At 40.3% G+C, this 57,671-nt stretch carries 45 protein-coding genes and 1 tRNA gene (2 of these 46 cut by a window edge); 32 read left to right on the top strand and 14 right to left on the bottom strand.

Translation table 11 applies throughout. The annotated features are described in order from the left end of the window. The 6 genes in view from PALPR_RS06445 to PALPR_RS06420 are tightly spaced (at most 29 nt apart) and all read left to right on the top strand, a layout consistent with a single transcriptional unit that may run on beyond the window. A protein-coding gene (locus PALPR_RS06445) for an oligosaccharide repeat unit polymerase (RefSeq protein WP_041620312.1) crosses the window boundary here: on the top strand, positions 1–891 show its 3' portion. The gene continues 333 nt to the left of window position 1, outside the view; 891 of the gene's 1,224 nt are visible here — the last part of the coding sequence; its start codon lies off the left edge, out of view; the stop codon is at positions 889–891. Continuing rightward, positions 884–1,729, top strand: a complete 846-nt coding sequence (locus PALPR_RS06440) for a glycosyltransferase (protein WP_013444806.1) — start codon at positions 884–886, stop codon at positions 1,727–1,729. Before PALPR_RS06445 ends, PALPR_RS06440 begins: the two co-directional genes overlap by 8 nt. A 29-nt stretch (positions 1,730–1,758) precedes the next feature. Continuing rightward, positions 1,759–2,676, top strand: coding sequence for a glycosyltransferase family 2 protein (locus PALPR_RS06435; RefSeq protein ID WP_013444805.1), 918 nt, complete (start codon positions 1,759–1,761; stop codon positions 2,674–2,676). Between the two features lie 19 nt (positions 2,677–2,695). Further along, entirely contained in the window at positions 2,696–3,859 is a 1,164-nt protein-coding gene (locus tag PALPR_RS06430; protein ID WP_013444804.1) for a glycosyltransferase family 4 protein, read from the top strand. A 5-nt stretch (positions 3,860–3,864) separates the two neighbouring features. After that, on the top strand, positions 3,865–4,668 hold the full coding sequence (locus PALPR_RS06425; RefSeq protein WP_013444803.1) for a glycosyltransferase family protein: 804 nt from the start codon (positions 3,865–3,867) through the stop codon (positions 4,666–4,668). Continuing rightward, the gene (locus PALPR_RS06420; protein WP_013444802.1) at positions 4,665–5,243 is read left to right on the top strand and encodes a MarC family protein; all 579 of its coding nucleotides are present in this window, start codon (positions 4,665–4,667) and stop codon (positions 5,241–5,243) included. Before PALPR_RS06425 ends, PALPR_RS06420 begins: the two co-directional genes overlap by 4 nt. A 307-nt stretch (positions 5,244–5,550) precedes the next feature. Here PALPR_RS06420 and PALPR_RS06415 read toward each other — a convergent pair whose 3' ends face one another. Both PALPR_RS06415 and PALPR_RS06410 read right to left on the bottom strand, forming a co-directional pair. Further along, positions 5,551–6,717 carry an AIR synthase related protein gene (locus PALPR_RS06415; protein WP_013444801.1) on the bottom strand — a complete coding sequence of 389 codons (1,167 nt, stop codon included), beginning with the start codon at positions 6,715–6,717 and terminating at the stop codon, positions 5,551–5,553. A gap of 72 nt (positions 6,718–6,789) precedes the next feature. Continuing rightward, positions 6,790–9,474: a 4-alpha-glucanotransferase gene (locus PALPR_RS06410; RefSeq protein WP_013444800.1), complete on the bottom strand. Its 2,685-nt coding sequence runs from the start codon at positions 9,472–9,474 to the stop codon at positions 6,790–6,792. Positions 9,475–9,908: 434 nt separating this feature from the next. On the opposite strand from PALPR_RS06410, the gene ygiD reads away from it, so the two are divergent. The 4 genes from ygiD to serS all read left to right on the top strand — a co-directional run bounded on the left by ygiD (position 9,909) and on the right by serS (position 12,922). Continuing rightward, a complete protein-coding gene (ygiD, locus tag PALPR_RS06405) occupies positions 9,909–10,703 on the top strand; it encodes a 4,5-DOPA-extradiol-dioxygenase (RefSeq protein ID WP_013444799.1) in 795 nt (264 codons plus the stop codon). Positions 10,704–10,910: 207 nt separating this feature from the next. Next, on the top strand, positions 10,911–11,225 hold the full coding sequence (gene rplU / locus PALPR_RS06400) for a 50S ribosomal protein L21 (RefSeq protein WP_013444798.1): 315 nt from the start codon (positions 10,911–10,913) through the stop codon (positions 11,223–11,225). Positions 11,226–11,245: 20 nt separating this feature from the next. Then, positions 11,246–11,509 (top strand): 50S ribosomal protein L27, encoded by a 264-nt coding sequence (rpmA, locus tag PALPR_RS06395; RefSeq protein ID WP_013444797.1) that lies wholly within the window; start codon positions 11,246–11,248, stop codon positions 11,507–11,509. Positions 11,510–11,650: 141 nt separating this feature from the next. Continuing rightward, a complete protein-coding gene (gene serS / locus PALPR_RS06390) occupies positions 11,651–12,922 on the top strand; it encodes a serine--tRNA ligase (protein WP_013444796.1) in 1,272 nt (423 codons plus the stop codon). An 81-nt stretch (positions 12,923–13,003) separates the two neighbouring features. Here the strand turns inward: serS and PALPR_RS06385 are convergent, their stop codons facing one another. The 3 genes from PALPR_RS06385 to PALPR_RS06375 form a co-directional block, all read right to left on the bottom strand. After that, positions 13,004–14,059, bottom strand: a complete 1,056-nt coding sequence (locus PALPR_RS06385) for a mechanosensitive ion channel family protein (protein ID WP_013444795.1) — start codon at positions 14,057–14,059, stop codon at positions 13,004–13,006. 52 nt (positions 14,060–14,111) lie between these two features. Further along, the gene (locus PALPR_RS06380; protein WP_013444794.1) at positions 14,112–16,007 is read right to left on the bottom strand and encodes an NAD(+) synthase; all 1,896 of its coding nucleotides are present in this window, start codon (positions 16,005–16,007) and stop codon (positions 14,112–14,114) included. A gap of 65 nt (positions 16,008–16,072) precedes the next feature. Further along, a complete protein-coding gene (locus PALPR_RS06375) occupies positions 16,073–17,290 on the bottom strand; it encodes an FprA family A-type flavoprotein (RefSeq protein ID WP_013444793.1) in 1,218 nt (405 codons plus the stop codon). A 324-nt stretch (positions 17,291–17,614) separates the two neighbouring features. Between PALPR_RS06375 and PALPR_RS06370 the strand changes: the two genes are divergently transcribed. The 8 genes from PALPR_RS06370 (at position 17,615) to PALPR_RS06335 (ending at position 28,425) form a co-directional block, all read left to right on the top strand. Then, the gene (locus tag PALPR_RS06370; RefSeq protein ID WP_013444792.1) at positions 17,615–19,534 is read left to right on the top strand and encodes a DNA topoisomerase 3; all 1,920 of its coding nucleotides are present in this window, start codon (positions 17,615–17,617) and stop codon (positions 19,532–19,534) included. A gap of 93 nt (positions 19,535–19,627) precedes the next feature. Beyond that, positions 19,628–20,848, top strand: coding sequence for a M16 family metallopeptidase (locus PALPR_RS06365; protein WP_013444791.1), 1,221 nt, complete (start codon positions 19,628–19,630; stop codon positions 20,846–20,848). An 84-nt stretch (positions 20,849–20,932) separates the two neighbouring features. Continuing rightward, positions 20,933–21,559 carry an O-methyltransferase gene (locus PALPR_RS06360; protein ID WP_013444790.1) on the top strand — a complete coding sequence of 209 codons (627 nt, stop codon included), beginning with the start codon at positions 20,933–20,935 and terminating at the stop codon, positions 21,557–21,559. Positions 21,560–21,634: 75 nt separating this feature from the next. Next, positions 21,635–22,045: an acyl-CoA thioesterase gene (locus PALPR_RS06355; protein ID WP_013444789.1), complete on the top strand. Its 411-nt coding sequence runs from the start codon at positions 21,635–21,637 to the stop codon at positions 22,043–22,045. A gap of 76 nt (positions 22,046–22,121) precedes the next feature. Further along, the gene (locus PALPR_RS06350) at positions 22,122–22,436 is read left to right on the top strand and encodes a metal-sulfur cluster assembly factor (RefSeq protein WP_013444788.1); all 315 of its coding nucleotides are present in this window, start codon (positions 22,122–22,124) and stop codon (positions 22,434–22,436) included. A gap of 67 nt (positions 22,437–22,503) precedes the next feature. Then, positions 22,504–23,247: a UDP-2,3-diacylglucosamine diphosphatase gene (locus PALPR_RS06345; RefSeq protein ID WP_013444787.1), complete on the top strand. Its 744-nt coding sequence runs from the start codon at positions 22,504–22,506 to the stop codon at positions 23,245–23,247. 64 nt (positions 23,248–23,311) lie between these two features. Continuing rightward, positions 23,312–24,319, top strand: a complete 1,008-nt coding sequence (locus PALPR_RS06340) for a hypothetical protein (RefSeq protein ID WP_013444786.1) — start codon at positions 23,312–23,314, stop codon at positions 24,317–24,319. A gap of 245 nt (positions 24,320–24,564) precedes the next feature. Then, positions 24,565–28,425, top strand: coding sequence for a glycoside hydrolase family 3 C-terminal domain-containing protein (locus tag PALPR_RS06335; RefSeq protein WP_013444785.1), 3,861 nt, complete (start codon positions 24,565–24,567; stop codon positions 28,423–28,425). 201 nt (positions 28,426–28,626) lie between these two features. On the opposite strand, the gene PALPR_RS06330 is transcribed toward PALPR_RS06335, so the two are convergent. Then, positions 28,627–29,871: a sodium ion-translocating decarboxylase subunit beta gene (locus PALPR_RS06330; RefSeq protein ID WP_013444784.1), complete on the bottom strand. Its 1,245-nt coding sequence runs from the start codon at positions 29,869–29,871 to the stop codon at positions 28,627–28,629. A gap of 621 nt (positions 29,872–30,492) precedes the next feature. On the opposite strand from PALPR_RS06330, the gene PALPR_RS06325 reads away from it, so the two are divergent. Next, positions 30,493–32,238, top strand: a complete 1,746-nt coding sequence (locus PALPR_RS06325; RefSeq protein ID WP_013444783.1) for a tannase/feruloyl esterase family alpha/beta hydrolase — start codon at positions 30,493–30,495, stop codon at positions 32,236–32,238. A gap of 148 nt (positions 32,239–32,386) precedes the next feature. After that, a complete protein-coding gene (locus PALPR_RS06320) occupies positions 32,387–32,881 on the top strand; it encodes a nuclear transport factor 2 family protein (protein WP_013444782.1) in 495 nt (164 codons plus the stop codon). Positions 32,882–32,998: 117 nt separating this feature from the next. Here PALPR_RS06320 and PALPR_RS06315 read toward each other — a convergent pair whose 3' ends face one another. The 4 genes from PALPR_RS06315 to PALPR_RS06300 all read right to left on the bottom strand — a co-directional run bounded on the left by PALPR_RS06315 (position 32,999) and on the right by PALPR_RS06300 (position 36,427). Further along, positions 32,999–33,604, bottom strand: coding sequence for an L-threonylcarbamoyladenylate synthase (locus tag PALPR_RS06315; protein WP_013444781.1), 606 nt, complete (start codon positions 33,602–33,604; stop codon positions 32,999–33,001). 191 nt (positions 33,605–33,795) lie between these two features. Next, positions 33,796–34,551 carry a triose-phosphate isomerase gene (gene tpiA / locus PALPR_RS06310; RefSeq protein ID WP_013444780.1) on the bottom strand — a complete coding sequence of 252 codons (756 nt, stop codon included), beginning with the start codon at positions 34,549–34,551 and terminating at the stop codon, positions 33,796–33,798. A 93-nt stretch (positions 34,552–34,644) separates the two neighbouring features. After that, positions 34,645–35,781 (bottom strand): BT_3928 family protein, encoded by a 1,137-nt coding sequence (locus tag PALPR_RS06305; protein ID WP_013444779.1) that lies wholly within the window; start codon positions 35,779–35,781, stop codon positions 34,645–34,647. Positions 35,782–35,884: 103 nt separating this feature from the next. Further along, complete coding sequence (locus PALPR_RS06300; protein ID WP_013444778.1) at positions 35,885–36,427, bottom strand: DUF1599 domain-containing protein; 543 nt, start codon at positions 36,425–36,427, stop codon at positions 35,885–35,887. 275 nt (positions 36,428–36,702) lie between these two features. On the opposite strand from PALPR_RS06300, the gene PALPR_RS06295 reads away from it, so the two are divergent. The 4 genes from PALPR_RS06295 to PALPR_RS06280 all read left to right on the top strand — a co-directional run bounded on the left by PALPR_RS06295 (position 36,703) and on the right by PALPR_RS06280 (position 42,572). Further along, positions 36,703–37,047: a hypothetical protein gene (locus PALPR_RS06295; RefSeq protein ID WP_013444777.1), complete on the top strand. Its 345-nt coding sequence runs from the start codon at positions 36,703–36,705 to the stop codon at positions 37,045–37,047. Positions 37,048–37,183: 136 nt separating this feature from the next. Then, positions 37,184–37,630, top strand: a complete 447-nt coding sequence (locus PALPR_RS06290) for a septal ring lytic transglycosylase RlpA family protein (RefSeq protein ID WP_013444776.1) — start codon at positions 37,184–37,186, stop codon at positions 37,628–37,630. 199 nt (positions 37,631–37,829) lie between these two features. Continuing rightward, positions 37,830–41,597 carry a DUF3857 domain-containing protein gene (locus PALPR_RS06285; RefSeq protein WP_013444775.1) on the top strand — a complete coding sequence of 1,256 codons (3,768 nt, stop codon included), beginning with the start codon at positions 37,830–37,832 and terminating at the stop codon, positions 41,595–41,597. Between the two features lie 174 nt (positions 41,598–41,771). Further along, positions 41,772–42,572, top strand: coding sequence for a tRNA threonylcarbamoyladenosine dehydratase (locus tag PALPR_RS06280; protein WP_013444774.1), 801 nt, complete (start codon positions 41,772–41,774; stop codon positions 42,570–42,572). Between the two features lie 60 nt (positions 42,573–42,632). On the opposite strand, the gene PALPR_RS06275 is transcribed toward PALPR_RS06280, so the two are convergent. After that, positions 42,633–48,665, bottom strand: coding sequence for an alpha-2-macroglobulin family protein (locus PALPR_RS06275; RefSeq protein ID WP_013444773.1), 6,033 nt, complete (start codon positions 48,663–48,665; stop codon positions 42,633–42,635). A gap of 192 nt (positions 48,666–48,857) precedes the next feature. Here PALPR_RS06275 and PALPR_RS06270 point away from each other — a divergent pair, with 192 nt between their 5' ends. The 6 genes from PALPR_RS06270 to PALPR_RS06245 all read left to right on the top strand — a co-directional run bounded on the left by PALPR_RS06270 (position 48,858) and on the right by PALPR_RS06245 (position 55,060). After that, positions 48,858–50,186, top strand: a complete 1,329-nt coding sequence (locus PALPR_RS06270; RefSeq protein ID WP_013444772.1) for an MATE family efflux transporter — start codon at positions 48,858–48,860, stop codon at positions 50,184–50,186. A gap of 214 nt (positions 50,187–50,400) precedes the next feature. Continuing rightward, positions 50,401–51,747 (top strand): ATP-binding protein, encoded by a 1,347-nt coding sequence (locus PALPR_RS06265; RefSeq protein ID WP_013444771.1) that lies wholly within the window; start codon positions 50,401–50,403, stop codon positions 51,745–51,747. 34 nt (positions 51,748–51,781) lie between these two features. Continuing rightward, on the top strand, positions 51,782–53,152 hold the full coding sequence (radA, locus tag PALPR_RS06260) for a DNA repair protein RadA (RefSeq protein WP_013444770.1): 1,371 nt from the start codon (positions 51,782–51,784) through the stop codon (positions 53,150–53,152). 128 nt (positions 53,153–53,280) lie between these two features. Then, the gene (gene tnpA, locus PALPR_RS06255) at positions 53,281–53,727 is read left to right on the top strand and encodes an IS200/IS605 family transposase (protein WP_013444769.1); all 447 of its coding nucleotides are present in this window, start codon (positions 53,281–53,283) and stop codon (positions 53,725–53,727) included. 189 nt (positions 53,728–53,916) lie between these two features. Next, complete coding sequence (locus tag PALPR_RS06250) at positions 53,917–54,699, top strand: HipA family kinase (protein WP_013444768.1); 783 nt, start codon at positions 53,917–53,919, stop codon at positions 54,697–54,699. After that, entirely contained in the window at positions 54,677–55,060 is a 384-nt protein-coding gene (locus PALPR_RS06245; protein ID WP_013444767.1) for a DUF3037 domain-containing protein, read from the top strand. The genes PALPR_RS06250 and PALPR_RS06245 overlap by 23 nt, the downstream gene beginning before the upstream one ends. A gap of 71 nt (positions 55,061–55,131) precedes the next feature. Here PALPR_RS06245 and PALPR_RS06240 read toward each other — a convergent pair. Beyond that, a tRNA-Ala gene (locus tag PALPR_RS06240) sits at positions 55,132–55,205 on the bottom strand. Between the two features lie 92 nt (positions 55,206–55,297). On the opposite strand from PALPR_RS06240, the gene PALPR_RS15665 reads away from it, so the two are divergent. After that, the gene (locus tag PALPR_RS15665; RefSeq protein ID WP_013444766.1) at positions 55,298–55,609 is read left to right on the top strand and encodes a DUF4286 family protein; all 312 of its coding nucleotides are present in this window, start codon (positions 55,298–55,300) and stop codon (positions 55,607–55,609) included. A 39-nt stretch (positions 55,610–55,648) separates the two neighbouring features. Beyond that, complete coding sequence (gene ruvC / locus PALPR_RS06230) at positions 55,649–56,245, top strand: crossover junction endodeoxyribonuclease RuvC (RefSeq protein ID WP_013444765.1); 597 nt, start codon at positions 55,649–55,651, stop codon at positions 56,243–56,245. A 66-nt stretch (positions 56,246–56,311) separates the two neighbouring features. On the opposite strand, the gene PALPR_RS06225 is transcribed toward ruvC, so the two are convergent. Beyond that, positions 56,312–56,740 (bottom strand): SufE family protein, encoded by a 429-nt coding sequence (locus PALPR_RS06225; RefSeq protein ID WP_013444764.1) that lies wholly within the window; start codon positions 56,738–56,740, stop codon positions 56,312–56,314. Positions 56,741–56,797: 57 nt separating this feature from the next. Then, positions 56,798–57,671, bottom strand: partial view of an aminotransferase class V-fold PLP-dependent enzyme gene (locus PALPR_RS06220; RefSeq protein WP_013444763.1) — the 3' portion only. It continues 350 nt past the right edge of the window; the window shows 874 of its 1,224 coding nt (coding positions 351–1,224); its start codon lies beyond the right edge, outside the window; the stop codon is at positions 56,798–56,800.

Here is a 57,671-nt window from a genome sequence, read left to right as displayed (position 1 = left end):
TATGAGATTGTGAAACTTGGAACTTCGACTAATTGGATGGCCGATATGAGAAGTGCTGCAGTTGGCGGGATAAAAGGAATCAGTATTGAAGATTCGAATCCGTTTTACACTCTAATTTGGTTAGGGAGTTATTTGATTGAGTTAAACTGCTATTCAAAGGAAAATAAGAAAAGAGTTTTTGTTTTATTTTTAATGTATTTGATGTATGCATTTATCACGATGTCCAAAACGAATATATTAACACTTTTTCTTAGTACAATCTTTGTCTTGTATAGCAATAAATTTATAAAGTTTAATCATATAGCTATTTCAGGAATTATTATTCTTTTTGTTTTTCTAGGAGTTCAATCTTTACGATCTAATTCAACCGCATCTAAGAACCCTACATCTGAATTTGTAACAATATATGCATTGAGTTCTGCGCCTGCTTTTGAAACGGTCAAATCAGAAAGTTCTGTGCAATTTGGAGAAAATGTATTTCGTTTTTTCTATGCGGTTAAATATAAACTTGGATTGACAAAAATGAAACCCAATGATACCATTTTGGGATTTGTCAATGTTGGGGTTGTTACCAATACATATACGGTATTGTATCCATATTATAAAGATTTTGGACTTAGTGGAATAGCTTTTTTTTCAATATTGCTGGGTTTGTTGCTGGGCTTTGTTTATAATAAAGCCGAAAATGGAAACGTTATTTTTGTAGTCTTATACTCTTTCTTTTTGTTTGAGTTGGTCATGCAATTGGTTGGTGATCTTTTTTTTACAAATTTCTCGTTGAATTTAAAGTTGATACTTGTAGCAACAACTCCTTATTTTATCAGCAGGTATGAATTATTTTCGTACTCGCGGAAGCAACTAAAAATCATAAAGAATAAAGTTGATGAATAATTCAGCTGCAGATAAAATTCTGATTTTGATTGTGCTTTATAAAAAGTCGATTGAGGAGTGTGTGTCCTACCGGACACTAAAGGAGTGCATTAAATCACAAAATATTAGATATAAACTTATAATTTATAACAATAGTTCAGAGTACGGGTTGGCCGAATCGGAGGATTCAATAGTTGTAAACTCAGATCATAATGGAAAATTATCGTCCGCCTATAATTATGCATGGAGGTATGCTTTAGCCGAAGGTTACCAATGGTTGCTACTCTTGGATCAGGATTCTGAATTGTCTGAAGATTATGTTGGCTGCTTGTCGAATTTTTTGCAAAGGACGATTGATGATGGCATTGTGGCTTTAGTTCCAAAGCTTGTAGATGGGAGCCAAGTGCTTTCTCCCAGAAAAATCAGTTCAGTTGGTTGGTGGGAAAATGCTTTGCAGCATACCGGTATTCAACGTGGAAGAGTGGTTGCATTTAATTCCTTGACTCTGTTGAATGTGAATTTTATTCAATCGATAGGCGGATTTTCAGATAAATACCCGTTGGATATGCTGGATCATTGGTATTATAATCAAATCTATCTTCAGAAGAAAAAGGTTTATGTGCTGGATTGTATGATAAATCACAACTTATCTTTTCAGAATTATGAAAGGGATGTCGATTTAGTCAGACATACCGAATTTCTTGAAGCTGAAAAATTGTTTTTAAAGGAACTGGGCTTAAGGTATTATGTTGGATACAAAGTGAAACTATTTCTGAGAGTGATTAAACAGTACCTGATTTTTGAAGACAAGCGATACGCTACAATAACATTGAAGAAATTGGTTGGTAAAGGTTTGTAATTGAGTTTTTATTGACGAAATAATTGATTATGCCCCATAAAATAGCTGCTATTGTAGTAACATATAATCCCGATATTGAAGTGCTTCAACGGCAGTTGGTAGTGCTGGTACGGCAGGTTCAGTTAATCGTTTATGTTGACAATGGATCGCTAAACTCGGCAAATATTTTGGAATGTGTTTCAGATATTGACAGGAGTTCTGAAACGCACGTTGTTTTGATTGAAAACGAAGAGAACAAAGGGCTGGGATTTGCGCAAAATAGAGGAATAGAGGCTGCTTTAGCAGCTGGAGCAAGCCAAATTTTATTGTTGGATGATGACTCCGAGATAGAAGATGGGTTTGTTAATAACCTACTTGCAGCCAAAGATGAATTACTGAAAAGAGGGTTGAGAGTTGGAGCTATCGGTCCGACTTATTACAATAGAAAAACTGGTGAACAATATCCGATCACGAAGTATATTGGTCCTTTTATAGACAGACGGTTGCCGAAAAACGAGAGTGTTGAGGCAACTTTTTTAATAGCTTCAGGTTGCCTGATTGAATCAGAAGTGATTGCTGAAGTTGGATTTATGAACGAGGATTTTTTTATTGATTATATTGATGTAGAGTGGTCATTCAGAGCTATATCAAAAGGTTATAAGTTGTATGCAACCCCGATGGCAAGGATGAATCATATCATTGGTGAGGATAGGGTTGGTGTCTTGGGAAGAAAAATTTCGCTTCATTCGCCACTACGTAAATACTATTTATTCAGAAATAGCGTATTTATGGTAAGGTGTCCGTATATTGCTTTTGGCTATAAAGTAAGAGAAGTGGTATTTAACGGGTTGAGATTGATTGTTTTCCTGATACTTTCCGACGAAAAAATGAAATACTTCAGGTATTCTGTTATGGGATATTGGGACGGATTGAGAAATAAAAGAGGCCGATGCACCTACAATTACTGATAAGATGCAATAGAAATACATGAGTAGATTACAACAATATATATCAGAGTCTGACGTGACTAACAATTCGAAACGGATAGCTTTTGTAGGAAATACAGCTTTTTCTCTCTATAACTTCCGGCTGGGAGTGATGAAAAGTTTTGTGGATAAAGGTTATACGGTTTTTGCCATTGCACCCCGGGATCAGTACTCACCTTTATTTGCGGCAGACGGTATTATTTTCGTCCATCTGGAAATAGATGGTAAAGGTACCAATGTATTGACAGATATAATGTTATTCTGTAAAATGGTAAAGATTTACAAAAGTCACTCTTTCGATTTTGTATTTCATTATACTGTCAAACCTATAATATATGGCTCCTTCGTATGTAGGCTTTTAAAAATAAACAGTATAGCCGTTACGACCGGTCTGGGTTATACATTTGATGCCGGCAAGTGGCTGAATTTATTTGTTGTTTCATTGTACCGAAAATCTCTCCAAAGGGTAAAAGAAGTTTGGTTTCTGAATACTGACAACAGGGATGTCTTTTTAAAGAAACATATTGTTGAAGAGTCCCGTTCATTTGTATTGAATAGTGAGGGTCTCGATACTGATTTTTTTATTCCGAAACGAAAAGCAATGAATAAGGATAAATTTGTTTTTCTTTTTTTATCGCGACTGGTGAAAGAAAAAGGTATTGAGGAGTTTGTACTAGCCGCAAAGCTTTTAAAGCAAAAATATCCCAATACCGAATTTCAGGTACTGGGTAAAACAGACATCCAAAATCCTCATAATATTCCTGTTACGAAATTGATAGAATGGGATAGGGAAGGAGCAATACGCTATTTTGAGGATACCATGGATGTTCGTACTTTTATTGCCAATTCTGACTGCGTTGTTTTGCCATCCTATTATGGTGAAGGAGTGCCGCGCTGTTTGATGGAAGCCATGAGTATGGAGCGTCCCATTATTACAACAGATAACGTGGGATGTAAAGAACTTATCGAACACAATATCAATGGTAAAATGTGCGCACCCAGGGATGTGGAAAGCCTGGCAAAGATGATGGAGGAAATGTATTTACTTGATGCCGCAGAACGAAATGAAATGGGAAAGAACGGACGGAGAAAAATGCTGGAACACTACGATGAGAAATTAATCATTGACGTTTATCACCACAAAACCGGATTGTATATTAATTAGGAATTATGCCAATCAATGTATCCATTGTTATTTACAAGCACACTGTAGCTGAGATTCAGCCGTTGGTGGATGTTTTGCGTGAAGCGGACTGTGTGTCGGAAATTTTTCTGATCGATAATTCGCCTTTCAGGCAAGATCAGTTTGTTGATCTTGGCGTGACATATATCTTTAATAACCAGAATATTGGGTATGGTGCTGCGCATAATATTGCCATTCGTCGGACGCTGGAACAAAATATCCCATATCATTTAGTTTTGAATCCTGACATTATTTTTCAGTCGGAAATACTGGCGAAAATTGATGCGTTTATGAATAATAATTCAAATATTGGCTTATTGATGCCCAAAGTATATTATCCCAATGGAGAAATTCAGTATCTTTGCAAACTATTGCCAACACCCTTTGATTTAATCTTTCGAAGATTTTTGCCTAAGGCGTGGACAAAGAAACGAGCTGATGTGTTTGAACTTCGAGCTTCGGGATATAATCGGATAATGGATGTTCCCTATCTTTCAGGATGTTTTATGTTCTTAAAAACTGAATCAGTCAGGGAAGTTGGACTGTTTGATGAACGATTTTTTATGTATCCCGAAGATATTGATTTGACTAGGCGAATGCATCAGAAATACCGTACTGTTTTTTACCCGCAGGTTTCGGTTGTGCACCAGCATGCGCAAGGTTCTTATGTCGTTGGCAGGTTGCTGTTTATTCACATGAAAAACATGATAAAGTACTTCAACAAGTGGGGTTGGTTTTTTGATGCGGAGAGACGAATTATAAATAATGAAACACTTAAACAACTAAAATGAATTTCAGTTTCTTACAGATTACCAGCGCATTTATGGTGCTTTTTGCTATAATTGATATCCTGGGTTCTATCCCTATAATACTCAATATTAAGCGTAAAGGACAGAGCGTATATGCTTCCAGGGCTTCGATCGTGGCTTTAATCATACTTGTCTTTTTTCTTTTTTCGGGTGAGGCTGTTCTGCGACTCTTCAATGTGGATATTCAGTCATTTGCGGTTGCTGGAGCTTTGATAATATTCATATTTTCGTTGGAAATGATTCTGGATGTGGAAATTTTCCGAAATCATGGTCCCGAGGGAGGTTCGTCCATAGTTCCTATTGCTTTTCCTCTTATAGCCGGCCCCGGTTCATTTACCACACTGCTTGCTTTACGCGCAGAATATGCTACTGAGAATATCATAATTGCATTGGTATTGAATATGATTTTTGTTTTCTTTGTGTTGAAATCAACATCAAAAATAGAGAAGCTTATTGGCGATGGTGGAATTTACATTCTTCGGAAATTTTTCGGAATAATCCTGCTAGCCATAGCTGTAAAGCTATTTACCACGAATATAGGTTTTTTACTGAAGTAAGTCAGGTACTCCTACGAAATAGCTAAAGTCACATAACAGCAAGAGCCCTGAAAGAAATTTTCTTTCAGGGCTCTTGACTATGTGTAAGTCAGTCTCCTATTCTTTGATAGTTTAGAACTCTCTGCCGAACGTTTAGAATGTTCTGCTAGGTGTTTAGACCGTTTTGCTAAGTCTTTAAAATGTCCTGCTAAGTCTTTAGAATGTTTTGCTATGCCTTTAGAATTCTCTGCTATTGCTTTAGAATGTCCTGCTAAGTCTTTAGAACGTTCTGCAATATCTTTAGAATATCCTGCCGTGTCTTTAGCGGTTAATACTCAAACTTTCCAAACTCGCTTTCAATCAATAGTTCCTTTTTATCGGAATGTTCGCAATAGCCTACGATTTGTGCATCGATGTTGAATGATTTGGATATTTCAATAACTTGTTGGGCGTATTCTGCCGGTAAATATACTTCCAGTCTATGTCCCATGTTGAACACCTTGTACATCTCTTTCCAATCGGTTCCTGATTCTTTCTGAATTAGTTGGAACAGAGGAGGAACAGGGAAAAGATTGTTTTTTACCACTTTCAGGTTGTCGATAAAGTGCAGAATTTTGGTTTGCGCACCTCCCGAACAATGCACCATTCCGTGAATATTAGGTCGAAGTTCTGACAATAATTTTTTTACCACCGGAGCATAGGTGCGTGTCGGAGATAACACCAGTTTCCCGGCATCAATACCCAAACCTTCAACTGCATCGGTGAGTTTGCAAGAACCCGAATAAGCCAACTCCTGAGGAATATCGGCGTTGTAGCTTTCAGGATATTTTGCCGCCAGGTAGTTAGCAAAGACATCGTGACGAGCCGAAGTAAGACCATTACTTCCCATTCCGCCGTTATATTCCTTTTCGTATGTAGCTTGTCCACTCGACGAAAGTCCGACAATTACATCACCGGGTTGAATGTTGGCATTGTCTATGACATCCGCGCGTTTCATGCGGCAGGTAACCGTGCTGTCAACTATTATTGTGCGGACCAGATCGCCGACATCGGCTGTTTCACCACCGGTTGGGTAAATGTTTACACCCATGTTGGCCAGCTCTTCAACCAATTCATTGGTTCCGTTAATGATAGCTGAAATAACTTCACCCGGAATTCTGTTTTTGTTTCTTCCGATGGTAGATGAAAGAAGTATATTGTCTGTAGCCCCAACGCACAGTAAATCATCAATATTCATAATTAGCGCATCTTGTGCAATGCCTTTCCATACTGAAATATCACCGGTTTCTTTCCAGTAAACATAAGCAAGCGACGATTTGGTGCCTGCTCCATCAGCGTGCATGATGTTGCAATAGTCAGGATCGTTGCCTAAAAAATCAGGGATAATCTTGCAAAAAGCCTTTGGAAATAAACCTTTATCTATATTCTTAATTGCATTGTGTACATCTTCTTTCGATGCAGAAACGCCTCTTAAATTGTAACGCTGATCGCTCATTTTTCTTGTTGAATTATTTTTTGTATTTGATTATTATCTACTTGCTTTTTACTATGAACTACCGACTAAAAACTACCGACCTGATTTTTCAATCATTTCTTTTATTTTGCTATTAAATTTGCTCTCCTTCAATAGCTGTTCCAGCGTCATGTGCATTCTGTAGCACCAGAAATTTCTTGGATTGCTTGGCACGTTGATACGTTCTGCAAACGGATGTTCTAGACAAAGAGTAGAGTCCAGCGCCATCCAATCCTGCCACGGTAAAATTATCAACATGGCATTTGATTCCAGATGTTGCTCGATAATGCGTTCTGCAATCCAGTTTTCGCAGGTAGCAGGTGCCGGACCTTGCATTCCCAGCGCTCTATTGTAAAAACGTTGGGTTAAAACCGGGTCTTCTTCCCACCATGCACGTATCGGATTCATGTCGTGAGTGGAAGTTGTACAGACTGATCTGTATGGAGCATCCGAAGGCATTGCAAATTCGGTGTTTGGCTTTTTAGGCATTCGTTGTATTTCCAGACTGAGAATTTCAAGATTATTCATAACGTCCGGCACCGAATCGGGCACCATGCCCAAATCTTCGCCACAAACCAGCATATTCGTTGCTGATATTAAAGCCGGAAGTTTCTTCAAAGCCTGCTGTTTCCAAAATTCAGTATGGCGATGATAGAAGTAGTCCACATATATTTTATCAAGTAATCGGCGAGTGTTTTCGGGCAAATCACGGAACGTAGCCGAATTATGCATCGAAATTCGCGGATGTATTTTGTTCGGTTGATGTGAGTCGCGAACGAAAAGAACTTCGCAGTGAAGCATATACAAACCATCCCGAATGAGCACTTCCTTATTTCCGAAGTTGTATCCGAGAGTTGCAAAATGTTTCTCAATCTTTTTCTGCGTATCAAACTCGGGTTTGAACTTGTAATTTTGCCAACCATCAGGTAAAAGATATTCCCGTATAACATCGTCGGTGTACTTTCCAAAAGTTGCATACAGAACATGCTCTTTTAAATAAGGTTTCAGGAATCTATCCTCATCAACCCAAACTCCTTTCGATTCAAGTTCCTGATAGGAAAATGGCAAAGCAGGTTGGAAACTGCCGGTTAATCCCCATACAGCATCCACCGGAATTCCCCAAATTCTGAAGAAGCCAAGGATGTGATCAATGCGGTATGCGTCAAAATATTCTGCGAGCTTTTGGAATCGTTTTTTCCACCACTCGTATCCGTTTTCTTCCATTAATTCCCAATTGTACGTAGGAAAACCCCAGTTTTGACCTGTTGCCGAAAAATCATCGGGGGGTGCTCCGGCTTGCAAATCAGTGTCAAAAAGATAAGGATCTACCCAGGCGTCAACGCTTCGGGGGCTTACGCCGATAGGAATATCGCCTTTTATTGCAATTCCGTTGGCTCGTGCATAATCGTGTACTTCAACCAATTGTTTATGCAAATGATATTGCAGGAAGTAAAAGATAGCAATGTCATTATAATGAGCCTGATCAGGAGCTGATAAGGTTTCTATTTCTGTTGAATTGTAGATATTGTGGTCAGGCCATTTACCAAATTCGGGTGTGCCGTACAAATCCCGCAGGTAAGAGAATGCTGCATAGGGAACCAGCCATTCTTTATTGGCTTCAAAAAATGTTTTATAGTCTTCTGATGCAAAAACAGCAGGGCTTTCCTGGGGGTAGATAATTTTAAAAAACTCCCATTTGGTATTCATTACATGCTGGTAATCAGAAAAAGTCTGAGCGTTGAGCTCTTGCTTTTTAGCGAGAAAATAATCCTTCTGTTTTTTTGTTTTGAGTTTGCCTAAACTGTCTAAATTCAAATAGATAGGATGCAAAGCATAAACAGAAACCGCATTGTAAGGGTATGAATCGTAATTGGTGTGGTAAAGAATGGTGTCGTTGATGGGCAGAGTTTGTATAATGCGTTGACCTGTTTTTTTTGCCCAATCCACCATTTTCTTTAAATCATTGAACTCTCCGATTCCAAAACTTTTTTCGCTACGAAGCGAGAACACCGGAATTGCCACACCTGCACCTCTCCACGAGGGGATAGTTCTGATAAAATGTTCGTCATTAACCACGGTAAGTGATTGTTTTTCTGCCTGCTGAAGAATTCTGTTTGGGCCACCACCCCAGGCCAGTACTTCATCGGTTTTTGTGTCGACAATCAGATACTTATATTCAAGGGGAAAAGAGATTTTCTCGACATCAAGGCTGATGCTCCAAATGGGAAATTGCGATTCGTTAAGTCTGACCTTATGAGTAACATCCCAATTTCCCAATACTTCCTGATTGCCAACTATGGCAAAGTGGCGGTCAGGCTCCATTTGTGGGCAATTCAGGCGAAGAATCAGGCTGCCTTCAGTAGTGTGAGTTTCGTCATTTGATTTTGTGCGATTGAAGAAACAATCTGAAAATGCTGCTGTTATAAATGGACTGTCGCCGTAAGATGCGCGCCAGTTGTCGTAGATCAGAACAGTTTCTTTTGACGGAGTCAGTTCAACTTTTCGGATGCCACCATATTCGTAATCAAAAGATTTGTCTGGATTAAGTATGGCGTATTGGTAGCAAATCGAGCCAGCAGAATCCAATGATATTTCAGTGTTCCATTCCGATTTCTCGTTGCATTGCATAATAATACCTTCCGAAGAACTGTTCTCAGGTTGTTCCGCTGATTTGTAAATCAACAGATACATAGATTGTCCCCATTGGGTTTTATAATGTATATTGAATTGTATTTTCATGGCCTGTGCGATTAAAAAATCTCTACAAAAATACGAAAAATAAAGCATAATATAAAGTTCAGGGTCAGCTACAATAGGCTGAAGGACTGCAAACGTTTGAATTATAGTGTATAGCAGAATGTGTTAGCAAAATTGAATGCATTAAATGAGTGTTTGCCGGATGTTTTTTGCGTTGAAATTGATTTTGATTTTTTCGGAAACTTTTTTGAATACTGAATGTTTTTAGTATAACATATTTACTATCTTTGTCTTGTCTAATTGCCTGATGTTTAATGTTTTTAAATTGATGCTTAATTCGTTTTGATAGTTTCAGGTGATTATGAATTTGGAGAGATTGTTGGTAAAAGATTGTGAGAATGGATTTGAAAAAATGAAGAAAATAAGTGTGCAATAACTCAAATTTGTGTAAATTGCAGAAATAATAATTAAGAATAATGAATAGTTCAAATCTGTCTATGCCGGTATTATTTGTCGGCCATGGTAGCCCAATGTACGCTATTGAGGATAATGAGTTTTCTCAAAGCTGGAGAAAATTAGGTGAAACTTTACCTTTACCTAAAGCTATAATCTGCATATCTGCGCATTGGGAAACCCGTGGTACACAAATAACTGCTATGCAGCAACCTCCGACGATCCACGATTTTGGCGGATTTCCCCGTGAACTGTATGAAGTGCAATATTCTGCTCCCGGAAGTCCAGAACTGGCAAGTGAAATAATAGACTCTTTTGCCGATGCCCATATTCATTCTGATCAGAAGTGGGGGTTGGATCATGGTGCATGGAGTGTAATCCGGCGCATGTATCCACAGGCAAATATACCTGTTATTCAGCTGAGTCTGGATTATCACAAATCACCTAAGGAACATTATGAATTTGCCAGGGAGCTGACTTCGTTGCGAGACAAAGGGGTACTGATAATCGGTAGCGGTAATATCGTTCATAACTTGAGCAAGGTAGCCTGGGATAAAGCAGATGACGAGGAATATGGTCATGATTGGGCTGTTGAGGCGAACGATAAAATTAAAAAGTTGATTATAAACAACGGGCATAAGGAGTTAATCGACTACAATTTATTAGGCAAAGATGTTCAACTGGCTGTGCCAACTCCTGAGCATTTTTTACCACTTCTTTATACGCTGGCTATCAAACGAGAAAGCGATAAGCTTTCATTTTTTAATGATAAGACAGTTATGGGTTCTCTTTCGATGACATCGCTTCTGATCCAATAGAATGTGTGATAGAACAATCAATGGGTAATGGTTTGATTTCCAGCTTTGAAATGAATTGCGCTGAAAATGAAAATTATTTTGGTTTAGGGCTTTGCATATTAAAAATAAAGTTGTATTTTTGCAGCTCTTTTCGGATAAGGTAAAAACAAGAAGCAATACCAGTTGGTAACTCACCTTCCCGATGTAATCAGAAAAGTCGTTTTAAAAATGTACGCAATCGTAGAAATTTTGGGACAACAGTTTAAGGTGGAAGCCGGAAGAAGACTGTATATCCATCGTATGGAAGAAGCTGAAAGAGGCTCTCAGGTAGAATTTGACAAAGTGTTATTGATTGACAATGAAGGTACTGTCACTGTAGGTGCTCCTGTTGTTGTAGGTGCTAAAGTTGTAGCAGAAGTATTATCACACGTTCGTGGCGAAAAAGTAATTATTTTCCACAAAAAACGTCGTAAGGGATACCGCAAACGCAACGGTCACCGTCAAAACTTCACAGAATTATTTATTAAAGAAATTGTAGCTTAACCGATAAAAATTAGAAGAAAATGGCACATAAGAAAGGGGTTGGTAGCTCAAAGAACGGTCGTGAATCGGAAAGTAAACGATTGGGCGTAAAGATTTTTGGTGGTCAATTTGCAAAAGCAGGTAACATCATCGTTCGTCAACGCGGAACAGTTCACCACATTGGTGAAAACATCGGTATGGGAAAAGATCATACTTTATTCGCATTAGTTGACGGAGTAGTAGAATTCAGAAAAAAGAAAGACAACAAGTCATTTGTTTCTGTAAAACCTATCGAAGCTAACTAAGCATTAGCCGATACTCAACACACATAAATCTCCTGTTGTTTTACATATACGTAAAATTGCGGGAGATTTTTTATTTAGATAAAAGAACCAAGACTTAGTTTGCAATTGTAAATTGTAAATGACTAAATTGTAAATAAGAATATGTTGACACTCAAATATATCACCGAAAATACCGAAGAAGTAATTGTTCGGTTGGCAAAGAAGAATTTCGACGGAGCTGATATTATTGCTCAAGTAGTAGAATTGGATAATGTGCGTAAAACAACTCAGGTTAAGGTTGATACTGCCTCGGCCGAGTTGAATAACTTATCGAAGGAAATCGGGTTGCTTTTCAAACAAGGAAAGCAAGATGAAGCTGCTCAGGCCAAAGAAAAAACGGTAGAATTAAAGGAAAGCATTAAAGTACTGGGTGATCAACAAACAGCAGCAGAACTTAAACTCAACGAATTGCTGGTTCAGATTCCAAATCTACCACACGAAAGTGTGCCCGCTGGAAAGCATGCTGAGGATAATTTAATTGAGCGAACCGGTGGCGTTATGCCAAATTTACACGCCGATGCTGTACCTCACTGGGATTTAGCGAAAAAATATGATTTGATTGATTTTGAATTGGGTGTAAAAATATCAGGTGCAGGCTTTCCAGTCTATAAAGGCAAAGGAGCCCGTTTGCAACGTGCGTTGATCAACTTTTTCCTCGACAATGCGCGTGAAGCAGGTTACCTGGAAGTTCAACCACCTTATGTGGTAAATGCAGCTTCGGGTTATGGCACAGGTCAGTTGCCGGACAAAGAGGGTCAGATGTACCACTGCACGGTGGATGATTTGTATCTGATTCCAACGGCAGAAGTGCCCGTTACAAATATTTATCGGGATGTGATTTTGAATGAAAGTGAGCTGCCAATCAGAAATACAGCTTATTCTGCTTGTTTCCGCCGCGAAGCAGGTTCTTATGGTAAAGATGTACGTGGTCTTAACCGACTTCATCAGTTCGACAAAGTAGAAATTGTACAGATTCAACATCCTGACAAGTCCTATGAAACACTTGATCAGATGGTGAATTACGTGCAGACATTGGTTGACAAACTGGAATTGCCTTGGCGTATTCTTCGCCTGTGTGGAGGTGATATGAGCTTCACTTCGGCTTTGACATTTGACTTTGAAGTTTTTTCAGCTGCTCAGGAGCGTTGGCTGGAAGTTAGTTCGGTTTCAAATTTTGAAAGTTATCAGGCCAATCGTTTGAAATGTCGTTTCAGAACTGCAGATAAGAAAACTCAACTTTGCCATACGCTGAATGGAAGTGCCATGGCATTGCCGCGTATAGTGGCTGCATTGCTTGAAAACAACCAAACACCGGAAGGTATTCGCATACCAAAAGCGTTGATTCCTTATACTGGATTTGATCTAATCGACTAATGATCTGAATATCATATAAAAGAAAGCCTGACTAAAAACTATAGTCGGGCTTTTCTCTTGTTGTTAGTGTATTCTATTATATTAGTCCTTTTCGATGTAAATAGTTTGTGTAGGATAAGCAAATTGAAGTCCTGCAGCGTTGAATGCCCGGAGTATCTCGCTATTTACCAGCGAGGGAGTTTCCATTACATCAGCATTTTTCCTAATGAAATATACAAATGTAATAACTAGCGCAAAATCGGTAAAATCAGTAAAAGCCACTACAATATCTTTCTCAAATACATTGTTTATTCTGTTTGGCATATCGCGCAGTATCGACATGGCTTCGTTCATCTTTTCGGGAGTTGTGTTATAAGTCAGCCCAAGTTTCATTAATACGCGCCGCATTGGCTCCTCAGATATATTTTCAACTGAAGCTTCTACCAGTTTGTAATTAGGTATCGTTACCAGTCGTTTTTCCAATGTGCGAATGCGTGTGCTGCGGATACCAATTTCTTCTACAAAACCATCAAAACTGTCCACCTTGATACGATCGCCAATACGGAAAGGGCGGTCGGTGAAGATGGTAAAACCTCCGTAGATATTCTTAATCGTGTCTTGCGCTGCCAGAGCAAATGCCAAACCACCGATACTTAACCCTGCAATAAGTGTTCCTACGTTAACGCCTACATTGTTAAGCGCCATGACTACGCCAAATGACCAAATCACAGCCAGAACGGCTCGACGGAGAATAGACATTAAATGATTGTCGAGGTATTTTAGCGTATTTTTATCAGCGGCTTTAGGTGCTAAATATTCTTCCAGCAAAGCATTGGCCAACCGAGCAACAAACCAGGTAATATTGATGACTGTAAGAACTTTATATGCCTTAAGAATCGTACTTTCAATATGAGTTCCCAATTCAAGTCTTCGTGCAGCGAACCATATGGCAACAAGGATAATACCCAAAAGTACAGGAGCCTGAAGCATTTTGAATAAAATATCATCTAAACGATTCTTTGTTTTGGCAGTCAGCTTTTGAATCAAATGTTTGTTTAGCAGGATGATTATTTTATTAAGAATCAATGCACCGGCAATGATGGCTAGTGATATCAGCCAGTCGCGAAGCGAGTTTTTGTAGAATATTTGTTCGAACATACGGTAATCTGATGATATGGTGATGTGATAATGTGATGATTGTTTACTGTTCTCAGTTCACTAAAAAAGCAACTGCATCGCTTGGCATACGCCAGTCTCCGCGAGGTGACAGATTTATAGAGCCCACTTTGGGTCCGTCTGGGATGCATGAACGTTTAAATTGCTGCGCAAAAAATCTGCGAATGAATATTTTAAGCCATTTTTCAATAACGTCATCTGCGTATATATCACCAAAAGCATTTTGGGCTAAAAACATGATTTTGGATGGTGAGAATCCGAAGCGAACCATGTAGTATAAAAAGAAATCGTGCAATTCGTACGGACCAACAATATCTTCGGTTTTTTGTGCAATATTGCCGCTTTCGTCGGCGGGTAGCAGCTCCGGACTTACCGGAGTATCGAGTATGTCTCGCAAAATCTCCTCGGATTGCGATTCGAGCTTATGTGCTGCCCAATCGACCAGGTAACGAACCAATGTTTTCGGTACGCCCGAGTTTACAGCATACATTGACATGTGATCGCCATTGTAGGTTGCCCAGCCAAGAGCCGATTCGGATAAATCGCCGGTGCCTATTACCAGACCGTTGTGTTTGTTGGCGATATCCATCAATATCTGCGTCCGTTCACGTGCCTGAGTGTTTTCGTAAGTCACATCGTGCGTGTCCGGATCATGATTTATGTCTTTGAAGTGCTGAATGCAAGCATCTTTTATGGAGATTTCAAGCATGGTTATACCCAGCGACTTCATAAGATTAAGAGCGTTGGTATAGGTGCGGTCGGTAGTTCCGAAGCCGGGCATGGTGATACCAAAAATGTGTTTGCGGTCAATGCCAAGTTTATCGGCTGTTTTTACACAAACCAACAGAGCCAGCGTAGAATCCAGTCCTCCCGAAATACCAACAACCACCGTTTCTGCTTTTGTATGTTTCCATCTTTTGGCCAATCCGCCCACCTGTATCGAGAAAATTTCCTCGCAACTGGCGTCTCTGTTGGTTAGAGGTGGTACAAAGGGGTGCTTGTCAAACGTGCGTTTCAACTCAAATTGGGTAAAGTGAGCATCCTCCAGTTTTATCGTGCGATATGTTTTGTCGGATTTCTCGTTGGTGTAATTTGTATTCCGCATACGGTCGGCTTGCAGCCGTTCAATGTCAACATCGCTTACAATAAGTTGCGGTTCAAACGAAAAGCGCTCGGAGCTTGCAATGATTTTCCCATTCTCAACGATTATTCCGTTTCCGGCATAGACTACATCGGTGGTTGATTCGCCTGCACCGGCAGAAGAATATACATATCCGGCATTGCAGCGGGCCGACTGTTGTTCGATTAATTGCCGTAAATACTGATGTTTCCCAATCAGCTCGTTTGTTGCAGAGAGATTGAAAATAATGTCAGCACCATGCAGAGCGTGTTGCGAACTTGGTGGAATCGGAACCCAAAGATCCTCGCAAAGCTCTATGCCGAACGAAAATTTGCCGTCGCTAAAGAGCAAATCTGTACCAAAAGGCACATCTTCGCCTGAGAGCGTAATGCGCTGTACTCCTGTAGCTGTCGAAGGAGAAAACCAGCGTTTTTCGTAAAACTCATTATTGTTGGGTAAGTGGGTTTTGGGTACAACTCCCAAAATATGACCTCCTTGTAATACTACAGCAGTGTTGAATAACTGGTTTTGAACACGAACAGGCATTCCCACGATAATCACTGAAGTAGTAGAAAACGTGAGCATCTGAAGTTCATTAAGTGCTTTCTCGGCATCGCTTAGCAGTTGTTGCTGAAAAAATAAATCGGCACAGGTATAGCCCGTGACCGATAGTTCAGGGAAACAGATTACCTGTGCTTTTTCCTCTTCGCCCCGACGAACTAAATCCGCTATGCAGGACACATTAAAAGCACAATCGGCCACCCGCAGATCGGGAATGGCAGCAGCTACTCGTACAAATCCGTTGTTCATATTGCAAGTTCATAAAGTTATAAACCGTTTAATATATTGCAGTTGTCTATCAAGTTTCAACTCATTTAAACGCAATGTTCCGGTTCGTCAACATGATTTTTCATCAGTTCCGCCACTTGTCGGCCCAGCTCCAGACAAGCTTCGTATTTATCTGTTTTTAATCCTTGTTTTTCGTCTACAGTAATTTCAGCTGATTGCCATTTCATTGTTTCCACAAAAGTTGTCAGACGCTTTACTGCAGCACTTGCCCAGGTAAAAGAGCCAAAACAACCGAATACGCGGTTTTTCACACCACGAATTTCTATCTTGCGCAATAATGATTCCACTTCGGGGTATAATTCGTTGCTATAAGTAGGGCTGCCTACAATTAATCCTTTGTACTTGAATACATCCCGTATGATGACAGAAGGATCTGACTTAGATACGTTGTGTATGATAATATTCTTAACGCCAGCTTCTGCAACACCCTGAGCTACTGTTTCGGCCATTAATTCCGTATTCCCGTACATAGAACCGTATATGATTACTACGCCATCTTTTCCGTGGTATCGGCTAAACTGATCATACATATCCACCACTTCGGTAATGTGCTCTTTCCACACCGGACCGTGTGTACTGCATATCAGATTCAGTTCAAGCGGCGTAAGTTTTTTCAATGCTTTTTGAATCGGATTACCGTATTTTCCTACGATGTTGGAATAATAGCGTGCCATTTCGTCCCAGTATTTATCTACGTTCAGGTCAGTGTCCATTACGGCTCCGTCCAGTGTTCCGAAAGCTCCGAACGCATCGCCGGAGAACAAAACTTTTTCTGTTTTGTCGTAAGTCATCATGGTTTCAGGCCAGTGAACCATGGGCGTGAAATGAAATTCCAATTTATGTGAACCTAACGACAGGATTTGACCATCTTTAATCTCCAACATATTATCAGTAACGCCATAATATCCATCCACCATGCTGAGTGTTTTGTTGTTACCAACAATAACCATATCCGGGTAATATTTACGAATAAGACGAATAGAACCTGAATGATCCGGTTCCATATGATTGATAATCAGATAATCGAGAGGCTTGCCCTGTAGTTGGGACTGTATTTTGTCTATAAAAATATCTCCGAATGAAATGTCAACCGTATCCACCAGCGCTGTTTTTTCGTCCACAATCAGGTATGCGTTATACGAAACTCCATTTGGTAGTGGAATCATATTTTCAAACTTGTGTTTCTGGCGATCGTTTACGCCAACATAATAAATGTCTTTAGCAATTTGTTGATTTTTAAACATGTAACTAAATTTTCTTTTATTAAACATTGTACCTTAAACACCCATACCTAAGCGTTTTTTTTCTACTGCAAAGATAAGCATTTTAAGCAATTTCGTACGCAATATTTACAATTCATAATTGTTATAAGCGAATAGATTGACTCTATAATCTTATTTGGACTAAATATCGGGAAGCGGTTTCTGAATATGCAGCGCTATTTCTAATGAAAGTTTTTCTGTACTTTTGCGTAATATTGATTAATACGGATGAAAGATAGCATTGAAGGACTGTCCACCGATAATTATTCACCGATAACTATTCACTGATAATTGTTTACTGAGAAGATGATTGTTTGCATTGCCGAAAAGCCCAGTGTGGCGCGTGATATTGCCGAAGTGCTCGGAGCCAAAACCCGAAAAGATGGATATATTGAAGGAAACGGTTATCAGGTGACCTGGACATTCGGGCATCTTTGCGGTTTACTGGAGCCGCATGAATATGCGCCCGAATGGAAGGCCTGGGCGTTGAGTCATTTGCCTATGATTCCGCAGCGGTTTGGCATCAAGGTGATGAACGATAGCGGTATTCAGAAACAATTTCATGTGATTGAAACTCTGATGGCAAGTGCCGACGAGGTGGTGAACTGCGGTGATGCGGGGCAGGAGGGAGAGCTTATTCAGCGTTGGGTGATGCAAAAAGCATTGTGTAAATGTCCCGTGAAACGCTTGTGGATTTCATCGTTAACAGAAGAAGCTATCCGCGAAGGTTTTTCAAAACTGAAAGACCAGAGTCAGTTTCAGTCGCTTTACGAAGCCGGACTGTCGCGGGCCATTGGTGACTGGCTGCTGGGTATGAATGCCACCCGACTTTACACGCTGAAATATGGTAAAAACCGGCAGGTTCTGTCTATCGGGCGGGTACAAACACCTACCTTGGCATTGATAGTAAACCGACAGCTAGAAATAGAAAATTTTAAGCCAGAAGCTTATTGGGAATTAAAAACTGTGTACCGCGATACGATTTTTTCGGCTTCCAAAGGGCGGTTTTCCAGCGTAGAAGAAGGTACCAACTTTCTGGAAACGGTTCGCACTGCCGACTTTTTTGTGACCGATATTACCACCAAAAAAGGAACCGAATCGGCACCGCGCCTGTTCGATTTGACCTCGCTTCAGGTGGAGTGCAATAAGAAATTTGCGTATTCGGCCGACGAAACGCTGAAAATAATACAAAGCTTGTACGAAAAAAAGGTAACTACCTATCCTCGTGTGGATACTACGTATTTAAGTGATGATATTTATCCTAAAATTCCGGACATTCTCAAAGGGATAAAAGACTACGAATTACTTACTAAACCCTTGTTGGCTGGCAAACTTCCTAAAACGAAAAAGGTATTTGATAATGCCAAAGTGACCGACCACCACGCCATTATTCCCACCGGTGTGCATCCTACTGCATTGACCGATACCGAGAAAAAGGTTTTTGACCTTGTGGCTCGTCGGTTTATAGCCAACTTTTATCCCGAATGTAAGATTTCGACTACCACCGTGTTGGGCGAAGTGGAAAAGGTGGAATTTAAGGTCAACGGAAAACAAATTCTGGATCCGGGTTGGCGCGTGGTATTTGCCAAAATCAAAAATGACGGCGACGAGCAAGAAGAAGAGGATGAAAAAACTTTGCCCTTGTTCGAAAAAGGCGAAAGTGGCCCACACGAACCTACACTGGCCGAAAAGTGGACTTCTCCGCCCAAACCTTATACCGAAGCTACCTTGCTTCGAGCTATGGAAACAGCCGGAAAGCTCGTTGATAATGACGAACTGCGTGATGCTTTGAAAGAAAACGGCATCGGTCGCCCGTCTACGCGCGCTGCCATTATCGAAACGTTGTTTAAACGTGATTATATCCGAAAGGAAAAGAAAAATCTTATTGCTACCACCACAGGCGTAGAGTTGATTCAGATAATTCAGGAAGATCTGCTCAAATCGGCCGAGCTGACAGGTTTGTGGGAGAAAAAACTCCGACAGGTAGAAAAGGGAGAATACCTGGCAAAGGATTTTCTGGCCGAACTCAAAGCCATGGTTACCGAAATAGTGTTTAATGTCAAGAGTGATAACCGCCGTCCGGGCGACGCTGCTTTGCATCCTGCCAAACCCTCACTCGAAGGCACACCTTGTCCGCTTTGCGGAAAAGGAACACTGCTCAAAGGAAATACAGCGTACGGATGCAGTGAATGGAAAACCGGATGTACCTACAGGCAGGCTTTTTGAGTAGGAGTGAGTCTATATCCGCTAAATCAAATTCAGTTATTAGTTTTCATCTGAATTTCGTATCTTTGTAACTCTTTTTTTAAAAGTAAACTAATGACATATCAAACATATACCCTTTCGAACGGGCTTCGAATTATTCATAAACCCGACGAATCGGCAGTAACATATTGCGGAATGGTAATCAATACCGGTTCGCGCGATGAGGTTGAAACAGAGCAGGGCATGGCGCATTTTATTGAGCATATGCTTTTTAAAGGTACTGAGAAACGCCGTTCGGGTCATATTATCAACAGGTTAGAGAATGTTGGTGGAGAACTAAATGCCTACACATCGAAAGAAGAGACCGTGGTTTATGCCATAGTTTTGAAAGAATATTTTGAGCGCGCCATTGAGCTGGTTTCCGACATAGTCCTTCATTCCACTTTTCCACAAAAAGAGATTGACAAAGAAGTGGTTATTATTGTAGACGAAATTCAGTCGTACAACGATAGCCCCTCAGAGCTGATATATGATGATTTTGAAGAACTGTTATTTGCAAATCATCCCATTGGACATAATATTCTTGGAAAATCTGAGCTTTTAGAAAAATATACTACCGAAGATGCCACCCGCTTTGTACAAAAACATTACCGCCCTGAAGAAATGGTGTTTTTTGTTTTGGGCGATTTGGATTTCAATCAGATAGTACGCTGGGCTCAAAAGTACCTGAAAACGGATGGTCAGGAGCAGCGATGTACCGAGCGTAAATCTCCAACCTCATATCGTCCGGTGAAGAAAGAGATTGTAAAAAACACCCATCAGGTTCATTTTATGCTTGGTAACAGATCTTATGATCTGCATCACCCAAATCGTATGGGGATGTATTTGCTGAATAATATTCTGGGCGGTCCGGGTATGAATAGCTTGTTGAATCTGTCGCTTAGGGAGAAACATGGGTTAGTATATAATGTGGAATCATCGTACCAACCATTTACCGATACCGGTATGTGGAGTGTCTATTTTGGTTGTGATACTGAAAATGCCGCACGCTGTGAGCAGTTGGTTTACTCCGAATTACAAAAGCTTCGTGAACAGCCATTGACCGAAAATGCGTTGAAAAAATACAAACTCCAGTTGATGGGTCAAATGGCTATTTCGGCAGAGCAAAAAGAAAATCTGGCGTTGAGCCTGGGGAAGAGTTTTCTTCGTTATGGGAAAATAGATAACCTGGAAATTGTAAAACAGAAAATTGAAGAGATAACAGTGGATAAGTTACAGGAAATTGCCAATGAAATTTTCAATCCTGACCGGCTGTCGGTGCTGAAGTATGTATAATGCTGAATGTCCATAAAAAATCAACAGACTTTTTAATCAAAATCAACTTGTAACCCGTAACTATTTACTTGTAACTGCCAAGCAATGAATTTAGACGAATATATATCAAATCACTCGGATGCCGAACCTGAATACCTGGCCAAGATAAACCGTGCCACACATGTTAAGTTGATTAATCCGCGCATGTGTTCAGGTCATTTACAAGGCAGGGTATTGAGTATGTTTTGTCGTATGATACAGCCCAACCGTATTTTGGAACTGGGCACTTTTACCGGATATTCAGCTCTTTGTATGGCCGAAGCGTTGCCTGAAGGAGGAGTTTTACATACCATCGAGTGTGACGATGAACTGGAGGACTTTATTCTTCAGAATTTTGCCGGATCCGAATATGCCGATAAAATACAACTGCATATTGGCGATGCTTTGACGGAGATTGAAAAGCTAAACGAAACTTTCGATTTGGTTTTTATTGACGCCGATAAGCGAGAATATCTGGATTATTACGAAGCAGTTTTGCCTAAACTCCGGTGTGGCGGATATATTCTTGCCGACAATACCCTTTGGGATGGCAAGGTGCTTAAAACGGTAGAGCCCAATGATAAACAAACCATTGAAATAATGCGTTTCAACGACTTTGTAGCAACCGACCCGAGGGTGGAAAAAGTAATTTTGCCTTTGCGCGATGGTTTAACGCTTATTAGAAAGAAATAAATTAGTTGATAGTTCCTGTTTAAGTCGGACATTCCGGCTGTAAAATTTCAACTGTCGACAGTCAATTGAATAAAAATGTATATTTACGAGTTAGAATTAAAAGTTCGCGATTACGAGTGTGATATTCAGGGAATAGTGAATAATTCTGTTTATCAGAATTACCTGGAGCACACGCGTCATGAATTTCTGGAAGAAAATCATATCAGTTTTGCCGAATTGCACGAAAAAGGTATCGATGCCATGGTTTCGAGCATCGAAATTGCTTACAAAACACCGCTGAAACCGGGAGATAATTTTATTTCAAAACTTTACGTCACCAAAGAAGGTGTGCGTTATGTTTTCCATCAGGTCATTTATCGGAAATCGGACAATAAACTGTCGATTAAGGCCAAAGTAAATGCCGTAGTTGTAATTGACGGAAAACTGGCAACTGCTCTACCCGAATTTGATGAACTGGTAGCGCGAAGCGAAGTAAAATCAAACTAAACTATTTATACTATTGACTTGTTATCAAAATTAATAATTGATCGAAAAACGACTGTTAATAGACAACAAAATATATATGAACGAATTTTTAGAAATAGAAGAAAACATTGTCCGAATGCTTAAAACAGTATTCGATCCGGAAATACCGGTGAATATTTACGACTTAGGTCTTATTTATAAAATAGATTTGGCGGAAGATGGAAAATTGACATTGGATATGACATTGACAGCCCCCAATTGTCCTGCGGTTGACTTTATAGTAGAAGATGTACGCATGAAGGTTTTGAGTGTTGAAGGCGTAAATGATGTGGATGTAAACATTGTTTTTGATCCGGCCTGGGATAAAAGTATGATGAGCGAGGAAGCACAACTGGAATTAGGATTCTTATAACAACTATCAATTATCAGTGAACAGACATCAGTGCTTGTTCATTGTTCATTGCTAACTGCTAACTGATATGATTTATTTTCTTTCTGATGCCCATTTGGGTTCATTGCTTGTAAAGGATAAACGCGCTCACGAAAAAAAACTTGTTGACTGGTTGGATCATGTAAAAGCTGATGCTACTGTCATTTATTTGCTGGGTGATATATTCGACTTTTGGTTCGAATATAAAACAGTTGTGCCCAAAGGATTTGTCCGCGTGTTGGGAAAACTGGCCGAACTGACTGATGCAGGCATTGAAATTCATTTCTTTATCGGGAACCATGATATATGGACGTTTGGGTATCTGGAGAAAGAGGTTGGATTGATTGTCCATAAAAAACCTTATACGGTCAAGCTCGGAAACAAGAATTTCTATTTGGCGCATGGCGATGGAATTTCGGCAAATGATCACGGTTTTAAGTTTATCCGGAAGATTTTTCACAGCGATACTGCACAAAAGTTATTCCGGCTTGTGCCGGCTCAGTTAGGTCAGAATTTTGGATATAACTGGTCAAAAAACAACCGATTAAAACATCAGGAATACGATAGTAAATACCTGGGAGAAGACAAGGAACCTCTTGTGCTTTTTGCCAAAAAACATATTCAAGAATATGGCGTTGATTTTATGATTTTTGGTCATCGTCATATAGCTCTTGATCTTCAGTTGAAAGAAAATAAAAGGGTTGTTATTCTGGGCGATTTTGTCAAACAGTTTTCATACGGAGTGTTTGACGGAGGAAATTTCAGTCTGGAGTATTTTGGAAGTGAACAATAAACCATTCCCGATTCTATAAACGTCTTTTTTTTATTGGATTATAATCTTATCTCTACTTGCTAATATGTCAAATCCGAATTTAAAGTTTCTCGTTGTTTTGTTGAGTGGTTTATTATTGCAGATGAATGTTGCGGCAGCAAACCTTTACAGCAACAAAGATTTTGATGACGGAAATGACTCTTCACAGATTAATGCCATCAAAAGCAATAAATCAGTAGGATACAAAGCAATTGTAAGATACGGAGTTGGTTTTATTGCAGCAGGTTCCGGTGGTAGAATTGATCGGCTCTCGGCAGCAGGAAAGATTGTCAAATCAGATACCATCGTGGGCGAAACGTTTACGAGCTTACTGGTTATGGGTCAGAAATTTTTAGCCGGAGGTAATAAAGGTTCTGTTTTAATTTTTTCGGAGAATGGAACTTCGCAACGAATCGGCACCAATACAGACAAGAATATAAATTCGCTGACGCTTTTTAAAGACATGGTTATTGCCGGGACTGATAACGGTGAATTACTCATAGGCAATGCCAGAGAGCCTTTTCGCAAAATTGAACTTTCAGTTACCGGAAATATAGTGTCCGTATCGGCCAGAGCGGCAGACTGTTTTGGGGTTACAAACCAAGGCGAGATAATCCACACAACCGATGGTATTAACTGGGATGTTCTGGATTTCAATAAAGCTTACGCAGGTTATTACAAACCATGTCATTTCACCAGCATTTTGGCGACACCGAGTAGCATTGCCGTGGCGGGCATTCATGACGATGGTTCTCCTGTTCTCTTGTTTTCAAATCAGGGCAATGTGTGGAGCGACAGATCGCTGAATTATACGAACGATGATGGAACCGGTGGATCCCTGACCGACTCGCCCAATAATATTTACTACCACGATACGCGGGATGAATTTTATCTTGCATGTAACAATGGTAAGCTGATGAAAATTCCAACATGCTCGCATTGCAACAAAGTCTTTAATCTTAGGGTCGTAAATCTGTTCGGCATTTCAGGTACAGACTCTGATATTATTGTTGCAGGTGATAATTACTTCTCGGAATCTGTTCAATTGAATTAAGTTTCAAGTTTGCTCATTCCTATAAATCATTACAACTTTTTTTCTGAGACAAAATATATTTCGTAAGCTTAAAACTTACGCCAACCCAACTTTTGTCATTCTACAAACATTCATTTTGTATAATTATTCTTTGATCCCCGACAAATCAGTATATTTATTGTAAATAATATTGGATTTATTATCGTTGTAAGCTAAAATGAATTAATTTTATAGCATTATTTTGTTTTAACGCTTAATTATCTAATATGAAACTCAAATCACTCAAACTTTCTTGTTTGATACTCTCTTGTTTTGCTTTTATGGCCTTTATGCCGGCAAAGGTGAGTACCAAAAAACCAATTTATCTCAACACTTCCTATTCTTTTGAGGAAAGGGCAGCTGATCTTATTTCGAGGCTTACACTCGAAGAAAAGGAAAGCCTTTTGGGCAATAGCATGGCGGCTATACCCCGCTTGGGCATTAAGTCGATGAATGTGTGGAGCGAAGCTTTACATGGCATTCTGGGCGGGGCTAATCAAAGTGTAGGAATAAGTGGTCCTACTTCATTCCCCAATAGTGTTGCACTCGGGTCGGCTTGGGATCCTGCTCTGATGCAGCGCGAAGCGATGGCCATTGCCGACGAAGCCAGAGCTATAAATCAAACCGGTACAAAAGGCCTTACTTATTGGTCGCCTGTGGTAGAACCCATTCGTGACCCACGCTGGGGTCGGACAGGCGAATCGTACGGCGAAGATCCTTTTCTGGCTGCCGAGATTGCGGGTGGCTTTGTGAGGGGGATGGTTGGTAACGACCCCACTTACCTTAAATCGGTGCCTTGTGCAAAGCATTATTTTGCAAACAACTCAGAGTTTGATCGGCACGTGAGCAGTTCCAATATGGATAGCCGTGATATGCGTGAATTCTATCTGGCACCCTACAAAAAGCTTATCGAACAGGATAATCTACCTTCAATCATGTCGTCGTACAATGCTGTTAATGGTGTCCCAACATCGGCCAGCCAGTTGTATCTGGACACCATAGCCCGCAGAACGTATGGTCTGAAAGGTTATATAACAGGTGATTGTGCAGCCATAGAAGATATTTATACCGGACATTATTATGTGAAAACTGCCGAAGAGGCAACCGCCAAAGGTCTTAAAGCCGGCGTTGATTCCGATTGTGGCAGTATTTACCAACGTTATGCCATTGCAGCACTGAAAAAAGGGCTGATTACTATGGCTGATATTGATCGGGCACTCTTGAATATCTTTATCGTACGCATGAGAACCGGTGAGTTTGATCCTCCTGCTAAAGTTTTGTACGCACAATTTCAACCGAATATTGTGAATTCTCCGGCGAACAAGGCGCTCGCAAAGGAAATTGCAACAAAAACTCCGGTGCTTCTTAAAAACAATATCAGTTTAAAAACAAACAGAAAAGCATTGCCTTTGAATCCTGCCGACCTTAAGAAGATAGCGCTTATCGGACCTCATGCAGACAAGGTAGAATTAGGACCATATTCAGGAAGACCGGCACAGGAAAACATGATTACTCCATTTGCCGGAATCAAAAAATATATTTTAGAAAGAGGTTTGTCGACTGAAGTGTTACACAGCTCGGGAGGTAACTCAACGAGTAAGAGTAATTTGCTTTATGTTGTTGCTTTTGAATTGAAAAAGTCAAACGGATCAGTATCTAAACACGATGCTACCAAGTATAGCTCGTGTTCAAAAGGCATTACAGTAGGTTCAGGGATGGGAACTGTCGAACAGGTAAGGACTATAAACGATGGTTCTTGGACGGCGTATGATAATGTCGATCTGACAAATGTCGATACCATTGGCATAAATTTGAATATTCCAACAGAAGGAGGTATCGTAGAGGTCCGTGTAGGATCGCCTGATGGAAATCTGCTTACCACCTTAAATGCTACTGTAGCAGGAGGAGCCAAGTCAGGGGGAGTGTACGGTGCCGGAAGTATGATGAAGATAAAAGTCAACAAACTTGGCTTTAACGGACCTCAGACACTTTATTTGGTTTACAAAGCTCCGGCTGATGCTAAAATAGACGAGCAAACCATTAAAACTGCCGCTGCCGCTGATGTTGCAGTCGTATTTGTGGGTACAGATGAAAAAACAGCTACAGAAGAGGCGGATCGCCTTACATTGTTGCTGCCGGGCAATCAGGTAGAACTTATTAAGGCTGTGGCTGCAGTTAATCCCAATACCATAGTGGTAATGCAAACACTGGGCTGTGTTGAGGTAGAGGAATTCAAAAATTTACAGAATATTCCGGGTATTATTTGGGTTGGCTACAATGGTCAGGCACAAGGAGACGCTATTGCCAGTGTTCTTTTTGGAGAAGTAAATCCAGGAGGAAAACTGAATGGAACCTGGTATAAATCAGTAAAAGATCTTCCGGAAATTACCGATTACACACTCAGAGGCGGCAACGGAAAGAACGGAAGGACATTCTGGTATTTCGACAAGGATGTTTCCTACGAATTTGGTTTTGGTATGTCATATACTACGTTCGAGTATAGCAACTTCAGAATAAGTAAAAATTCGATTATACCTCACGATAAAATAACCGTAAGTGTGGATGTGAAGAATACCGGAAAAGTTGAGGGAGATGAGGTTATTCAGGTTTATATGAAAACACCGGATAGCCCGGCTTCACTCCAACGACCAATCAAAAGACTTAAAGGATTTAAGCGTGTAACACTGCCCGCCGGACAAACCAAAACAGTGAATATCGATATTAATTGCGCCGACTTGTGGTTTTGGGATATGGACAAGAACACGACTACCTTTGATCAGGGAAAATATGTTTTCGAAATCGGTATATCGTCTAAAGACATAAAAGGAACAGTATCGGCGACTATGAACGGTAAATTTACACCTGTTCTGAAAACTGTAGTTGCAGATTGTGGAGATGTTGTGCTGAAATCCGGTCAAACATCGCAAACCAGTTTGACTGCTGCCATGACCGACGATAGCTTCTTCGATGTTTCAAAAGCTAAGATAGTATATTCCAGCAATAACACGGATGTTGCAACTGTAGATGCTAAAGGTTTAATTACTGCCAAAGGTTCGGGAGTTGCAACCATCACAGCTCAAGTAACAGTGGATGGACATACGCTGTCGGGTAGTTTTGCGATAAAAGTAATGCCTGATCTGAATGCAGCTTCTATTGCTGTAAACGGCAAGAAAATTGTGGACTTCAAGCCGGATGTAAATGAATATTCTTACTTGTTCGCCAGCCCCGCAAAGAAGACACCTAAAGTAGTGACGGTTTCTTCTGGGAATGATATTGATGTAGAGATTATTCCGGCTCAGGCTGTTCCGGGTTCATCGTTTGTAGTGCTTACCGATAATGCTTCTGTTGAGAGCAATAAATATATAGTCAACTTTGGAACGAAGTCAACTGCTGATGAATTCAACAGCACTGCTATCGGAAAACAATGGACCTGGATTCGTGAAAACCCGGACAACTGGAGTCTCACCAAAAATGCCGGTTCGCTGGTTATAACAAGTGCCAAGGGCGATATCTCAGGCACGAATAATAATGCAGAGAACATCTTGCTTCAAAGTGCCAACACTGACTGGGTGATTGACTCAAAGATAGTTTTTTCAAGAAAGCCTTCAGGTTTCAGTGAATACGGAGGCCTATTGGCTTATCAGGACGATGACAATTATGTGAAAGTGGTTTACAGTGCCGGTGTCGGTGGTAGAAGAGGCATGGGGCCTGCAGCAACCGGCACTCAGGCAGGAGCCGTTCAGCTCGTTATTGAAGAAAACGGAACTCTCAAAAATGTGGCTACACTGAGCATGGTAGGAGTAATAAAGGACAATAATACCCTTTTTGTGAAATTCGAAAAGAAAGGCAATCTGTACACAGCATATTGTTCCACTGACGGCGAAAAATTCAGCATCATTGGTTCTGTCAAAGTATTACTAATGAATACGAAGGCAGGTCTGATTACTTGTGATGGAGTGGCTGATACACGATTCAGAGGTCCTCAGGGAATGCCGGAAAGACAAGGAACTCAAATGTCAGCACAGGACAAAAGCCCGTTCGAAGTAAGTTATGATTATTTCAGAATAAGTAATAGCGGTCGAAAGTAGAAGTATCCATTGAAAGTATTTATCTATAGTTATTTCTAGGTATTGAGGGCATTCTTTGTGGATGCCCTCTTTTTTGTCATACCGGCCTGAACTCGAAATGGAATTATGGCTGAACTGCTTGATGAAATATCTTATAAAAAAAACCGCTATTGAAAGCTGTCGTCAGGCTTTCAATAGCGGTTTTAAGTATGTGCTCAATCTTTATCTGAAGAAATTGATATACAAGCCGGCAATAATCGCAGAAGTGATTACTCCACAAATATTGGCACCCAGGGCTTCCGGTAAAATCATGCTATTCGGATTAGACTTTGTAACTTCTTTTTGTGCAACTTTAGCCGTTGAAGGTACACAACTAACACCGGCAATACCTATTGTAGGATTGAAGTTTCCGCCTTTGATGAAATACATAATATAACCGCCGATAATGCCACCAATACCCGAAAACAATAATGCCAATATACCGAGTACTAATAATTTCAAAATGCGGGGGTCAAGCAATAAATGGGCTTCGCAAAGAACTCCAAGCGTTAAACCCAGGAAAAAAGTAGAGCCATAAAGAAGTGGGCCGCTTATAAAGTCATGAATATGCGTAAGTTTAGCTTCTTTAATCGAAATGCCTAAAAACAGGGAAAAGAATAGTGGTGAAGCTACCGGAAAAAGCAAGCAAAGCACGACACACAAAATACCTGCAGCAGCAAGTTTTGTAGATGCCGAAATCGGTTTTTTCGGTTTTTCTTTTGATTTGTCAATTTTGATCGCTCTGAGTTTTTTAGGAATCAACAATCTGATTAAATAAGGATAGCCGCCGTAGGTCAGCCCCAGGTATAAATAAGCTACTACAGTAATCGGTACAAATAAATGTTTGGCCAGAGATAAGGACGTAAATAAAACCATTGGGCCATCAGCACCGCCGACCATGGCAATCGATGCTGCTTCCTGGGCGGTTAATCCCATAGCCTGAGCAATTGGTACAACCACAAATGTTCCCAGTTCCGCACACAAAGCGAGCAACATGCTGGTGAAGGGGCGTTGTAATAAAAAACCGATATCAAGCAACGAACCGATTCCCATAAAAACAAGACAGGCAATAAGTCCATTACTAAATGTAAATACATAAACCGGCTGCAAAAAATCAATTTGGAGTAAATCAAACATTTGATTTACATCGGTAACCATTGAGTCCAGAAACAAAGTTCCCTGTACTGCTCCATTCTCTACAAACCCACCGGGTACTCCGTGAGGCAGAAACATTAGGGATGCATTTATTGTTGCCATACCCAAGCCCATAGGAATCATTAAAAGTGCTTCTAATACGCCTTTTTTCCCTAAATACATTAATAGTAGGCCTAGGAAAATGAGAAAAATTCTGGTTATTGATATGCTAATATCTGATGAGAATAATGTTGCAATTCCCTGAAACTGATGAAAGAAATCTGAGAAGTTCATAACTTATTATTTTTTGTGGTTTGATTTTTTGAATGATAGAACTCGATTAACAACCCAGATTATCCCGGCAATAAAAAAAGAAATTATAGCGGTTTGCAAGAAAATAGAAAATATTACCATAATACTATATTTAAGAGTGAATAATTATTTTTCGTGATTGTTAGTTGGTGCAGAATTACCAATCGACTTCAATAATAGAGGAAGGTACTTAATGCAGGTGATTGAAGTCAAAGAAACGTTGACAAAAATAACAAATTATGTCGAATAATCAAATGTTTATCACATGATTTGCGGTGTTTTTATGGTCATATACTGCTCATTTTTATTGATACAAGACCTAATGCGATAATAGAATGATAAATTAATTAAAAACAGAATTGATTTTGTATCTGATTCAGTCAATCTATCAGAATAATATTGTACATTTGACTCGGAAAAACGTTGTTTTTCATTTTCATAATATACTTATAGAACTTGTCATATAATCTATTGAATCAGATTGACAAAGTGATTTTATAGGCTCAGTAATCTGTTTAGAATGAGCCTAATTTTGTCGTTATTCGCTATTCTGACTTTTCTATAGCTCCTGTCATAACAATACTAACCAATCATATAATAAAAATGAAAAAATTAATTTATTCAGTTATTGTGCTGTTTTTCTTTGGTGTCAATGAATCATTTGCCCAAGCGAAAATACTGACCAATATCACTATCACTAAAGCCGATTTATCTAAAGTTGGCACTTCTGTTCCCGCATCTTCCATCGGTGAGCCAGTCGGTTCTGTAAAACTTTATGAACCTCGCTGGGTTGAGGCTACTGATGCTACTCCGGCGTATGCTGTTGTGGAAGGATCCATTTTTCCTGTCGATCCGAAGGGTTGGCCAATAAACTTCAGAGTTATTTTGCCTGCAAGCTGGTCGCAACGTTCTATGCAAGCCGGAGGAGGTGGTATGAACGGGACTATCACTGTACGCGAAGGTAAAAATCCTCTTATAAACAAAGGATTTGCGCTGTACGGAAGTGATTCAGGTCATCAGGCTGCTGGATTTGGTGGTGGCGGTCAGAAACCACTTGCTTCAGGTCCTACTCCGGGTGATGAGTGGGCGCTGAATGACGAGGCTATCAAAAATATGGGTTATATGCAAATGAAGAAAACCCACGATGCTGCTGTTGTTATTATGCAGCGTCTTTATGGAAAACGTCCTGCCTATAACTATTATGTAGGAACTTCTCATGGTGGTCGCGAGGCGCTTACAGTGGCTCAGCGGTATCCAAAAGATTATAACGGCATCATAGCCAATGTTCCAATTGTCAACTTTTCGAGCCTTATGCTTGCTCCGGAGCTGATCAGAATACAGGAAATACCGGCAAAGAACTGGGTAACTCCTGCCAAAGTAAATGCAATTCGTGTCGAATTTCTTCGTCAATGCGATAAACTTGACGGTATCGCCGATGGTGTTGTGAGCAACTATGTGGCTGCCCGTTCTATATTCAATGTGAATGACGGTGTCGGACCAAAAGACCCATGGGCTGCACTTCGGGCTCCTAATAATGTAGACCCGAATCCGGCTGACAAGTCTGAATCGGCTAAGCTGACCAATGAACAAATCAAAACTATGGAATTGGCTTACAGTACCTATAAATTTGCGACACCACTTGCCAACGGCGTCACCGGATTTGGTATGTGGCTTCCTACAGTTGAGCCCGATGGATTTGGTATGATAACCGGACAACGCTACAAAGGACAGGAAGGAGCTCCTGAAAATGCGCAGGTTCATGGTTCGCTTGGTTCGTTAGGTGTAACCGGATTTTTAATGCAGGATTTGAAATCAAATCCACTGGATTATGTCGAAGGCGGTAAATGGAATAAACGTCGCGAACAGTTGTCAGGTTGGTTGGACTCTACAAATCCGGATTTAGCTGCATTTTTCAAAAGAGGAGGCAAGATGATTTTGACTATTGGTACCATGGACAATATCGCTTCGCCGGGTGCTCAACTCGATTATTATCAGTCTTTGATTAATAAAATGGGACGTGCTACAATTGATAAATTCGCCCGCTTATATGTTGTTCCTCAGGCCGGTCATGGTTTGAGTGGAAAAGGGTATAAAGTGAATGGTGAGGGAAAACCGGTAGATGTAAAAAATATACCTTCGCCCAATGGCGACGATAATATGGATTTACTTGTAAACTGGGTTGAAAAAAATCAGGCACCTGCCAAAACGATGGTAATAGATGCCAAAGGTCGGATTAGCCAGAAACAACAAGGAACAGGAGGTTATTTGATGTGTTCGTATCCAAGCTACCAAAAATATGTAAGTGGACCGGCCGACCAGATAACATCGTATGTAAGCGCCGCTAAATAAAATCTCAAGTACTGCATTACGAAATAGAGTGTTCTATAAATATATCAATTATTTGTAGAACACTCTTTTCAAACTGCTATATAAATAATAGAAATCTGGGAAGTAATCTGTAGTTGAGTATAAATTTTCATCTTATAAACATATTATTATGAAAACAAAAAGCATTGTAGTTTTTTTCTCTTTATTTCTGTGTTCTTTGATAGTTTACTCTCAGGAAGCAGTAGTTGCATCGCCCAATCCGGATGCTTTATTTACCAGTAAAGATAAAAAGTTAAACAGAAATAAACAAGTTGCGTACCATATTGTAAAAGACTTGTTAGAGTGTAATCATTGGGAGTTGGCAGATAAGTATATAGCAGAGGGTTACATACAACACAATCCGAATGCTGCTAGTGGGAGGGATGCTGTTGTGAAATTCTTTGTTGAATTGTTGAAGGTGACTCCAACCCCTATTCCTCAAAAGATGAAAACGAAAGTTGTTTCTGTTGTAGCCGAAGGCGATTTAGTAACCGTAGCTTATGTCAAGGAAGAAAAGGATACAAAACATTCCGGACAAAAGTATACTACTACCTGGTTTGATCAATGGCGCATTGTAGACGGAAAAGCCATCGAACACTGGGATGGAGCGTTGAAGATGATGTGATTTAATTCTATGAATTACTCTCGATTTGTCATTGTCTCGCTAAATGAAACTGTGGTAAAAATAGAAGAGGTTGAATTCTTAATTGAATTCAACCTCTTCTATTTATTTTATTCAGAATCACTGCAATTCTCCGGCTCCCTGGCGGATAATAACCGGTTCGTCTTCAGTGCAGTCGACTATGGTGGAGTGGATTAATCCTCCCATACCACCATCTATTACCATGTCTACCTGATGACCGTATTTTTCTTCAATCAGTTCCGGGTCGGTGATGTACTCGGTGGTTTTTTCGTCGGTAAAGATAGAGCTTGTCATCAGCGGGTTACCCAGTTCGCGGACTATTTCCAACGCGATGTTATTTTGAGGCATACGGATACCCACTGTTTTTTTGTTTTTGAAAAGTTTGGGTAACTTGCTGCTCCCGTTAAGGATAAACGTGAACGGACCGGGCAAGTTCCGTTTCATAAGTTTAAAAGACACATCGTCCATTTTAGCGTACTCACTTATCTGACTCATTTCATGACAGATAAATGACAAGTTGGCTTTGCGCATATCGTGCTCTTTCAGCTTGGCTATAAACTCAACCCCCGATGCATTGAATATATTACAGCCAAATGCGTAAACGCCATCGGTAGGAAAGATAATAATTCCTCCTTTGCGCAATACCTCTACCACCCGGCGTATTTCGATTGGATTAGGATTTGTATCGTAGATTTTTATTAGCATATTTTCAGTTGTCAGCGAACAGTTATCAGTGAACAGTTTTTAGCAAACATTTTCAATAACTTATGACCGGAACGCGGTGCAAAAGTACAAAAAAATCCTGTAAACATATTTACAGGATTTTTATATTTTATCTTATCCGGCTAATCAAACCAACTAATCGAGTTAGCTATCCAATTATCGGGTCAACTAAATCAAAATGCGTCGATAATAGCTTTGAAGTCTTCAACTTTCAGAGAAGCACCGCCAATCAATCCACCGTCGATATCAGGCTGAGCAAACAATTCGCCTGCATTTTTAGCGTTACAGCTTCCACCGTAAAGAATTGATGTATTTTCTGCTATTTCTTTGCCATATTTTTCAGCAATGATTGTGCGGATAAATGCCAACATATCCTGAGCTTGCTCAGTAGAAGCAGTTACACCGGTTCCGATAGCCCAGATTGGTTCGTAAGCGATAACGATTTTTTTGAAATCATCGGCGCTCAGGTTGAAGATAGTTTCTTCCAACTGGTTTTTTACATAAGCGTTTTGTCCGTTTGCGTTGCGTACTTCCAGTGCTTCACCGCAGCAATAAATGGGAGTTAGACCGTTAGCCAATGCCAAAGCTACTTTGTCGTTAAGAATAGCGCTGGTTTCACCATAATACTCGCGACGCTCAGAGTGACCAAGGATTACATAATTAGCTCCGGTAGATTTTACCATAGCAGCACTGATCTCTCCGGTATAAGCACCTGATTCTTTGTTAGCACAGTTTTGAGCAGCTACGCCAATTTTTGTTGTGTCGATAGCAGCAGCTACGCTTGCTAAATGGATAGCAGGAGTTCCGATTACTACATCGCAATTTGGAGTTGATCCGGCCAATGCTTTATTCAATTCAGTTGCCAATGCTAACCCTTCTTGTAGGGTTTTGTTCATTTTCCAGTTTCCTGCAACAATGTTTTTTCTCATCTTTTTTATTTTTATTTTAGTTTAAAATTTTTACTCACTATGTTTGCGATAGTTGTTTCGCGATATTTTCAACGATCAACTTCTAACTACCGACTACTTAGCACTAACTACCGACTTATCAAAGTCTCTCCAGTTCCATTTACCTTCTACAGTACCACTCTTAATTAATACCAATCCGGGATTAGCTCGTATAACTGTTTTCAGAGCTGTCATATCGGTTTTCCAGAATGGATAGGTAACTCCGGTTTTATCTGCAAATTTACGTATGTCATCGTCGGATGATGCTGTAAGAGCGTAAAACTTGATTCCCTTCTTTTTGGCTTTCTGATAGATTTGCTCAGCTTTCATAGCACCTTCTACAGAAGTTTCATTGATATCGTAGCATATTAATAAGTAGGTATTTCCCGGGTAACTCAGCACTTGCTTGGTTATGTCGTCAAATTGCTCGTTCATTATCGAAAAATCATGAATAGGAGCTTTGTATCCTTTTGAAATCAGTACCGATTTTTGGTCAACAAAAGTCCAGCTTGGGTCGCCTTTCGGATAATTCTCTAGTGTAAATTCTTTTTGCTCTCCATTTTTTTGATAAATAAAAGTGGTTTCATACACATCCGAAGGAGCATTATCCGGAATTTCCATGGCTTTAGGTATATTCACCCCAACTTTGTAGGGTAGAAAATCTATCATGGGTAAATGGCGGTAGCTATAAAGAGATAACGAAACTCCGAGAGCAATAAACGCGAAGAATATAAGGAACTGGATTTTGTTTGTTAGGAATGGATGAAATTTAAAATTGTATATTATCATCAGAATGGCAATGGCCAGCAACACGATATTTTTCGAAAATGTAGCCCAGTTGCTGATTATCAAAGCATCTCCAAAACACCCACAGTCGGTGACAGGATTTTTAATGGCAATGTATAACGTTAATGGTGTCATTATCAGCATAAAGATCAATGCCAATACGTTTGTCAGATCAACATGTATTCTGAAAATCATGTTAAGACCAATGATAAGCTCAAGGGTAGAAAGTGCTATTGCTAATGGGAAAGCATAATCGGCCATGGATTCCATAAAGCCGCCGAAATGGTGCAGATAATCTTCTATTTTATAAGTAGAGCCGAGTGGATCAATAGCTTTGACAAAACCGGAGAAAACAAATACAGCACCAAAGAGAATGCGACCGATTTGTAAAGCAATGTTTCCGGCATTTTGCAGGAGTTTATTCATGATAATATATTTTTAAGTACTTATTCAAAATCTTGAATAAATACAACAAGCTGGATATTTAATAGTTTCCTTTTTTATTGATTAACGTGCAGTCATCAACAAATCAGGCCGCTTCATTAATCTTTATAAGCCCGAAAACAGCGTAGTTAATCATATCGAAGTAGTTGGCGTCAATGCCTTCTGAGATCAATGTTTTTCCCTGATTGTCTTCAATTTGCTTAGTTCTGTAAATTTTCATCAGGATTAAATCAGTATATGACTCCATACGCATACTGCGCCAGGCTTCGTCATAATCATGATTTTTGTCCATCATAAGTTTTTTTGCTTCGGACATGTACTTAGCGTAAAGCTCCACACCTTTGTCGTAGGAAAGATCATCAGTTTCAGAACAACCCAATTCCAGTTGAATTAAACCAATGATACCATAATTCACAATGGCTATTAATTCAGAACGGATGCCTTCGTCAACTTTAGAAACTCCTTTTGTCTCAATACTGCGAATGCGGTTGGCTTTTATAAAAATCTGATCAGTAACTGATTGAGGACGTAGAATACGCCACGAAGCACCGTAATCTTTCATCTTTTTCGTGAAAATATCGCGGCAAATAGCAGCAACCTGATCAAATTGTTGGTCGGTATGGCTCATGTTTAAGCTGTTTTTTTGAGCTACAAAGGTATAATTTTTTGTTGAAATGAGCAATCAATATGCTCATAGACTTTTGGTTGATTTACTTGCCTCGATTTATCATACCAATATGTATTAATACAGGAATAATGCTACCTGAAAGTAGATTTTGTTGTTGTTTAAAGTGAGAGGAAAAGGGCGTAATTCGCTGATTATGTAAGCTCTATTGTCTTGGTATATTTATTGTTCTGTTTTAATAAGCAAACTATATATTTACAAACTAAACTTCAATGTGAATGAGTACAGTACAAACGTCAGCAAATCAGGTTGGTTTTTATGAGTTAGAAAAGGTGAGATTTATAATTAAAGATGGTAGCGGTCTGGATATTGCGTATGCTTATGAAGATTTGGTTTTTTCGGAACACGGAATATTTATTCTTCAGTATGCCGAAAAAACGTCTGAATTAATGTATTGTTGGTTTAACAAAGACTGCAACGATAATGATAGATTTTCTTTGTTCAAATCGTTGACTACTTCGGCTCAATTAAACAAGATGAAGATTGATTATAAAGGCAAGTTTGAAATGATTCAGCAGGAAGGTGAAGAAAAAATTGACATCCGATTTATTGAGCAAAAATAGAATAAAAGTATGTTTTTTTGAAGCTTTTTATGAGTTTTATTTTAGTTTAGGACTCAAAAGAATTGTGAATATTTGATGTAAAGTTAGGTGTTATAGATATTTATTTCGATATTTGTAATAATAACACCTGAGAACTATGACTCGACTATTACAATTAACTATATTTTTTCTGATTATTTCAACAGGATTTTCCTTTGCACAAAAGCAGGGAAATGCTTCATATTACAGCCATCGACTCAAAGGCAGGCATACTTCTGACGGAGGAAAATATCATCCTGACAGTATGACTTGTGCGCATCGTACCTATCCTTTGGGAACAATTTTGAGAGTAAGGAATCCCAAAAACAGCAAGCAGGTATTTGTCAGAGTGACTGACCGTGGGCCGCACCAAAGAAGACTTATGATTGACTTGTCGTACAGTGCCGCTAAACAATTAGAAATTATCGGAGCAGGAATTGCCCTTGTCGAAGTTACGCGTCTTGACTCCATGCCACTGAGCATTCCGACCCCAATTTATAGCCCGCTCCCTATTCTTCGGGTAAGCAAAGTAGACGTAAATAAGACTTTGCAGCCAGCCAGCTAAATCATCCTTTTTAGTGATATTGTAATACATTTTGATAGAGATTGAGATGTAATTTATCATGCCCGGAAATCAAATGAATTTACAGAAATAATTCACAAAATTATTGTAAAAATAGAATATATTTCTCATCTTTGCTCCACCTTATCAGGGCAAATATTGAGTCTGATAATCTAATACAATCATTTTAAAACCATAAGAAATGTTGAAACGAAATCTATTTATTTTATTCCTCATTCAAATGCTGAGTTGGCAAGGCGTAGCAGGTCAAGATCAGCAGGACTATAAAAAAGGGTGGGAAGCATTCACAAGTAATAATCGTGTTGATGCCCGTAAGTATTTCAATCAGGCTATAGCCAATCCCCAGACTAAATCGGATGCTCTGTTAAGTCTTTGTTTATTAGACTGGACTGAATATAAAAACGATGCTGCATTCGACAACTTCCGTCAGTTCTATACTTCCGGTTCTAATCCATATCCCTATTTATATGCATTTAGTTCGCTTCCTTTTTTACTTCAATCGAGCGAGATATTACCCCAAAACAGAGTTGATTTTTTTGAAAAAATAAGCGCTGATCCGAAGATGAGCGGAACGCTTAAAGCCATGATATGTGAACGTTTGGGATCGTATTACGAGAAAATCAATAATTTCAAGCGTGCCAAAGAACTTTATACAAAAATGGGCGCTTTGACTCATTGGCAAGTGCTTGGAACATTTGACAATACATCGGGCAGCGGGTTCAGCAAAGATTGGGGTGCAGTAAGCAAATCATCTCGGACAGATATCTTTAAAAATAAGGTTGATGCTGATATAAAGTGGTACACACCTACCTGCAATAAGCCCAATAACTGGTTCCATTTGGAATACTACTTTCCTCTGAATAATACGATTACTTATACACAAACTTTTGTAAACAGCCCGGTAGAGCAGGATGTTTATCTTCGGGCAGGGAATTCAGGTTCATTAAAAATATGGATCAATGATGCTCAGGTATCAACAGTTTCGGAAGAACGGAATTGTGATCTGGATATTTATGCATACAAAATAAAACTCAACAAAGGCTCCAATAGGATTCTGGTTCAGATAGGGCAGAGTGAAATAGAAGATGCCAATATTTTAATCAGACTTACCGATGAAAATGCCAATCCTGTTCCGGGTTTAACCGATTCGGACATTCGTGGAGATTATTCAAAATCGGCAGCTCAACCAACCAATGAATTATTGCCATTCTTTGCTGAAAAGTACATGGAAGAGAAAGTTCGCGAGTTACCGGCAAATCCATTGTACTATTATTTGTTGGCTGAAACTTACTTGCACAACGATAAATCTTACGAAGCCACCAAAGTGCTGAAGAAACTTGAAGAACTGACTTCTAAATCAACTCTGACATCGTACAGACTGTCAGAAGCTTATACCAGAGCAAAAAACAGAACCGATTATGAAAAGGAGATGGGCAATATTAAACATTTGGATCCCAACTCGTTTTGGGGCTTGCAGGAACTTTACAATGAAGCTATAAAATCGGAAAAATACACCGATGCCGAAGATATTTTAAAAAAGGCGAAAGAATTATACGGCGAAAATTCGGTAACGGACGAGTGGACTATCAATGTGGCTTCATACCAAAAGCGCTATGAGGATGTGATGGCTTTGGCAAAAACGCTTTATAAAAAATATCCCAGTCGGCTTGATTATATGAAGTTGAACTTCTCAATTGAAAAAAACACGTCGAAAAACCCTAAAACAGCTGTTGCCGTGATTGAAAACTATTGCAAATCGTACTTTAATGCGAGCGCATTGGATTTATTGTCCAAAACGTACATTGAGCAAGGTAATCCGGACAAGGGACTCGCTACACTGAAACAAAGGCTTGATGTTATGCCTTATGCTACCGGATACTGGGATGATCTGGCGTCGGTTCTGTTTCGCATGCAGAAATACAAAGAAGCGTTGGCTGCTACCGATCAAATAATTGCCTTGTCGCCAACCCTGACCGGTATTTATAACTACAGAGGATATATCTATAATAGCCTCAAGGATGAGCCAAATGCCATAGAAAGTTTCAAGAAATCCATTTATTACGGACCAACTTCTTACGATTCACGTTCGCAGCTAAGATTGCTGGAGAAGAAAAAGGAACTCAATGAGTTGTTTCCCAAAAATGATCTGAACGAACTTATCAAAAATGCGCCTACTGCCAAGGAATATCCGCAAGATAATTCGATTATACTTTTGAATGATTATCAGTCAGTTGTTTATCCTGAAGCTGCTAAGGAATATAAATATGAAATAGCGGTCAAAATTTTAAATCAGGCCGGTGTCGAAGACTGGAAAGAATATACCATTGGTTATAACGACAACACACAAAAACTTTTAATAGATAAAGTGGAAGTGGTAAAAGCCAATGGAACAAAGGTGAAGGCGGAAACAAATAACGATAATAAGTTAGTGTTTACTAATCTGGAAGCCAATGACGTGCTTCATCTTATTTACCGCGTTCAGGATTTCTCGACTGGCAAGTTGGCTAAGCACTTCTTCGATCATTTTCTGCTGCGGTACAATATACCTTCGCTGATTAATCGTTATAGTGTATTGGCTCCCAAAGATCGGGTTATCAATTATCTGGTTACCAACGGAAAAGTTGAACCAAAGATAACAGAAGTTGAAGATATGAAGCTGTATCAATGGGAATTGGATAAGCAAGATGCTGTGAAGAGCGAACCTTATATGAGTGCACTGACCGACGTCGTTCCAACTTTATATTGTAGTACTATACCTGACTGGAAATATGTGGGTGACTGGTACAAAGATTTGACATACAGTAAATTCAATACAGATTTTGTGCTTAAAGAAACAGTAGCTACTATTCTGAAAGGTAAAGAAAACAGTACTCCGTTGGAAAAGGCGAAGCTTTTTTATGATTATATTTTGGAAAACATCAGTTATTCTAACGTGTCTTTCTTGCACAGTAATTTCGTGCCTCAAAAGGCTTCACGAACCATCACTACCCGCTTAGGTGATTGTAAAGATGTGTCCACTCTTTTTGTCGCTTTGTGTAACGAAGTGGGAATAAAAGCTAATCTGGTATTGATTTCGACCCGAAATAACGGAAACAAAACGATGCCATTACCGTCGGTTGAATTTAATCACTGTATTGCTCAATTGAACCTGGATAATAAAACATATTATCTGGAACTGACAGACAACAAATTGCCGTTTGGAGCGGCACTTACAGTTGATCTTCAATCGGAAATACTACCTATTCCGTTTGCTAACGAAAAATACGGAGACAAGTTGTTGAGCATGGAAATGCCTTTCAGATTAAGAAATTCCATTAATCGTCGTCATAACATTACGCTGGCCAACAATGATTTATTAATTGTAAGAAATAATACCTATGTTGCAGAAATGGCGGCTTCACTTCGCGAAACTTACCGTGATATAGGCAGTGAAGAGCAGTTGAAACAAATGAATCAGGGAGTGGCTTCAGATTTTACGGTTCCGATAAAAGTTATAGATTTGAAATTTCAAAACCTTGAAAACTTGCAGGATAGTCTCAAAATAGATTATAAAGTAGAGGTGAAGAATATCTTGCAGACTGTTGCCGGAATGAAAATCCTCAATCTGCCCTGGACAGAGAAGGTAAGTTCGTTGGAAGTGGTGACTGCAGAAAGCCGCAAGTATCCTATTGAGCTCTGGTCTTATATGAGGGAAGATATTGACAATGAAGAAATGGTGATAAATCTTCCAGCCGGAAAGAAATTTGTGGAACTGCCTGTCGATGCTAGTTTTGACTGTGCTAATGCAAGTTATAAACTGACTTTCGATACCCGGAATCCATCGAAAATAATCGCAAAGCGTGTGATGATCCGAAAAACAGAGCAAGTTAGTCCGGCAGAATACATAGCTTTCAGAGAGTTTATTAATCGTGTAAGCGAATCGGACAATAAACAATATGCTATAAAATAATATTTTTGTCGTTTGAGAATATAAAAGAGAAGTAACGATCAGTCCGTTGCTTCTTTTTTTCGATATTATTCTTGAAACACGTTAACCTCCACAAAATATATTATTTTCAATAATCGTAGTATCTTTGCGCCTTATTTTTGGAATAAATTCAAACAGAACATATTTTCGTAGGTAATGGGTATCGAAAAAGGAATATTTCAGCGCACAGAATTGCTATTGGGCAAGAGTTTTATTGAAAAAGCGGCTGAAAAACGAGTTATAATATTTGGAATTGGTGGTGTCGGAAGTTGGTGTGCGGAGAGTCTGATTCGTTCGGGAATTCGTCATCTCACCATTGTCGATTCCGACCGTGTGTGCGTAACCAATGTGAACCGACAACTGATGGCCACCACCAAAACGGTGGGTAAAGTAAAGACAGAGGTGCTCAAAGACCGCTTGCTGGAGATTAATCCAAAGGCAGAAATCACAGCGTTACAGAAGATTTACAGTCCTGAAACAGCCGACTCTTTTGAACTCGATTCATACGACTTTATCATTGATGGAATTGATAGTCTGGCTAACAAAGTTCATCTGATTCAAACAGCCACAAAAACCAATGCTACGTTCTTTTCGTCGATGGGCGCAGCGTTGAAAATGGATCCGACCCGCATTAAAGTGACTGAATTTTGGAAGGTACAGGGTTGTCCGCTAGGAGCTGCATTGCGTGGTAGGCTGAAAAAGCTTGGAGGTACAAGCAAGAAATTTATGTGCGTTTATAGCGATGAGGTGCTTAAAAATAAAGGGGACAATGCTTCGTGCGGAACAGAAAAATGCATGTGTCCTAAAGCCATTACCGGTCCTGGAGATCCTGATTTGGTAAATCACGAGTGGTGTAGTCTGAAGGCTCAGGTCAACGGTACAACGTCGTATATGCCGGCCATGTTTGGGATGACGATAGCCAGTCTGGTGGTTCAGGCTATTGAAAAGGAAGAATAAAAAAATGTTCCGTAAACAAATCGTTTACGGAACATTTTCTTTTGTCGCTATGCAACTATATTATCTCACGGTTATTCTTTCACCTCCAGTGTGACTAACAAACTCCGGTGCATACTGACACTGAATTGATGTAATTCCACTGGTATATTCTCCCGAAGCATTTACCCATAATTCGTATTCGAACACGTAAGTGCCTTTGGGTAGATAAGCGAAGAAAAATTGCGTGGATGCGTCTTTGGTAGTTTGATAATAGCAAATTCCTTCTTTCCATTGGCTACCCGAAAGTTGATTAACCGGTTCGAAGCAGGATGCCTGCAAGTCTTTCAGTGCAACAAATTCCAGGTTTCTGTCTGTACTCACTACCAATCGGGTAATGACTTTGTCACCTTTCGATAGCGTGGTTTGTTCAATTGGCAACAGGGTTTTTCCGGTCGGAGCCATTTTTTCAACAAAAAGTTTTTTGCCGACTTTTAGCGCACCGCTTTGTCCTTCTACTTTATCCAGATCCTGATAAAACTGCCAGTACATGGCACCCCAGCCAATAGAAGTATTATTGGAACTCTTATTGAGGGGGTGACTTTGAGTCACCCTCTCAATGTTGGAAATTGTTATTTTGCCTGTTTCAGGACGAATATTAGCAACCGGTATAGTTTCTTTAAAATAGCCTGTTCCGGCTTCGGTACTGGTTGGTTGAAGTAGCGTATTTCCTATTTTTATCTGAACCGAACCTTCATTAGCTAACCAATTATTTCCTCTGTTCAGCAATGCATAAATGGCATTTACCGTTGACATTGGAGAGTCCCAACGTTGCGTTTGTTTTTGTTTTAGCAGCCAGATTTTCATTTCATCGATATCTGCTGTATTATTTGATATTTCGGAAAATGCTTCTATAATGGCAGCTTGCACGGCTATCGGTCGCTCGTTCCAGAAATATCCGGAAGTGTTTTTAGCCCAGTACATACCAAATTCATCGGTTTTCAACGCATTTTCTTTCAGCGATTTCAGAATACTGTTTGCCAACAGTGTTTTCCCGTTTCGGTTGGCAACCAGTGCCATCATGGCTTTGCCGTAAAGCGTGAAATTTGTCCAGTATTTTTCGGACTGGGCCGTATAGAACTTCACAGCTTCCTGTGCCGATTGATCAATCGGGATGGTTGGATATTCCGACCGGAGATGCAGATAGAAGAGTTGCATATTATCTACCGACATTTCTTTCTCATAGTTTTTATTATTCTTCCTGAGATTTGCAAATTCGCGGGCAATCTCTAAGTCCAGATAATGCAACGCAGCAGTAAGCGACGAGAGATAATCAGTAAGTATATCGGACTTAGTCATTTTTGCCAATCGTGCCCAGTTCAATAAGATTTCCTGGGTGATATAACGGCTATCGGGCATACCTTTAAACCATGTAAATGCTCCCGAAGGTTGTTGTAGGGAAATCACCTTGTCGATATATTGTTTCGCCTGATTTTTCTGCATATTCAGGTCGAACAGTAAGGCGATTTGCCGCTTCTGTTCCGTTTCATCTTTGGCAGCTACTACCCAAGGCGTTTCCTCAAGCAACATGTTTTTCAGTTCGCTGTTCTTTTCCAGATTGGAAAGTAGTGCTTCGCGGCTTCCTCCTGCTTTTCGCCACTGTTCAAAAGTAGCTGCAATTTTAGGATTGGAGTTGGCAATAAACCCCGCCAGCGAATTGGCGTAATAAGCAGTAAAATAATCCAACGCATTTTCGCTTTGTGGTTCGGATACGGTAGGCAGTGCTTGTACCGCATACCAGGCCGGATAGGACGAAAACTCAACTGACAGATTTTTGCTGTCTACCTTAGTACTGTTTTTTATAAGACTTTCAAAATTGAACGTGCGGGTTTCATTACCCCGAATAGTCAATGGCAAACTTTCTGTTATCAATACCTTGTCGGGCAATACGGGCAGGTATTTTTGCTCACCATCGCTGAAGTTGCCTGCGCGTGCTATCACCTTGCAGGTTACCAGTTCGTAGGGCGAAAATTCCGTCAGTTCCCATTGAACCGCTTTAGTTTCGTTTGCCGCCAGTGTTACTGCTTTAGGTGCAGCGTCTTTCAGTTTTATGGGTTTATCGGTAGCGGTGTCAATCAATTCAAAGCTAACGTTGGCTGTCAGAGTTTTGTCTGTCAAATTGACTACATTGGCACTTAATATTAGTTTGTCGGACCGACGAACAAAGCGCGGTAAATTCATTTGTACCATCAAATCCTTCTGCGTAACGACTTGTGCTTCGCCTTGTCCGAAATACAAATCAGCAGTGTGCGCTAACATCTTCACGTCCCAGCGCGTCAAACTTTCGGGAGCCGTGAAAGTGAACTTTACATTTCCTTGTGCATCGGTTTGTAGTTGAGGATAGAAGAATGCAGTTTCGTTGAAGTTGGTGCGGAGTTGTACAAGATTTCTTTCTGTGTTGTTTTCTTTCAACTTTGGCCCTTTCATAAAAAATGGTTTTTCTTCTACTTCTTGGGTAACTGCCTGTCTTACATCGGCAATATCTTTTCCATTCGCTTCATCATTGCCCTTGACATCCGCGATAGAAATCGATACTTTTGCATCCATAAGAAGATCTTGGCTTTTTATCTCTTCATCTTTTTTTATAACAGGTGCAGTAAACTTGCCTGCGCGCCTAGAATTTAATCCTCTGATAAATAGATTCCTATTCCTCATTCCATTGCGGATAGCAACATCGAGTCCAAACCAATTCAGCTGGTTCAATTGAATTTCTTTTATGGTTTTATAAGGGATAAGAAACAAAGCATTATCTGACATGAAATTATTCCCGTTTGATGTCCAGTTGGGAGAGAAAGCAACCTGCTCACGGTTCGTTGGGTTGAAAAACCAGGTATGGGGGCGAATGGCATTTAAAGAAGCATCATACATGCTAACCATCAATTCAGCCACATTTTTATTCTTCTCTGTTTCCGGAACTGTAATTGTCCATTCGGCTTTTTCGCCAGGCTGTAGTTTATTACGGAATACACTTAATGCAGGTGTTAGCTTCCTTTCTGCCACTTTTTTGGTCAGTGTTACCGAACGAGTAAACAGTTGCTCATTTTTCATAAAAGTAAGCATCACCGTTACACCGGCTCCGTAGCTTTCCTTGTAAAGAATATTAAACTTTCTGATTTCGTCGGAGAAGGGTATCCATTTACTTTCCAGCACAGTGTTTCCCTGCATTACTTCATACAAAATCATGGAGTTTTGAGTAGAGGTACCAAACAGAATAGTGGCTGATTCGCCTACAGCACATTCAGTTACCGGAGACTGTAGCCAGACATAAGTTTTTACTGGCGGGCGTTTATCATCCTGACTATAAAGAATAAATATCTTCTCCGTAGTCACTTGTTTTCCGTAAGCATCGGTGGTTTGAAATTGAATCTTATACCGTCCGGAAGCCAGTTTGCCTAAAGCCAGCTGTAATTTTTTACTATCCGTATCAAAGTTGCCTGCAAGGACTTCTTCCTGCACTTTGAAGTTGTAGATTTCCTCCGGTTCTATTGCTTTATTGGTTATTTCTTCGTTGTATTCTGTGGTTTCGGCTAGGCGCGACACAGTATATTTAATGTTTGAGCGTACAGCCTCTCCATTTACAGTTTCAGTATGAATAGCTATATTGCAGGCTTGTTTCTTGTCTATTTTATCATCAACTTCAGCCAGAATAAACAAGGCTTTGTCGCCAACCGATACTGACTGCTCTCCTTTTTGTGTTTCTCCTTTCAGGTCGGTAGCATCGGCATATACGGTGTAAGTGTAGAATTGTCCACGCACATTCAGTTCTGCCTTGTCCGATTTTTCGGGGACAAACGATACTTCAAAGGTTCCATCCGGTTTTGATACGGTTGTTCCGTTAATAATTTCTTTATCGGGTTCCTCGAACCACCAACAGTAACGATGAGGTCGGCGAATAATCCGGTATTTCACTTTTGCGTCGCCAACCGCATAGCCCGCGTAGGCTTTTACGCTTCCCGACAAAGCTACTTTATTGCCAAAACTCACTTCGTTTTTGGGTTTGTCTATTTTTACTTCGAAAGTAGGACGCTTGTATTCTTCCACCCAAAAAACCTGAGAATAAGTGCCGGATTGAATTCTGTAAGCACCGTTCAGTCCGCCCTGCGGTAACACGAATTCGCCTGCAAATGAACCGAACCTGTTTGTTTTAAAGCTTTTTGCCGTTACTTTTTGATTGTTGGCATCGAACAGGGTGACTTCATAGGCGATGCCTTCATTTGCAACTTTTTGGTTTGTTTTATCAGCTTGATAAGCTATTCCTTTAAAATAAACTGTTTGCCCGGGACGATACAGCGAACGATCGGTAAACAAGTTCAATTTCATCGATTCATTGTTGCGTGCATCATGCTGATTAAAATACGAGTAGGATTCAGAACTAAAATACTGATCTTTCCCTTTCGAAAAGAAAAACACATTGTTGGCATCGTTAGACGTAAACGGGTATTGGCACAGCCCGGTTTTATCCGTTGCAAGCTGTTTAATGAGATTTAGCTGATATTCGTTGCGTGCCCATTTGTTTTTATAAACCGTCACGTTCACCTGTTCCTGAGGGTGGCCGGTTTGTCTGTCCAGCACATACAGGTTGCCGAGATTGGGCTCGGTGATTCGGTTCATATAGCTTAGGTTAGTCACGGTAAATGCACCCAAGGTTCTTTCGGAAACACTTGAGTCATTATTTTCACGCACCCGAAATTCATAAATTCCAAAATCGCCGGTTTTGAATTCTATCGGAGTTGTTTGATTTTCAAAGTTTGTATTTGGTTTTACCTCTATATTCCGTGTTTCCAACAGCGTGTTGTCCGGGTATATTACTTTCTGATTTCGATTATTATGTTTGTATTTAAAGTACTGTTCGGCTGTAGCATTGATTTTGAATACCTGCAATTGAAGTGTTTGAATATTGGCGCTTTGAACTTTCAGTTTAAAGGTTGATGCAGGTCGTGCTATCACCGGATAGAATATGTCCAGTTGTTTTTGGGTGATTTGAGATTGAATATTCTTTAATAAATTGATGCGTTTATACTTTTTGAATCGTTTTATTCCCTGCTCGCAAATTTCATAAGCAGTCTTCAAATGATTCGCAGTCTGTGGGCGATTTTGATAATACGATGCTTTTTCGGCTAGTACTTCCACCACTGCTTCGTTGTCCGAAAACTGTGCTTCAAGCTGTTTGAGCGCATGAATATAAAGTGAGTCATTATCATCGCCTGATTCTTTCTCTTGATTAATATAATTCAGTCTTTGCAAGTCGGTGTACAGCAATGCAGGAATATTGTTGGTTTGCTTGTTGTAGGCAAGCAATTGCTGATATGTTTCGAGCACCTGATTTTCTGTCGAGCCACGGTAAGTCGAGTCGAGTGGGAGTGACGTGAAAGTTTTGATGTCGGCAAAAAGCGAGGTATCACTCAGTGGATTTTTCAGTGAGCAGGCTGCCGATATTTGCTGTAAAATATGGATTTTTCTGCTTCCTAAAAAATCGAACAGGGTTGGTTGCAGGGTTTTGCTGTCATCGCCTTTTTGGAGTAAGGTTATGAATTTATCCGCATCTGTTTTCTGTAAAACAGCAGTATTATCGAGCGATGCCGAAAGATGTTTACTGATTTTATCAAAGTATATATTCTTGGTCCATTCTTTTATATCATCGGGCACAGTGCCTTTCAGTTCGGTACGTTGGTTGATAGTCCACTGGTCTCGCTGGTAAATGAGTGCGTAAAGCTCTGCCGTCATTGAGTGGAGCAAAGCCTTTTCGGCGGGATCGCTGCTTTTTTCTGTAAACGACTCAAAATCTTTTATCAGGGCTGAAGTCTCATCGGGATTTTTATCCAGTGTAAAGCTCATTTTATAGATCATGGCTTTAATCACATCGGCAGACTTTTTCTCTTTCTGTGCTTGAGCTAATATGCTTTCCACTTCTTTCAGCGCCGACTCGGGTAGCTGCTTGTCAGCAAGCTCCTGCACTGTTTTCCAACGTTTTTCGAGCGGAATTGTTGATTTCTGAGCAACCAGTAATGTGACAAAAAGCAGGGAGGTAATGGCTATGACTACAAAATACTTCTTCATATGATAGTGTGGTTTAAAATTTCATTAACGATAAGCAAATATAATACCAATTTAAGGAATACCAATCTTTCGGGCGAAGAGCTTACTGTGTTGGTTTGTTTATTTAACTCTTTGTCTGCGTCCGGTGTAGAAATGTTTCAAAGGATATAAGTTTTTCCCTACCTTTGCATAAAAATAAAGCTAATAGAAGAAATGGACATAACTTCCAATAAAAATATATTTAAAATTACCTATCCTATTTTCCTGACACTCGTTGCTCAGAATATTATCAACGTAACCAATACGGCTTTTCTGGGGCGTGTAGGCGAGGTGGAGTTGGGTGCTTCGGCCATTGGCGGAGTATTTTACTTTGCTATTTACATGGTCGGTTTTGGGTTCAGTCAGGGTGCGCAGATACTCATAGGCCGACGAAACGGCGAGAAAAACTTCTCGCAGATAGGGCCTATTTTCAACAACGGGTTACTCTTTAATTTTTTGATAAGTATTCTGATATTCGGGCTGTCGGTAGTAGGCATTCCTCATATCATGAAGTTTCTTGTCAGTTCGGAGCACGTATACAAAGCCTCCATTGCTTACCTGGACTGGCGGGTGTATGGTTTTTTCTTTTCATTTATCAATGTGATTTTTCGCGGATTGTATGTAGGGATAACGCAGACACGTGTGCTCACCATATCGGCCGTGCTCATGGCCATAACCAACATTATCTTCGATTATTTACTGATTTTCGGCAACTTTGGTTTTCCACGTCTGGGTATTGAGGGAGCCGGTATTTCTTCGGTTATTGCCGAAGTGGTCACGTTGCTTTACCTGGTTTGGCACACTATCTATCGTACGGATATGAAACTTTACGGACTTTTTGCATTTAAAAAAGTGGAGCTCAAAACCATTTTGTCCATTCTGGATTTGTCCATTTTCATTATGTTTCAGTACTTCATTTCCATATCCACGTGGTTCATGTTCTTTATATTTATCGAACGGATGGGTGAACGTCCGCTGGCGGTGACTAATATCGGACGAAGTTTATACATACTGCTTATGATTCCGGGTTCGGCCTTGTCTACTACGGTAAATACATTGGTGAGTAACCTGATAGGAGCCGGGCGAAAAGAAGAAGTGGTTCCTTTCATACGGCGCATTGTGGGTATTGCTGTTTTGCTGGTGGTGCCCTTGCTCATTCTTACGTTTAGTTTTCCGGAACTTTTTGCCCGAATTTATACCGACGATGCAAGCCTTATCAAAGCCTGTGTTCCGGTCATGCGGGTAGTGTCGGTAGCCATGATTTTTTGTGCAGTGGGTAATATTGTTTTCAACGGCGTCTCGGGCACTGGCAACACGCGTACGGCTTTTGCCATCGAATTTCTGACACTGTTCTTTTATCTCGGATACGTATATTATACGGCAATTGTTCACCCAAGCCATGTAGCGGTAGTGTGGATGTCGGAGTTTGTCTATTGGATAATTATCGGAGGACTTGGTTATTGGTATTTGATGAAAGGAAACTGGCGCAAGAAAGAGATTTAAATTTGTGACCGTCATTACGCGACATTGCAGGAACTTGTTTCTATTCGAGGTTAATGGTATCATTAACTTTTAAACAGACCATAATCATCACACTTTTAGTGCCAATTATGTGTATAAAATCACATTTTCGGCACAAAATATGTGATTTTGGTGTCATTTTCTGAAAAAACTTGATTATCTTTGCTGTTGAATTTTTATTCTAAGGAAAAGAAAAATGGTTATAAAGAGGAATATACTTTCAAAACTGATTAAATGGCGGGATTCAAAGAACCGAAAACCTCTTATCTTGCAGGGTGCGCGTCAGGTTGGTAAAACTTGGGCGTTAAAACAATTTGGAAAAGAATACTTTGAAAATACTGCTTATTTCAATTTTGATGAAAAAACCGAATTGAAGCAATTTTTCGCGCAAACAAAAGATGTCAACCGTTTGCTTCAGAATCTTTCATTTGTGAATGGCAAACCGATTCTTCCTGAAAAAACACTGATCATTTTCGACGAAATTCAGGAATGCAATGACGCTTTAAACAGCTTGAAGTATTTCAACGAAAATGCACCGCAATACGTTTTGGTTTGCGCAGGTTCATTGTTGGGCGTGGCTCTCAATCGTGGTGCGTCTTTCCCAGTTGGCAAAGTCGATTTTTTAAACGTGTATCCGGTTTCTTTCTCCGAATTTCTAGGAGCATCAGATCTCCAGTTGCTCGAATATCTTTCTTTAAAAGATAATTTCGATCAAATTCCGGATCTATTTTTCAATCAATTGGTAGATAAGTTTAAAATGTATTATATTTCAGGTGGAATGCCCGAAGCTGTAGTTGCTTTGCTCGAGAATCAGGACGTTGAGCAAACCCAACGAATTCTGAGCAACATTCTAAATGCATATCAACTCGACTTTTCGAAACATACTGAAAATCATTTGATTCCTAAATTGACGCACGTCTGGAACTCCGTTCCATCTCAATTGGCGCGCGAGAATAAAAAATTCGTGTATCAGACTGTAAAGCAAGGAGCAAGAGCACGAGAATACGAAGATGCACTGTTATGGTTAGCACAGGCGGGATTGATTTACCGGGTTTACTCATGCAAAAAGCCAGCGCTTCCACTTTCGGCATACGGTGATTTGTCGGCATTTAAAGTATATCTTTCTGATGTGGGACTTTTACGAAGATTGTCGGCATTAGATCCCATTGCCATACGAGAAGGTAATCGATTGTTTGTTGAATTTAAAGGTGCATTGACCGAAAATTTCATATTACAGAGCCTGATAATGCAGTTTGAAGAAACTCCACACTATTGGACTTCAGGCAATCAAGCAGAAGTTGATTTTCTAATTCAATACCAAAATGATATAATACCAATTGAAGTAAAAGCAGACGAAAATGTGACAGGTAAAAGTTTGAGCTTTTACGAAAAACAATTTCAACCAAAATATAGAATTCGTTATTCATTGAAAAATCTGAAACAAGATGGTAATTTAATCAATATCCCTTTGTTTATGGCTGATTTTACAAAAAAAATCCTGACATTAGCAGACAGAACGAATAACCTGCCTCAAATAAACTAACAAACCAATTACCAACCCCAATTAACTAAGTAAAATGGCCAAAACTAAATCTGTATATGTTTGTCAAAATTGTGGCGTCGATTCGCCGAAATGGATAGGCAAATGTCCATCGTGTGGCGAGTGGAACACCTATGTAGAAGAAGTAGTCAGTAAAGACAATACGCCCAAAGTAGTGATGGGCGGACTCGAAATTACCAAACAAAAACCTATTCTGATTACAGAAGTGGAAACCTCGGAAGAGAGCCGTTTCGATACCAGTTGCAACGAGTTGAATCGGGTGTTGGGCGGCGGATTGGTTCCGGGCTCGCTGGTGCTGATTGGTGGCGAGCCGGGTATCGGCAAGTCTACGCTGGTGCTACAGGTGGTGCTCAATATGAAAGGAAAACGTACACTCTACGTGTCCGGCGAGGAAAGCGTAAAACAGCTGAAACTCCGTGCCGAGCGCCTGAAGTTTGAGAATCCCGACTGCTACATTGTCAGCGAAACTTCGCTCGAACAAATCTTTGTACATGTTCAAAACATTCAGCCCGATGTGCTTATTGTCGATTCCATTCAGACTATTTCTACCGAAATGATAGAGTCGTCGCCCGGGTCTGTGTCGCAGGTGCGGGAGTGTGCGGCTCATCTTCTCAAATTCAGTAAAACAACTTCCATTCCGGTGTTGCTCATCGGTCATATCAACAAAGAAGGCAGCATTGCCGGTCCGAAAGTGTTGGAGCATATCGTGGACACGGTGCTCCAGTTCGAAGGCGACCAGCATTATATGTACCGCATCCTGCGTTCCATCAAAAACCGCTTTGGAAGTACGTCCGAACTCGGTATTTTCGAAATGCAGCAAAGCGGTTTGCGCGAAGTAAGCAATCCGTCGGAACTGCTGCTTTCGCAAAACCACGAGGGATTAAGCGGCGTAGCCATTGCTTCGGCTATTGAAGGCGTCCGTCCTTTCCTGATAGAAACGCAGGCGTTGGTCAGCTCAGCGGCTTACGGCACCCCTCAACGCTCGAGCACTGGCTTTGATCTGCGCCGACTGAACATGTTGCTGGCCGTGCTCGAAAAGCGCGCCGGATTCAAAATTGCCCAAAAGGATGTGTTTCTCAACATTGCCGGTGGCATAAAAGTAAACGACCCGGCCATTGACCTGGCGGTTATATCGGCCATCTTGTCGTCCAACGTGGATATAGCTATCGAAAAGCACGTATGTGTGGCCGGTGAAGTAGGACTTTCAGGTGAAATTCGCCCCATCAACCGCATAGAACAGCGCATACTCGAAGCCGAAAAGCTTGGATTCAAAAAAATGATTATCCCCGAATACAACCTGAAAAGTCTCAACCTCAACAAGCTCAATATCGAACTGATACAGGTAAAGAAAGTGGAAGAGGCGTTCAGGGTGTTGTTTAAGAGATAAAAGATACGATAGTCAGCTATCTCCCGAAGGAAGTAAATGTGAATAACCGTGGGTGAAGCCCACGGATACAAATGTAAACAACCTTGCAGCCCCGAAGGGGTTGAATATCACAAAATACTGAACATGTTATGTCAAGCTACCGTCAAATTCTATATCACATTGTTTTTCGGACAAAAGACAGTATAAAAACACTAAATCTCGAAAATAGCGAGGAACTCTATAAATATATCTGGGGAGTAATCAAAGGCAAAAACGGTAAACTTTATCGAATAAATGGAATGGAAGATCACATTCATATTTTATCCGATTTACATCCATCTATTGCTTTGGCTGATTATCTACGAGATATAAAAACAGCTTCTTCAATTTGGATCAAAGAAAGTGGAAAGTTTCCTGAATTTTATGGTTGGGCAGATGGTTATGCAGCATTTTCGTATGCTTATGGTGATAAGGAAACAATTATAAATTACATCAAGAATCAACGGGAACATCATAAAACAACTACTTTTGAAGAAGAACTAAGAAAATTGTTGATCGAACATGAAGTGGAAATAAATGAGAATTTCTTCCCTTGATTGATATTCAACCCCTTCGGGGCTGTAAATAGCATGAAGCTTCAAAATCCTCCGGCTTCACCGGAGGTTATTCACATTTAGTCCCTTTGGGACAAAGAAAGTGTTGAATAGCCGTGAAGCCTGTATATAACATAAAAAGTAATTCTAAGCCCCTTTAGGGGTTTGGGGTAAAATATAATAGATAATCTAATGACCCTACGTACCGTAAATGTAACCCGCTATATCACTCCTTTGCGCGAAGGAGGTTCGCTGCCGGCATTGGCCGAAGCTGATGACGACTTCAAATATGTTGTCAAGTTTCGTGGATCGGGGCATGGCACCAAAATGTTGATATCCGAGCTGATTGGCGGCACGATTGCCAAGTTGCTGAAGTTACGCATCCCCGAACTGGTTTTTGTAGAACTGGACAAAGCTTTCGGGCAAACCGAGGGCGACGAAGAAATTCAGGACTTGCTGCAAGGAAGTCAGGGACTGAACCTGGGTTTGCACTTTCTGTCGGGAGCGCTTACTTATGATCCTGTTACCACCAAAATAGACGGACGAACTGCATCGCTCATAGTTTGGATGGATGCTTTCCTGACCAACGTCGACCGGACGGTCAAGAATACAAATCTATTGATGTGGCACAAAGAATTATGGCTTATCGACCACGGCGCGACACTGTATTTTCACCACTCATGGACCAATCACATGAAGCAGGCGCTCACGCCGTTCCCGCTTATCAAAGATCATGTTCTGTTGCCTTTTGCCGACCAACTGGAGGAAGTAAATGCTGAATGTAAGCAAATTCTCACGAACGATGTTCTACGCGAAATAACGAATATGATTCCCGATACCTGGGCTAACTGGACGGAAGATGGTGAAACTCCTGATTCGATAAGAGAAGTGTATTACCAATTCCTTAGCGAAAGACTAAATCATTCAGAAAACTTTTTAAACGAAGCACTCAATGCAAGGAAAGCACTTATTTGAATACGCCGTTATTCGTGTTTTGCCGAGGGTGGAGCGCGAAGAGTTTATCAACGTGGGGATTATTTTGTTTTCCAAAAAGGCAAAATACATTCGGATGATGTACAGTTTAAATGCTGACCGACTGGGAGCGTTTTCTACCGAGCTGGATATGGATTTGTTGCAGGAAGCCTTAAAATCGTTCGAAAGCATTTGCAATGGAAAAAAAGAAGCGGGAGTAATAGCGCAGTTTGATATCCCCGAACGGTTCCGTTGGCTCACCGCGGTGCGTAGTTCGTGTATTCAAACCTCGCGTCCGCATTCCGGATTCTCGGATAATCTGGATCAGACCATCGAAAAATTGTTCGTTGAATTAGTGTTGTAGTTGAACACCTAAGTAAACATAAAAAAGTAAGGCTTACCGATTTATCGATAAGCCTTTTTCTTTGAATCAAGTGGAGATTACCGGACTCGAACCGGTCACCTCGACACTGCCAGTGTCGCGCTCTAGCCAGATGAGCTAAACCCCCGGCTTGATTTTAAATTGCAGGGCAAAGATAAGGAAGTTTTCGAAATTATGCGTACTTTTGTTTACAATTTTACTAACAATAATGCCAATTCTATGCTAATTTTCAACATAACATATCTTGTGTCGGATAAGGTCCGCGCTCCTTGGCTTACGTGGGTTCGTGAGCAACATATCCCTTTTATGCTCAATTCCAATTATTTCACGCAGCCGCAGTTGGCAAGAGTTATTACCAGCGCCGAGCAGGAAGGAACATCATTTTCTGTTCAGTTTCGGGTGGAAGATATGCGAACTTTGAAATTGTGGAATCAGGAATTTAGTGCTGAGTTCAAAGAAGAATGTAGCCGACAGTTTGGCTCCGAAGTTGTTTTCTTTACTACGGTTTTGGATTTGATAGATCATAACTGATTTCTGCCTCAGTTTCTTATACCTCTATGAAAATTATAAATGATTAAAGAACACATTATATTAGGCATTGATCCCGGAACAACCATCATGGGGTACGGCATACTGAAGGTTTCGGGGAATAAAACCGAGATGCTGGCCATGGGCGTTTTAGATCTGAAGAAATACTCCAATCATTACCTGAAACTGCAGCGGGTTTTTGCCCGCACGTTGTCCTTGATAGATGAATTTCATCCGGATCATTTAGCTATCGAGGCTCCATTTTTCGGAAAGAATGTGCAGTCTATGCTTAAGCTTGGTCGTGCTCAGGGCGTTGCCATGTCGGCAGCATTGTATCGCGATGTTCCGATAACTGAGTATGCTCCGCTGAAAATTAAAATGGCTATTACGGGTAGTGGTAGTGCTTCCAAAGAGCAAGTTGCCGATATGTTGAGGCGCTATTTGAAAATCCCTCAGGAGAGCATGCTTCCGCAGCTGGATGCAACTGATGGATTGGCCGCGGCATACTGTCATTTTTTACAGTTGGGAAAACCAACTTCGGAAAAAGCGTATTCAGGGTGGAAAGATTTTATTGCCAAAAACGAAGGAAAGGTAAAAACTCCGAAGAAGATTATTCCCGATCCGACTCCGGAATTGTAATATTATAACACAGGCAGAATTTCTATATGAAATTCTGCCTGTGTATTTTTCTGCTTAAAGTATGTTTTACTTACTGCTAGTAACCGATTTAAAAGCCAGCGCATACATTTTCATTTGTTTCACCATAGCCACCAATCCGTTGGAGCGGGTAGGAGAGAGGTGTTCTTTCAGTCCTATCTCATCGATAAAATAGAGGTCGGTTTCCAAAATCTCATCGGGCGTATGTCCCGAAAGTACTTTAATCAACAACGATACAATTCCTTTGACCAATACAGCATCACTTTCGCCCTGATAAGTAACTATACCATCTTTAAACTCTGCATTCAGCCAAACCCTGCTCTGGCAACCAACAATAATGTTTTGTTGTGTTTTTTGTTTTTCATCAAGGGGCTCGAGTAGGTTTCCTAAGTCAATGAGCAATGCGTATTTATCCATCCAGTCGTCAAATATGCTGAATTCGTCTATAATGCTTTCTTGTAATTCGTTGATAGTCATATTTCCATTTAAAAAATTTGTAATTCTGAATCAGTTAATGTTGCAGTCGTGCTTATTTCAGCTTAACATGGTAACCACGCGTTTCAGCGCCTCTACGAATGTGTCAATTTCTTCTTTTGTATTGTAGAACGCAAATGACGCCCGCACCGTTCCCGGAATTTCGAGCGAATCGATAAGAGGTTGCGCGCAGTGGTGACCGGTACGAACTGCAATTCCGAGTTTATCCAGTAACATGCCAATGTCGTATGGGTGAATGTTGCCTACCAGAAATGAAATAACCGAACTTTTATCCTTTGCCGTTCCGATAATTCGCATTCCGTCTATTTCCAACAAGCGTTTTGTGCCGTAGGTGAGCAGCTCATGTTCGTGTTCGGCAATTTTATCTAAGCCAATATTATCAACATACCTGATAGCTTCAGCCAAAGCCGTAGAACCAATATAGTCCGGAGTTCCGGCTTCAAATTTAAACGGAAGTTCGTTGTAGGTGGTTTTCTCAAAAGAAACAGTTGCTATCATTTCGCCGCCGCCTTGGTAAGGTGGAATTGCATTCAGCAGGTCGGACTTTCCGTAAAGAACACCAATGCCGGTAGGTCCGTAAATTTTATGAGCAGAAAATACGTAGAAATCAGCGTCGAGCTCCACTACATTTACCGGAATGTGCGGAACGGCTTGAGCACCGTCTATAAGAACCGGAACATTTTTTTCGTGAGCGATGCGGATGATTTCTTTGACGGGATTGATAGTGCCCAATACATTTGAAACGTGAGCTACCGACACAATTTTTGTTCGTTCGTTAAGCAATGCTTTGAACGCTTCAATGTTCAGCTCGCCGCATTCGTTCATGGGTATCACTTTAAGCTTCAAACCTTTTCGCTCGCAGAGCATTTGCCAGGGAACAATGTTGGAATGGTGCTCCATGACCGACACTATT

Source organism: Paludibacter propionicigenes WB4 (assembly GCF_000183135.1).
Classification (GTDB): Bacteria; Bacteroidota; Bacteroidia; order Bacteroidales; family Paludibacteraceae; genus Paludibacter; species Paludibacter propionicigenes.
Note: the sequence above shows the minus strand (reverse complement) of the source record. Positions and strands in the feature narration are given on the sequence as shown.

Bases quoted from the DNA above. Each gene is read 5' to 3' on its own strand.
- PALPR_RS06440 (WP_013444806.1), top strand. From the start codon at position 884: ATGAATAATTCAGCTGCAGATAAAATTCTGATTTTGATTGTGCTTTAT.
- PALPR_RS06435 (WP_013444805.1), top strand. From the start codon at position 1,759: ATGCCCCATAAAATAGCTGCTATTGTAGTAACATATAATCCCGATATT.
- PALPR_RS06430 (WP_013444804.1), top strand. From the start codon at position 2,696: ATGAGTAGATTACAACAATATATATCAGAGTCTGACGTGACTAACAAT.
- PALPR_RS06425 (WP_013444803.1), top strand. From the start codon at position 3,865: ATGCCAATCAATGTATCCATTGTTATTTACAAGCACACTGTAGCTGAG.
- PALPR_RS06420 (WP_013444802.1), top strand. From the start codon at position 4,665: ATGAATTTCAGTTTCTTACAGATTACCAGCGCATTTATGGTGCTTTTT.
- PALPR_RS06415 (WP_013444801.1), bottom strand. From the start codon at position 6,717: ATGAGCGATCAGCGTTACAATTTAAGAGGCGTTTCTGCATCGAAAGAA.
- PALPR_RS06410 (WP_013444800.1), bottom strand. From the start codon at position 9,474: ATGAAAATACAATTCAATATACATTATAAAACCCAATGGGGACAATCT.
- ygiD (WP_013444799.1), top strand. From the start codon at position 9,909: ATGAATAGTTCAAATCTGTCTATGCCGGTATTATTTGTCGGCCATGGT.
- rplU (WP_013444798.1), top strand. From the start codon at position 10,911: ATGTACGCAATCGTAGAAATTTTGGGACAACAGTTTAAGGTGGAAGCC.
- rpmA (WP_013444797.1), top strand. From the start codon at position 11,246: ATGGCACATAAGAAAGGGGTTGGTAGCTCAAAGAACGGTCGTGAATCG.
- serS (WP_013444796.1), top strand. From the start codon at position 11,651: ATGTTGACACTCAAATATATCACCGAAAATACCGAAGAAGTAATTGTT.
- PALPR_RS06385 (WP_013444795.1), bottom strand. From the start codon at position 14,059: ATGTTCGAACAAATATTCTACAAAAACTCGCTTCGCGACTGGCTGATA.
- PALPR_RS06380 (WP_013444794.1), bottom strand. From the start codon at position 16,007: ATGAACAACGGATTTGTACGAGTAGCTGCTGCCATTCCCGATCTGCGG.
- PALPR_RS06375 (WP_013444793.1), bottom strand. From the start codon at position 17,290: ATGTTTAAAAATCAACAAATTGCTAAAGACATTTATTATGTTGGCGTA.
- PALPR_RS06370 (WP_013444792.1), top strand. From the start codon at position 17,615: ATGATTGTTTGCATTGCCGAAAAGCCCAGTGTGGCGCGTGATATTGCC.
- PALPR_RS06365 (WP_013444791.1), top strand. From the start codon at position 19,628: ATGACATATCAAACATATACCCTTTCGAACGGGCTTCGAATTATTCAT.
- PALPR_RS06360 (WP_013444790.1), top strand. From the start codon at position 20,933: ATGAATTTAGACGAATATATATCAAATCACTCGGATGCCGAACCTGAA.
- PALPR_RS06355 (WP_013444789.1), top strand. From the start codon at position 21,635: ATGTATATTTACGAGTTAGAATTAAAAGTTCGCGATTACGAGTGTGAT.
- PALPR_RS06350 (WP_013444788.1), top strand. From the start codon at position 22,122: ATGAACGAATTTTTAGAAATAGAAGAAAACATTGTCCGAATGCTTAAA.
- PALPR_RS06345 (WP_013444787.1), top strand. From the start codon at position 22,504: ATGATTTATTTTCTTTCTGATGCCCATTTGGGTTCATTGCTTGTAAAG.
- PALPR_RS06340 (WP_013444786.1), top strand. From the start codon at position 23,312: ATGTCAAATCCGAATTTAAAGTTTCTCGTTGTTTTGTTGAGTGGTTTA.
- PALPR_RS06335 (WP_013444785.1), top strand. From the start codon at position 24,565: ATGAAACTCAAATCACTCAAACTTTCTTGTTTGATACTCTCTTGTTTT.
- PALPR_RS06330 (WP_013444784.1), bottom strand. From the start codon at position 29,871: ATGAACTTCTCAGATTTCTTTCATCAGTTTCAGGGAATTGCAACATTA.
- PALPR_RS06325 (WP_013444783.1), top strand. From the start codon at position 30,493: ATGAAAAAATTAATTTATTCAGTTATTGTGCTGTTTTTCTTTGGTGTC.
- PALPR_RS06320 (WP_013444782.1), top strand. From the start codon at position 32,387: ATGAAAACAAAAAGCATTGTAGTTTTTTTCTCTTTATTTCTGTGTTCT.
- PALPR_RS06315 (WP_013444781.1), bottom strand. From the start codon at position 33,604: ATGCTAATAAAAATCTACGATACAAATCCTAATCCAATCGAAATACGC.
- tpiA (WP_013444780.1), bottom strand. From the start codon at position 34,551: ATGAGAAAAAACATTGTTGCAGGAAACTGGAAAATGAACAAAACCCTA.
- PALPR_RS06305 (WP_013444779.1), bottom strand. From the start codon at position 35,781: ATGAATAAACTCCTGCAAAATGCCGGAAACATTGCTTTACAAATCGGT.
- PALPR_RS06300 (WP_013444778.1), bottom strand. From the start codon at position 36,427: ATGAGCCATACCGACCAACAATTTGATCAGGTTGCTGCTATTTGCCGC.
- PALPR_RS06295 (WP_013444777.1), top strand. From the start codon at position 36,703: ATGAGTACAGTACAAACGTCAGCAAATCAGGTTGGTTTTTATGAGTTA.
- PALPR_RS06290 (WP_013444776.1), top strand. From the start codon at position 37,184: ATGACTCGACTATTACAATTAACTATATTTTTTCTGATTATTTCAACA.
- PALPR_RS06285 (WP_013444775.1), top strand. From the start codon at position 37,830: ATGTTGAAACGAAATCTATTTATTTTATTCCTCATTCAAATGCTGAGT.
- PALPR_RS06280 (WP_013444774.1), top strand. From the start codon at position 41,772: ATGGGTATCGAAAAAGGAATATTTCAGCGCACAGAATTGCTATTGGGC.
- PALPR_RS06275 (WP_013444773.1), bottom strand. From the start codon at position 48,665: ATGAAGAAGTATTTTGTAGTCATAGCCATTACCTCCCTGCTTTTTGTC.
- PALPR_RS06270 (WP_013444772.1), top strand. From the start codon at position 48,858: ATGGACATAACTTCCAATAAAAATATATTTAAAATTACCTATCCTATT.
- PALPR_RS06265 (WP_013444771.1), top strand. From the start codon at position 50,401: ATGGTTATAAAGAGGAATATACTTTCAAAACTGATTAAATGGCGGGAT.
- radA (WP_013444770.1), top strand. From the start codon at position 51,782: ATGGCCAAAACTAAATCTGTATATGTTTGTCAAAATTGTGGCGTCGAT.
- tnpA (WP_013444769.1), top strand. From the start codon at position 53,281: ATGTCAAGCTACCGTCAAATTCTATATCACATTGTTTTTCGGACAAAA.
- PALPR_RS06250 (WP_013444768.1), top strand. From the start codon at position 53,917: ATGACCCTACGTACCGTAAATGTAACCCGCTATATCACTCCTTTGCGC.
- PALPR_RS06245 (WP_013444767.1), top strand. From the start codon at position 54,677: ATGCAAGGAAAGCACTTATTTGAATACGCCGTTATTCGTGTTTTGCCG.
- PALPR_RS15665 (WP_013444766.1), top strand. From the start codon at position 55,298: ATGCTAATTTTCAACATAACATATCTTGTGTCGGATAAGGTCCGCGCT.
- ruvC (WP_013444765.1), top strand. From the start codon at position 55,649: ATGATTAAAGAACACATTATATTAGGCATTGATCCCGGAACAACCATC.
- PALPR_RS06225 (WP_013444764.1), bottom strand. From the start codon at position 56,740: ATGACTATCAACGAATTACAAGAAAGCATTATAGACGAATTCAGCATA.